Raw genomic sequence first — 56,287 nt, 5'->3', positions numbered from 1 at the left:
GTTGGTGATCACCATGTAGTCCAGCACGCCGTGGTCGGACTCGGTGATGAACTTCTGCACTTCGTGCATCTTCTGGCTGTAGATGTTCGAGTAGGGGTTTTCGGCACCGTTGACCACACCGGTCTGCAGGCCTTGATACACCTCGGCGAAGCTCATTTTGCGCGGCGCGGCGCGCAGGGCTTTGAACTGCTCATCGAGCACGGCGGAGGCCTGTACGCGGAATTTCAGGCCACGGGCGTCTTTCGGCTCAACCAGTTTCTTGTTGGCCGACAGCTGCTTCATGCCGTTGTGCCAGTAACCCAGGCCGGTGATGCCTTTGCTTTCCATGCTGGTGAGCAGGGACTTGCCTTCCGGGCTCTGCTGGAAGCGATCCACAGCGCTGATGTCGTTGAACAGGAACGGCAGATCGTAGATCTGGATCTGCTTGGTGTAATGCTCGAACTTGGCCAGGGACGGGGCGATGATCTGTACGTCGCCGAGCAGCAGCGCTTCCATTTCCTTGCCGTCGCCGAACAGCGAGGAGTTCGGGTAGACCTGCACGGTCACTTTGCCGTCCATACGCTCGTCGACGAGCTTCTTGAACAGCAGTGCGCCTTGACCTTTCGGAGTGTGCTCGGCAACCACGTGGGAGAACTTGATGGAGATCGGGTCGGCAGCCTGGGCCAGGCCGGCGATGCTCAGCGACAGAGCGCAGACCAGCGCTTTGGCAGTGAAATTGAACATGGGGATGCTTCCTCTTGTTTGTTGCCTATCTTGTTGTTGGACGGCGCACCCCTTTGGTGGGGCGCTGAAACGAGCGAACAAGAGCGAGTCGAGGATTGCCGCAGAAACGGCAGGATCGGTTGGCCGCGATTTAGACCTGGACTTGTACTTGTTTTTCGCTGATGGGGACTAGAGCAAGCACTGTGCCAGCCTGCGACGAAAACGCGCAGGGCAGTTTTGCGTCAAGCGCAAAGCCTTATCAGGTATGGCTTGCTGGATTTCCCGACAGGCGCCGGCAACCCTTGCGGCTGCCGGCTTTTACAAGAGGTCTGCAGGGTAGATGAAATAGTCGGCAATAATCCGCTCATTTATTCGATGTCATCTGGCGAAATACCGCCAGCGTCGGCAAAGTTCAATCCATGCTTGCGTAATTTGTCGTGCAAGGTCTTGCGCGGCACGCCCAAAGCTTCGGCCAGACTGCGCAACGAGCCGTGAGAGCGGGTCAGTTCGGCGGCGATCAATGCGCGTTCGAAGGCCTCGACCTGCTCGCTGAGGCTGCCGGCCAGCGGCGCGCTGTGCAACTGGCTGTCGAGCGACAGCTCCAGGCCGAGATCCAGCCCCAGGGCGAAGCGCTCGCCGGCGTTCTGCAGTTCCCGCACGTTGCCCGGCCAGGGATGGCGCAACAGCATGGCCCGCTGGCCGGGCTGCAGCTCGCGCTGGGGCAGGCCGTGGCGGGTGCTGGCGTTATTGGCGAAGTGCTGGAACAGCACCAGGATGTCTTCACCGCGCTCGCGCAGCGGTGGAATGCGTAGCGGAGCGACGTTCAGACGGTAGTAAAGGTCGGCACGGAAGCGGCCCTGGTCGGCAGCGGTGCGCAGGTCTTCCTTGGTCGCGGCGATCACGCGGATATCCAGAGGGATCAGTTGGTTGCCGCCGAGGCGTTCGACCATCCGCTCCTGCAGCAGACGCAGCAACTTGACCTGCACCTCCAGGCTCATGCTCTCGATCTCGTCGAGAAACAGCGTGCCGCCATTGGCGAATTCGAATTTGCCGATACGGCGCTTCTGCGCACCGGTGAAGGCACCGGGCTCGTGCCCGAACAGCTCGCTTTCGACCACGGATTCGGCCAGGGCACCAGCGTTGATCGCCACGAAAGGACCGTCGCGGCGGCCTGACAGGTCGTGCAGGGCGCGGGCCACCACTTCCTTGCCGGCGCCTGTCTCGCCGAGTATCAGCACATCGGTGCTGATACTCGCCAGGGAACCGATCTGTTCGCGCAGACGCTGGATGGCAGGCGAGTTGCCAACCAGCCGCCCGGAGAGTTGCTGGCGGTCGGCCAGGGCCAGACGCAGGCTGCGGTTGTCCAGCACCAGGCGGCGCAGGGCCAGGGCACGGCGGACGCTTTCCAGCAGATCCTCGCTGGCGAAGGGTTTCTCCAGGAAGTCGTAGGCGCCAGCGCGCATGGCCTGCACGGCCAGGGGCACGTCGCCATGGCCGGTGATCAGCAGCACTGGCAGCTCCGGATCCTGTTCGTGCAGTTGCTGCAGCAGTTGCAGGCCGTCGACGCCGGGCATGCGGATATCGCTGACCACCACGCCGGGCCAGTCGCGGTCGATGCGCTCGGCCAGGCCTTGGGCATCGACCAGTGTGGTGACCTTGAGACCCGCGAGGTCGAGGGTCTGGCTGAGGGCCTGGCGCAGGTGCGGGTCGTCGTCGATCAGCAGAACCTGGGTACGGGCGTCGATGGTGGTCATACGGCGAAGTCCTCGGGCGGCTGGATGTTCACGCCATTTTCAGCGGTGCGCAGGCGCAGGATCAGATGAGCGCCCCCTTCGGGATGGTTACTGAACAGCAACTCGCCACCCAGGGCGCGCATCAGGGTGTCGCAGATCGCCAGGCCGAGGCCGAGGCCCTGAGCACTGGTCTTGGTGGTGAAGAAGGGCTCACGGGCGTGGGCCAGGGCTGACTCGGAGAAGCCCGGGCCATTGTCGCGCAGGTGCAATTCCAGCAGATTGTCGTGCAGTTCGGTGCTGATCCAGATGCGCCGCGGCTGCGGACGTTCGCCGAGGGCATCGAGGGCGTTGGCCAGCAGGTTGCTGAGCACCTGGCGCAGGCGCGTCTCGCCGGCCTGTACCCAGAGGGTGGCGTCGGGCAGGTCGCGGATCAGCTCCACATCCATGGCGCGACGGCGCTTGGCCAGCAACGCCAGGGCGTCGTCGAGGGCCGGCTGCAGGGCCACGCTTTCCGGGGCATGCCGGTCGCGGCGGGCGAAGGCGCGCAGGTGGGCGATGATCGAGGCCATGCGTTCAGTCAGCTGGCTGATTCAGCCTGAGGTTGCCGCGGGCATCTTCAGTGCGCTCGTGGTCGAGCAGCACGCCGGCGTTCTCGGCATAGCTGCGGATGGCCGCCAGCGGCTGATTGAGTTCGTGGCTGATGCTGGCACTCATTGTACCCAGGGCAGTCAGTTTGCCGGCCTGTACCAGTTCGTCCTGAGCCTGAACCAGTTCCTGCTGGGCCTGCTCGCGTTCCAGCACTTCCTGCTTCAGGCGGCTGTTGAGGCGCTCCAGATCCTGGGTACGCTCCTGTACGCGCTGTTCCAGCTCCTGGCGGGCGCGGGTGTTGAGGGCGATGCGGTCGAGGTAGTGGCGGCGCCGCTGCATCATCAGGCCGAGCAGCAGAATCAGCACCAGCAGGGCAGCGCCGCCGATGGCCACCACGGTACGTACCGAGCGGTCGAGCATCACCCGTGGGGCGAGGATGCTGACGCTCCAGCCGGTTTCGTCGAGCACCCGACTTTGCGTCAGCCAGACATCGGCATCGAGCCGCAGGGGCGGTGGCGACTGGGTCGGATACGGCTGGATGGCGGCGATGGAGGCGCGTTCGGCCTTGTCCAGCGGGCGACTGGCGTGAAACCGCCAGTCCGGGCGCGAGGTAAGAATCACCACGCCATTGGCATCGGTTACCAGCAGTTGTTCCGGGGTATTGCCCCACAGGCTTTCGGTGTGGTCGAGGTCGACCTTGATCACCATGACGCCGATCTTCCGGGTGCCGTCGTAAACGGCGGAGGCGAAGTAGTAACCGCGCTTGCCGGAGGTGGTACCAAGGCCGAAGAAGCGTCCCAGACGGCCGGCCAGGGCCTCCTGGAAATAGGGGCGGAACGCGAAGTTGCCGCGTACGAAGGAGTCCTGCTGATCCCAGTTGGAGGCCGCCAGGGTTTCGCCGGAGGGATTCATCAGGTAGATCACGTCGGCACCGGTCTGCTGACGCACGCGCTTGAGCAGATGATTGGCCGCTGCCTGAGCGCTGGCATCACCTGGCGTCGCCAGCACGGTGCGCAGACCCGGCAGGTCGCCGAGAATCGGCGGCAGCACTTCGTAGCGCCGCAGGGTACCCAGCAGGTTGGCCACGTACAGGTCGAGGGTCTGACGATTCTGCTCGGTTAGTTCGGCACGGTAGTAACGCTCGGCGAGGTGTTGCAACGGCCATAGCAGCGGCGCCAGCAGTAGCGCCAGCAGGGCCAGGCTGCGCCAGCGTGGGCGTTTGGGCATGGTGGTGGGAATCGTGTTCATGAAATGGACGCCAGAGAGACCTGCGCATTATGACGGCAAAAGTCTGAGGCCGATAAGCCCAACCCGGATTACGCCTGCGGCTAATCCAGGCTACGGTTGGCGTTGTGCCGTGATCCGGGCGTAGGGCGGATCGGGGCGCGTAGTCTGGCGAAGCGTAATCCGCCGTTGCATTTTGCTAGCGTGGGTTGTTCAGGCAGTGTTCCAGGCCATCCTGCCAATCCGGCAGACGTACGCCCCAGTCACGCTCCAGGCGGGTTCCGTCGAGACGCGAGTTGAGTGGGCGCTGTGCCGGCGTCGGGTAGTCCGTGGTGGCAATCGGCGTCAGTTGCGCGACGGATTTACCTTGCGCCTGCAACTGCACGGCGATGGCCTCGGCGAAGCCGAACCAGGAGGTTTCACCACGCGCGGTGAAGTGATAGAGGCCCCAGGCCGCGACCTGCTCCGTCTGCCAGCGCTGGATCAACTGCTGGGTGGCGGCGGCGATGCTGCCGGCCCAGGTCGGTGCGCCGATCTGGTCGGCGACCACGCTGAGCTGCTCGCGCTCCTGCAGCAGGCGCTGCATGGTCAGCAGGAAGTTGCGTCCGTGCAGAGAATACACCCAACTGGTGCGCAGGATCAGATGCTTGCCGCCAACCGCGGCGATGGCCTGCTCGCCGGCCAGCTTGCTACGGCCATAGACGCTCAGCGGATTGGGAGCGTCATCCTCGTTGTAGGCCGCGGATTTGCTGCCATCGAACACATAATCGGTGGAGTAGTGGATCAGCGGCGCGTCGAGGTCGGCAGCTTCTTCGGCGAGCACGCCGGGCGCGATTGCATTGATGGCGAAAGCGGCATCCGGCTCGCTTTGCGCTGCATCGACCGCGGTGTGCGCGGCAGCGTTGACAATCAGCTGTGGGCGTACCTGACGTACGCACTCGCGAATGCGCTGCGGGTTGCCTAGGTCAAGCTGTTCGCGGCCCAGAACGGTGAGTTCGTCCTGCTTGCCGAGCCGCAGTTGCAGTTCACGGCTGACCTGGCCGTGCTGGCCGAGCAGAAGGATTTTCATGGGAACAGCTCGGCCTCGTCGAGGCCCCGGCCCTGCTGATCCTTGGCCGACAATTGCGGTTGTTCCTGCAGCGGCCAGTCGATGGCCAGCTTGGCGTCATCCCAGCGAATGCAGCGCTCATGGGCGGGCGCGTAGTAGTCGGTGGTCTTGTAGAGGAACTCGGCGTATTCACTGAGCACCAGAAAACCATGGGCGAAGCCTTCCGGCACCCACATCTGCCGCTTGTTGTCGGCAGAGAGGTGCGCGCCGACCCACTGGCCGAACGTCGGTGACTGACGACGCAGATCCACGGCGACGTCATACACCTCGCCAGCCGTGACCCGCACCAGCTTGCCCTGGGCCTGTTGCACCTGATAGTGCAGGCCGCGCAACACTCCGCGCTGCGAGCGCGAATGGTTGTCCTGAACGAACTGGCGTTGCAGGCCGGTCGCGTCAGTGAAGGCCTGGGCATTGAAACTTTCGAAGAAGAAGCCGCGCTCATCGCCGAACACCTTGGGTTCGAGAATGAGTACATCGGGGATAGTGGTTTGGATGACTTGCATCAATTGTCCTCGGCCAGGCTGAACAGGTACTGGCCATAGCCGGTCTTGCCGAACGCCTTGGCCTGGCGCAGCAGGCATTCGCGGTCGATCCAGTCCTGTCCGTAGGCGATCTCTTCCAGACAGGCGACTTTCAGACCCTGGCGGTGCTCGATGGTTTGCACGTACTGCGAGGCTTCCAGCAGGCTGTCGTGGGTGCCGGTGTCGAGCCAGGCGAAGCCACGGCCGAAGCGTTCCACACGCAGGTCGCCACGCTGCAGGTAGGCATTGTTGATGTCGGTGATTTCCAGCTCGCCGCGGGGCGAGGGTTTGACTGCCTTGGCGATCTCGATGACGTCGTTGTCGTAGAAATACAACCCGGTTACCGCATAGTGGGAGCGGGGCTGGGCCGGCTTTTCCTCGATGGAAATGGCCTGGCCCTGGTCGTCGAACTCGACCACTCCGAAGCGTTCGGGATCCTTGACCCAGTAGCCGAACACGGTGGCACCTTTTTCCGCCTGGGCGGCGCGCAGCAGTTTTTCGGTGAAGTGCTGGCCATGGAAGATGTTGTCGCCGAGGATCAGGCACACCGGGTCAGTGCCGATGAACTGCTCGCCGATGATGAAGGCACGCGCCAGACCATCCGGTTCGGGCTGCTCGGCGTAGCTCAACTGCAGGCCGAACTGGCTGCCGTCGCCCAGCATCTTCTGGAACTGCGGCAGGTCGTGGGGTGTGGAAATGATCAGGATCTCGCGGATGCCGGCAAGCATCAGCACCGACAGCGGGTAGTAGATCATCGGCTTGTCGTAGATCGGCAGCAGTTGCTTGGACACGCCCAGGGTGATCGGGTGCAGGCGGGTGCCGGAGCCTCCGGCGAGGATGATGCCTTTCATTGTTGTTGCTCCATGGGGGCGCCGAGCCGCTCACGCTGATAGCTGCCGTCCTGGACGCGGCGGCACCAGTCGAGGTTGTCCAGGTACCAGCGCACGGTCTTGCGCAGGCCGCTGGGGAAGGTTTCCTGCGGCGTCCAGCCCAGTTCGCGCTCGATCTTGCCTGCATCGATGGCATAGCGCAGGTCGTGGCCGGGGCGGTCGGTGACGAAGGTGATCTGGTCGCGATAAGAGCCTGCTGCACGCGGCTGAAGCTCGTCGAGCAGGTCGCAGATGGCGTGCACCACATCGAGGTTCTTCTGCTCGTTGTGGCCGCCGATATTGTAGGTCTCGCCAACCTCGCCGCGGGTGACCACCTGCAGCAGGGCGCGGGCGTGATCCTCGACGAACAGCCAGTCGCGCACCTGCTGGCCGTTGCCATACACCGGCAGCGATTTGCCATCCAGCGCATTGAGGATGACCAGCGGGATCAACTTTTCCGGGAAGTGATACGGGCCGTAGTTGTTCGAGCAGTTGGTCAGCAGCACCGGCAGGCCATAGGTGCGCTGCCAGGCGCGTACCAGGTGATCCGAGGCGGCCTTGCTGGCCGAATAGGGCGAGCTGGGCGCGTAGGGCGTCTGCTCGGTGAACAGGTCGTCGACGCCGTGCAGGTCGCCATACACCTCGTCGGTGGAGATGTGATGGAAGCGGAACGCCTGACGACGCTGATCGTCCAGGCCCAGCCAGTAGGCACGGGTGGCTTCGAGCAGGGTGTAGGTGCCGACGATGTTGGTCTGGATGAACGCTGCCGGGCCGTCGATGGAGCGGTCGACGTGGGATTCGGCGGCCAGGTGCATGATGGCGTCGGGCTGAAAACGCTGCAGCGCATCGGCCACCGCGGGCTGATCGCCGATATCAGCCTGCAGGAAGCTGTATCGAGGATTTTCCGCGACCTGCTTCAGGGATTCCAGGTTGCCGGCGTAGGTCAGCTTGTCGAGGTTGAGCACCTCGTGATCGGTGTCGTTCATCAGGTGACGAATCAGCGCGGAGCCGATGAAGCCCGCACCGCCGGTGACAAGAATGCGCATTTCAGAAAGCCCGACGTTGGAAAAACGCAAAGTATGCCTGTCCACAGGGTTTTGCGTACAGCCGGCCAGCCCTAGCCGATACTCGGTGCGGTAGCCGTATCGCGCTCCAGCAGGGTTTCGAATCGATTCAGATCGAGCAGGAAGGATGAGCGGGCGTTGCCCTGGGTGTCTTGGAGGCGATGCCTGTAGTGGTGCTCTGGTGCGGGTGCTTCGATCAGTTTGACGAGTTCGGCAAAGGGCAGGCGATAGATGCCTGCCAGGTAGTCGACACGGCCAAAGCGCGATTCGGTCTGCGTCCAGTCGACCCAGTAATAAATGTCGATCTGTGGATAAAGCCGCGAATAGCGTTCGTAGTCCTTGCGGTTGAAGGTCACCGTACGTCGTGGATCCAGGCCATAGCGGGCGCTGACGAAGAAGGGGGTGTTCTGCACCTTGAGATCGGCCAGCCGACCCTCGACCAGAAGATCCGGAGCGTAGGGGTTGTGCGTCTTTTCCGGGTTTTCCATGGCGGGTAGCCGCAGATGACGGCTACACAGCTCGACGAAGCTGCGCTCCAGATGCAGGCCGTGATGGCACCACCAGCCCTTGTCTTCGGTGTCGTGGAGAACGCTGTCATTGCGAATGGGCATCGGTACATTCCTTGTCCGTGGGGTGGGCGGTTGCCGACCCTGGCTACCGTGGTTGGGCATGCGTCTGTACCCGCATGCCCACTCAGTCTAGACGCTCACAGCCGTGCGCTTGAAAAGGTGTCGCAGGCGTTGACCTGGCCGCCTTCGAAGCCTGTGGTAAACCAGCGCACGCGCTGCGCCGAGGTGCCGTGGGTGAAGGAGTCCGGCACCACCTGACCACGGGCCTGCTGCTGCAGACGGTCGTCGCCGATGGCGTTGGCGGCGTTCAGGGCTTCCTCCAGATCACCGGGTTCCAGCCAGTCCAGGCGCCGTTGCGCATGATGCGCCCAGATGCCGGCCAGGCAGTCGGCCTGCAGCTCCTGACGCACCAGCAGGCCATTGGCACCTTCCAGGTTTTCGCCCCGCTGGCGTGCCGCATTGACCTTGGCGGAGACGCCCAGCAGGGTCTGCACGTGGTGACCGACCTCGTGGGCGATCACATAGGCCTGGGCAAAGTCGCCAGCCGCGCCGTAGCGCTGTTCCAGATCGCGGAAGAAGCTCAGATCCAGGTAGACCTGCTTGTCGCCCGGACAATAGAAGGGGCCGACCGCCGAACTGGCGAAGCCGCATGCGGAATTCACGCCGCCATCGAACAGTACCAGGGTTGGATCCTGATACTGGCGATTGGCGGACTGGAATATCTCGCGCCAGGTGTCTTCGGTGTCGCCAAGAACCGCTCGCACGAACTCCGACTGCTCGTCGTTGGTGGCGGGGCGATCCGTCTGGCTGGTGGAGTAGGAGTCTGATTGGCCCGCCAACTGACCGAGGATCTGCAGCGGATCCTGGCCCATCAGCAAGCCGACCACCACGACAATGGCGATACCGCCCAGGCTCAGGCCGCGGCCACCACCAAAACGCGATCCGCCGCCGCGGGCATCCACCACATTGTCACTGCGTCGTGCTCGTTTCCAGCGCATGCTTTAGTCCTTTCAATCAGTTGCCCGGGTAGCTACTGACCACGCTTTCGCCGCCTTGTGCGTCCAGGCCGATGACCTGATAGGCATCGCGGATGTCGCCGCGCTCCATGCCCGGCGAGCCGGTGGGCATTCCAGGGGCGGCGATGCCAAGCAGATCCGGACGTTGGCGCAGGGCGAGAATGTCCGCCGCCGGTACATGACCTTCGACGAATTTGCCGTCGATCATGCCGGTGTGGCAGGAGCCCAGGTGCTCGGGCACGCCGAGGCGCTGCTTGACGGCGTGCATATCGGTTTCAACGTGATCGTTGACCTGAAAGCCGTTGGCCTCCAGGTGGCTGATCCAGCCCTTGCAACAGCCGCAATTGGCATCGCGGTGCACGTCGATGGTGAGTGGCTCGGCGGCCTGGACGATGCCGGCGAACAAGCCGGCGAGCAGAAGCAGTGGGCGCATGCTGGGATCCTCGATGAACGTTGAGCGAGCATAGCGCTGCGAGAGAGCATTTACCTCATTCGATGGCTTCGTAGGGTAGACCCACGTAGTTTTCGGCGATGCTGGTGCGCCCCGCCTCGGAGCCCACGAAGTAATCCAGTTCGGTCTGACGCATGCGCGCGGTGAAGGCGTCGGTATCCGGGAAGTTGTGCAGCAGGCCGGTCATCCACCAGGAGAAGCGCTCGGCTTTCCACACGCGACGCAGGCAGATCGACGAGTAGCGTTCGAGCAAGTCGGTACGGCCTTCGCGGTAGACCTTGAGCAGGATGCGGTACAGGGTACTGACGTCGCTGGCGGCCAGGTTGAGGCCCTTGGCACCGGTCGGCGGGACGATATGGGCGGCATCGCCGAGCAGAAACAGGCGGCCGTACTGCATGGGCTCGACGACGAAGCTGCGCAGCGGCGCGATGCTCTTCTCGATGGACGGGCCGGTCACCAGGCTGGCCGCGGTGTCGGCTGGCAGGCGCGACCTGAGTTCGTCCCAGAAGCGTTCGTCGGGCCAATCCTCTACCTGCTCTTCGAGTCCTACCTGCACGTAATAGCGGGTGCGTGTTGGCGAACGCATGCTGCACAGGGCGAAGCCGCGTGGGTGGCTGGCGTAGATCAGCTCCTCGGCCACTGGCGGGGTGTCGGCCAGCACGCCGAGCCAGCCGAATGGATAGACCCGCTCGAAAACCTGCAGAGCTTCGGCTGGAATCGATTGCCGCGACACACCATGGAAACCGTCGCAGCCAGCGATGTAGTCGCAGTCGAGGCGATGTTCCTTGCTGTCCTTTCGATAGGTGACGTGGGGAGTGCCGTCCTTCAGGTCGTGCAATTGCACGTCGCTGACTTCGTAGTGAATCGGTGCGCCATTGGCCGTGCGGGCTTCCATCAGGTCGCGGGTGACCTCGGTCTGCCCGTAGATCATCACCGTCTTGCCGCCGCTCAACCCCTTGAGGTCGATGCGCTCGCGACGGCCGTCGAAGGCCAGCTCGAAGCCATCGTGTACCAATCCTTCACGCTCCATCCGTGCGCCTACGCCGGCCTCGCGCAGCAGATCGACCATCCCCTGTTCGAGCACCCCGGCACGGATTCGGCCGAGCACGTAGTCGGGGCTTTGTCGCTCGAGAATGACGTTGTCGATACCGGCCTTGTGCAGCAACTGGCCGAGCAGCAGGCCGGACGGGCCGGCCCCGATAATGGCGACGGAGGTTTTCATGGATTGTCCTCTGCTTGTTGTAATGGACGCTTGTGTTTGTATTTTTGATTGGACTTGTCCGGCGGATAAGGCAAATTCACGTCGTTTACTTGGACTTTTATAAACTCCGTTCGCCTATCGGCCATTTCTTGAAGGAGGCGCCATGACCCAGCAGCAAATCGCCGTGCCGGTGTTCAAGCTGTATGGCGACGCCCTGGAGTGGCCGACGCCCGACCTGCTGCACTGCGAGTCGATTCCCAAGCGCAGCCGCCTGCACGACTGGGTGATCGAGCCCCATCGCCATCCGGATCTGCTGCAGTTGCTTTACTTACGCCGCGGCTGGGCGCTGATCGAAGTGGAAGGCGTACAGACGCGCATCGAAGAAGCGGCGCTGCAGGTACTGCCGCCGTTGTGTGTGCACGGCTTCCAGTTTTCCGACGATGTGGATGGCTACGTGCTGACCCTGGCCGCGCCGTTGGTGGCGCAACTGGAGGCGCATCTGGGCGCTCAGCACCCGGTGTTCAGCGCGCCGGCGCTGTATCCGGTAGGTGCCGACCAGGGTTATCTGGATACCCTGTTCGACGCTATCGACCAGGAGTATGGGCAAAGTGCGCCGGCACGTAATCTGCTGCTGCAGTCGCTGGTCGGCGTGCTGGCCGTCTGGCTCGGGCGCCAGGTGCTGGTGCGCCAGGCCGCTGATCGGCCGACGCGCGGTGAGCAACATCTGGCCGCCTTTACCCGCCTGGTGGAACAACATTTCCGCGAGCAGCTGTCGATCGAGCGTTACGCGAAGCGGCTCGGCATCACCACCGCGCACCTCAACGGCATGACCCGCCGTTACGCTGGTCAAAGCGCCCAGGCGCTGGTGCACCAGCGGCAATTGCTCGAAGCCAAACGCTTGCTGGTGTATTCGTCGATGACGCTCAGCCAGATCGCCGACGCCCTGCAGTTCTCCGAACCGGCGTATTTTTCGCGCTTCTTCAAGCGCCTGACCGGCCAGACGCCGAGCGCCTTCCGGCTGCAGCGTTGAGTGACCTATGCTCAACCTATTTGGAGGACTACGCCCATGCTGTTTGCCCGTGTGTTTCTCGCTGTGCAGATTCTGGTACTCGCCGGCTTTGGCCTCGCCTATTTCCTGCGCCCTCACGAGATGGGCGCCGTCAGCGGCATGTTGCTGATGGAGGCGGCCGCGGTGACGGATGTGCGTGCCTATTACGGCACCCTGCAGGTCGGTATGGCGGTGTTTCTCGGGCTGGGGCTGTGGTCGCGTGATCTGACCCGCCCGGCGCTGATCCTGCTGCTGGTGCTCTATGTCAGCCTGGTGCTGGGGCGTATCGCCGGCCTGTGGCTCGATGGCGGCGCGCAGCAGACCTTCAATCTCTGGGCTGCGCTGTTCGAAGTGGTGTCGGCCGGTCTTGCCGGCTGGGCGCTGCAGCGCTGGCGGGCGGTATGATGCGACTTCCGATGGTGGCGACGAGGGCATGATGTACAAATCCGGACAGCGGGTACTGGCAGCATTGCGACAGATGATTGCCTCCGGCGAGCTGGTGGCCGGCGAACGTATCGCCGAGATTCCCACGGCCGAGCGTCTGCAGGTTTCGCGCACGCCAATACGCATTGCCTTTCGCACGCTCGAGCAGGAGGGGCTGCTGTGCAAGGCCCCTGGCCGCGGTTACACGGTGCGTGCGGTGACCGACGACGATATTGCGGGCGCCGTCGAGGTGCGGGGTGTGCTGGAAGGGTTGGCGGCGCGCCAGGCTGCCGAGCGCGGCTTGTCCGAAGCTATTCGCAACCGGCTGCACGATTGCCTGGTGGAGGGCGATCGCCTGTTCGAGAAAGGCCATGTGGTGATGGAGGAGCTGGAAATCTATCACGACCTCAACAAGCGATTTCACCAGGCGATCATCGAGGCCAGCGGCAACAGCGCCATTGCCGTGGCCCTGTCGCGCAACGATCACTTGCCGTTCGCCTCGGTCAGCTCCCTGGCGGTGGATGGCAACGACATGCCCCGTGAATACCGCCGTTTCAGCTTCGCCCATATGCAGCATCACGCCGTTTACGATGCGTTGATCAACGGCCAGGGCGCTCGCGCCGAAGGGATCATGCGCGAGCACGCCAACGCCACCCTGCGTTACGCACGCACGGCGCAGTTGGGTGATTCGGCCGAGACGGCGATGACGGTATTGCGGCATGGCTGAGAGCGGGGCGGGTTGGTCGATCCGCCGCGCGTTGGAGAGCGACGCTGAGGCGATCAGTCAGGTCATCGTGCAGACCTTGCGGCTCAGCAATGCCCAGGATTATCCGCCCGATGTGATCGAGCGGGTGGCGAGCAATTTCGATGCAGACGGCGTGCGTCAGCTCATGGCCTCGCGGCAGGTGTTCGTGCTGCTCGATAAGGCACGGGTGGTGGCCACCGCGAGCCTGGCGGGTGATGTGGTGAGGTCGGTGTTCGTCCTCCCTGTCGTACAGGGGCGTGGCTTGGGTAAAGCGCTGATGAGGTATGTCGAAAGGGTGGCGCGTGATGCCGGCGTTCAGCGACTGCTGGTGCCGGCCTCGTTGACCGCGGTGAGCTTCTACGCGGCACTGGGCTATAGCGTGATACGTGAGGTCGTCGAAGGCGACGAGCGAACTCAGGTGATGGCTCGCGTGCTCAGTGGCTGATTTCGGCCGCTGTTGGCAGCGTCAAGGCGATAGTGGACGCTCACCTCGTAGGGTGGATCGGGGCGCGTAGCTGACGCTCTTTTCATCCACCATCGCGGTTGCAGAGCGGTGGACGGGTGAAGCGTCGTCCACCCTACGAAAGGCCGCTTGCGCTACTTTGCAGCCACGGAAGACCCGCAGCAGGTCAGATATCGAGCACCAGTCGCGCGCTTTTCGAGCGCGAGCAGCAGGGTGTGAACTGGTCGTTGGCGGCCTGTTCGTCCTCGGTGAGAAACAGATCGCGATGATCCGGTTCGCCTTCCAGCACGCGGGTCAGGCAGGTACCGCAGATGCCTTGCTCACAGGACACCGGAATCTCCACGCCGATGCCGCGCAGCACCTCCACCACGCTGACTCCTTCCGGTACCTGCAGCACATCGCCGCTGCTGGCCAGCTGAATCTCGAAGCCTTCCTGGGGCTGGTCATCCGCTTCAGCGCTGAAGTATTCGCGGTGCAGGTTGTCGCCCCCCCATCCCAGGTTACGGGCGCTATCGAGCACATGCTCCATGAAGCCGCCGGGGCCGCAGACGTAGAGGTGCGCCCGGGCCTGGGGTGAGCCGATCAGGACGGCGGTATCCGGGCGTTTGCTCGGGTCACCCTCATCGAAATGCAGGTGCACGCGGTCGGCGAACGGCGATTGCTGCAAGCGTTCGACGAACGCCGCCTGCTGCGCCGAGCGGGCGAAGTAGTGCAGCGTGAAATCACCGCCGGTGTGGCTCAATCGCTCGGCCATGCAGAGGATCGGGGTAATGCCGATTCCACCGGCCATCAGCAGATGGCGCCTGGCGTCGTGCTGCAGCGGGAACAGGTTGCGGGGTTCGCTGATGCTCAGCCTGACGCCTTGCTGCAGCCCGTGCATGGCTCTGGAGCCGCCGCGGGAATCGGCGTTCTGCAGCACGGCGATCTGGTAGCGGTGGCGCTCTTCCGGGTGGTTGCACAGCGAATACTGGCGAATCAGCCCGTCCGGCAGGTGTACGTCGATATGGGCACCGGCGCTGAATGCCGGCAGGGGTGCATCATCTTCACGGGCCAGGTCGAAACTGAGAATGTCCTGGGCTTGCTGCTCGATGGTTTTGACGACGACGTCGATCATGATGGTGTTCTCACGAAAAGGCGATCCGCTCGCCGCACTGGCGGCGAGCACAGCGGACGATGGTTCAGCCGACCTGGCGGACGTCGATCTTCTGGGCGTCTGCGGCCTGTTCTTCGGCGATCAGGCGTTCGATGATGCGTCGTGACTGCACGCCGCCGGCGTCGATATTGAGCTTGAGCAACTGCCGTTCGGGTTGCCACAGCAGGTTGCGCTGCTGCAGCTCGAGCATCTCCAGGTCTTCGCTGAAGATCTTGCCCTGGCCTTCGCGAATGCTGTCGGTGAGTGCCTGATCCTCGGGCTTGAAGCTGCGCGCCATGCCCCAGAAGTACCAGATCGAGGTGTCGCTCTCGGGGGTGATGAAATCCACCACCACGCTGGCTGCCTTGACGTTCGCCGGCGCCTCGTAGCCGCCATGTCCTGCATGGGCCACGCCCACTTCGATCATCACGTGGCTGGGTGGGCTGAAGCGGCAGATCTGCCAGCGATCCACCGGCACGTCGTCGGCCAGGCCGTTACCGCGCAGGGCCATACGCCAGAAGGGCGGTGCCATGATGTTTTCCATATGGCGGCTGGTGATCACTTCATCACCTTCCACCTTGGTGACGGGCGGCGCTTCGTCGATCTCCTTCTGACCGATGCTCGACGCGTGCACGTAGGTCTCGTGGGTCAGATCCATCAGGTTGTCGATCATCAGGCGGTAGTCGCAGTTGATGTGAAACAGTCCGCCGCCGTACGCCCACTCAGGGTTTTCCGCCCACTCCAGATGGTGGATGGTGGCCGGATCGGCCAGCTCCTGATCCCCCGTCCACACCCAGACAAAGCCATAGCGCTCCACCGCCGTAAAGCGGCGGATGCCTGGAAAGCCTCGCACGCGCTGGCCGGGCATGGCCACGGTCTTGCCTTCGCAGCCCATCTCCAGGCCGTGATAGCCGCAGATCAGGTTGCCATTCTCGACATAGCCGAGAGACAGGGGCGCGCCGCGGTGCGGACAGAAATCTTCCAGCGCCACGACCTGCTGGTCGGCGCCGCGATAGAAGACGATTTTCTCCCCGCAGATCTGCCGGCCCAAAGGTTTGTCGGCGATTTCGTCGGGGGTGCAGGCGACATACCAGGCATTTTTCGGGTACATGAGTGACCTCTGTTCTTGTTGGTGTTATTGGATCCAATGGTTGATTTTTAAACAGAGTATTGTCAATGGCTGGTCGGGAAAATAATTAACAAAACAAACTGTCCGATCAGCGAACGTAATATTCAGGCGCGTCATACACGCTGTGGCGCCTGTTTTCGGGCGTTGTCTCCATCCGAATGGATCGGTAGGGGCTTTTCAGGTGATTTCCGTGGATTGAGAGTTGGATCCATTTCTGCGAGCGTGGCTCAGCTGTTTCCCATAAAAACAATCAAGGGTTTGCGCTGATGAACCACTTTCTTCCCGTTCAGGACGTCGCCCCCGTAGGCCGCTTCCTGTTGCAAGCAACTGCATCTCACTACCGCGCGTTCTCCCTCGCTGATGCGGGAGGTATGCGATGAGCGATCTTCGGCATATCGTCGATCAGGGGCCGATGCGCGGCTTTCAGTGGGTCGCCGTCGGGGTGTGCATCGTCCTCAACATGATCGATGGCTTCGACGTGCTGGTGATGGCTTTCACGGCATCGTCGGTCGCTGCGGAGTGGAACCTCAGCGGCGCCGAAATCGGCCTGCTGCTCAGCGCCGGGCTGCTCGGCATGGCGGCCGGGTCGCTGTTCATCGCGCCCTGGGCGGATCGTATTGGCCGGCGTCCGTTGATCCTGCTGTGTCTGGTGCTGTCCGGTACGGGCATGCTGCTCTCGGCGCTGAGCCAGTCGCCCACCCAATTGGCATTGCTGCGTGGGCTCACCGGCCTGGGTATTGGCGGCATTCTGGCCAGCAGTAACGTGATCGCCAGTGAGTACGCGTGCAAGCGCTGGCGCGGCCTGGCGGTCAGCCTGCAGTCCACCGGCTATGCGTTGGGGGCGACCCTCGGCGGCTTGCTGGCGGTGTGGCTGTTGTCGCAATGGGGCTGGCGTTCGGTGTTTTTCGCAGGCGGACTGATGACCTTCGCGGCCATTCCGCTGGTGCTGCTGTGGCTGCCCGAGTCTCTGGATTTCCTGCTGTCCAAACAGCCTGCCAAGGCGCTGCTCAGGGTCAATAGCCTGGCAGCCAAGCTGGGTCAGCCAGGTCTTGCGGCGCTGCCTGCACTGGCCGTGGGCGAGCAGAGCAAGGGCGGAACCTTCGCGCGCCTGTTCGACCCGGATCTGCGTCGCAGCACGCTACTGATCTGGCTGCTGTTCTTTCTGGTGATGTTCGGCTTCTACTTCATCATGAGCTGGACGCCCAAACTGCTCACCTCATCCGGTCTGTCGGTGCAACAGGGCGTGACTGGCGGCGTGCTGCTGAGCATTGGTGGGATCTTCGGTGCGGCATTGCTCGGCCTGCTTTCGGCACGTTTTTCCCTGGCCCGTGTGCTGGCGGCATTCATGCTGATCACCGCAGTGCTGCTGGTGGTGTTCACCAGTATCGGTTCGTCCTTCACCGCTGCTTTGGGCATGGGGCTGCTGATCGGCCTGTTCTCCAATGGTTGCGTGGCGGGTTTGTACGCCTTGTCACCGATGATCTACGGCGCTTCGGTGCGCGCCACGGGTGTAGGCTGGGCCATTGGTATCGGTCGCGGCGGTGCGATCCTGTCGCCGACCGTGGCGGGCTTCATGCTCGATGGCGGTTGGGAACCGCTGCAGTTGTATACATGGTTCGCCCTGGTATTCGTTGCCGCCGCGTTGCTGTTGCTGACCTTGCTGCCGGCGCAGAAAGCCCGTGAGTTGAAGCCTGCTCAGGCGTGACTCGATGCGGAGAGCAGGGTATACCCTGCGCTCCGTCGAGCGTTACCAGAGTGCCAGGGTGTAGTCGATGTGCAGGCGGGTCTGGTTTTCGTCGCGAAACGATGCGGCGGCGGGGAAGTCGTTGCGGTAGATCGAGTGCCGCGCCTTCAGGCCCACCCCCTTGAAGGTACCGCTCTGGATGACGTAACCCACTTCCATCTGCAGTTCGCGTTCCTTGAGGTCGTTGCCGTCCAGGGCGACCAGCTCGATATTGTCGCCACGCAAATAGCGCAGGCGAGTCTTCAGGCCGGGAACGCCCGCAGCGGCGAAGTCGTAATCGTAGATCGCCTGCCAGGTACGCTCCTTCGGATTGACGAAATCCGAGCTCATCGCCATTTCACTGATCACCATGGATTCGGTGCCGGAAATGTAGGGCTTGGCGCTGTCGCCGCTCTGGTGCATGTAACCGAGGGTGAAACGATGACCGTCGATGGCATAGGCGAACTGCGCCGCCAGGTTGCGGTTGTCCACTTTTCCAGCCTTGGCGCTGCCATCCTCGCCGCTGTCGAACGCGCGCAGGTCGGTGCTCAGCACGCCGGGGCCCACAGGCTGTTCGTGCAGCAGGCCGAGGTATTCCTGGCGATACAGGTCGGCGACTTCAGTGTGGTAGGCGCGCAGTTTCAGGCTCTGACTGACTTGATAGTCGCCCCCGAAAGATACCGCGTGCGAGCTTTCCGCTGTCGGGTCGAAGCGCCGGTTTGGCGAGGCGACGGTCATGGCCTGGTAGTCGGTGGAGTCGCGGCGGTTGATGCGATCGATATAGCCGGCGTGCAGTGTCAGGTCGTCGATATCCATGGACTGCAGATGGGCACCGCGGAACGACTGTGGCAGCAGGCGTGCCGGACTGGCAACGACGGAGGGCAGGAACAGCGACAGGTCGCCGGCTTTCAGCACCGTCTTGCCAACGCGCATCTTCGCGGTAGGCGCCAGGCGTGAATATTCGTCCGCCGCCCGGCCAGTGCTGGCCGATACCGGCAGCAGCTCCGTGCCGCTGCGACCTGGCGACGAATCCAGTTTCACGCCCAGCAGGCCGGTAACGTCCAGCCCGAAGCCGATGTCGCCGGGCGTGTAGCCCGACTCCATTTTCAGGATGAAACCCTGGGCCCATTCGCGGGCTGCGGATTTGCCGCCGTCATCCTTGTAGTCCCGATCCATGTAGTAGTTGCGCGTGGTCAGCTTGGCCGTGCTGTCCTCGATGAAGCCTTCCGCCAGTGTATTACCGGCCAGCACCCAGGGCGCCAGCAGGAGTACCAGCAGAGGGCCGCTGTAGCGGCAATGGCTGATAGAGGGAATTGTGGCGGTGTTCACCCGGTGGGTCTGCATGTCATTGTCCTTTTGTTTTTGTTGTTGGCGCGTTGCGATAGCGCTCCCGGAGGGGCCGCTGGTGCAGGATTGCTTGCCTGCTGCGTGGCGAGAATGGAAAGGCAATGGAAGGTGGTCAATCCGAACCGTTCGATAATCGAACGTTAAAAATATTAATTATGTTTGATGTTAATTGTTTCGGTCGGATAAGCCGCTGATTCGTATTGGGTAATTTGCCAAATCCGCCTTTAATAAAGATTACTTTCGTTATTGATTATATTTGTTAATCTTTTTGAGGGTCGTCAGACGGCCGACAGTCCCGGGCGGTTATCGACCGTTTGCCGGGAGCGAAGACAACAACAATAAAATCGAGGTTACCCATGGACACGCCATCGCGTCGCTCGACGCTGACCGTCACGCTGTGTTTTATCGTCGCGCTCATCGAGGGGCTGGATCTGCAATCGGCAGGCATCGCCGCCGCCGGGATTCGCCAGGCCTTCGAACTCGATCAGAAAATGATGGGCTGGATGTTCAGTGCCAGCATCATCGGCCTGCTGCCCGGCGCCTTCTTCGGTGGCTGGCTGGCCGACCGCATCGGCCGCAAGCGAGTGCTGATCGGTGCGGTGATCATCTTCGGAATCTTCTCGCTGTGGACGGCCTACGTCGGTAGCGTCAACGCGCTGTTGCTGGCGCGCTTCATGACCGGCCTGGGCCTCGGCGCTGCATTGCCGAACCTGATCGCGTTGTGCGCCGAAGCGGTCGACGAGCGTCGCCGCGGTACCGCCATCAGCATCATGTACTGCGGTGTGCCGCTGGGTGGTGCCATCGCGGCGGTGGTCGGCATGCTCGGTGGTGACAGCTGGCAGACGGTGTTCATCGTTGGTGGCGTGGCGCCGTTGCTGGTGACGCCGCTGCTGATGATCCTGCTGCCCGAGTCGCGGGATTTCCGCGAACAGCATCAGAGCGCTGCGCCGGTTCGCGAGTCCACCGTGCATGCGCTGTTTGGCGAAAACCGCGCAGGTGCGACGTTGGCCTTGTGGATCAGCTATTTCTTCACCCTCACGGTGATGTACATGCTGCTCAACTGGCTGCCTTCTCTGCTGCTCGAACAGGGCTTCAGCAAGTCCCAGGCCGGCACCATCCAGATGCTGTTCAACATCGGCGGCGCCATCGGCTCGCTGCTTGGCGGGGTGTTGCTGGATCGTCGTGGCCGTACAGGCGTGGTCTTGTTCGTTTATGGCGGCGTGCTGGCATCCCTGGCAGGCCTGGGGTTGGCCTCGGGCATGCTGGCCATGGCGGTAGCCGGGTTTGCGGCTGGTCTGTTCGTCATCGCTGCGCAACTGGTGCTCTATGCGTTGGCTCCACCGACCTACCCGACCTCGGTGCGCGCTACCGGTGTCGGCGCTGCGGTGGCGGTAGGCCGCCTGGGTTCGGTTTCCGGCCCCTTGGCGGCTGGGCAGATTCTTGCCGCAGGAGCGGGTACCGCTGGCGTGTTGTTGGCAGCGTCGCCCGGTTTGGTGATCGCCGCGCTGGTGGTACTGGGCATGAGCCGTCGGCGGCCTGCCGATGCGCCCGTGGTTTCGACGACTTCCCGCTGAGAAGGCTGTGCCGATGGACAGACTGACGCGCACACTGGCACTGCTTCTTAGCCTGATCGGCGTTTGCAGAAGGCCGTGGTGCATGACGCTTTTCTGGTGACGTGAGAGAAAGGTGCGTGGCCCTCTGGCCGCTGCACTTTTCCACAGGCAATAAAAAATGGCCGGGAGCCATTTTTAACGTCGCTTGCGACGGCCCGAAGGGTTGCCGCCAGGGATGGCAGGCAATAAAAAACCCGCCGAAGCGGGTTTTCATTGACCAATGCCAACATCCTGTCGGCTGCCATCCTGGCTATGGTCACGTCATCCATGACCCTGAGCACGTCCTGTGCTGCAGGAGTGGGGTTAGATTACGGCGCTGCCTGGGTTTGTCACCAGAGCCAACCGGCGCACTGTTGTGTAAGCCTTTCGCTATAGCGCAGTGGCCATGTGTACTGATCGGGGTTATCAGCGCCCAACGCTGCGCGAATCGAGCTTTGAACCTTGTCCCTATCAAGCAGAAATGATGATTATGATAAATAGTTAATTGACATAACTATTTTTCAGGGTTAGCTTCTGCTCATCGATAACAGACAACAAGAGAGCAATTCGATGAGCAAGTACGAAGGCCGCTGGCAAACCGTCAAGGTCGATGTCGAAGAAGGCATCGCCTGGGTCACTCTCAACCGTCCTGAAAAGCGCAACGCCATGAGCCCGACCCTCAATCGCGAGATGGTCGAGATTCTCGAGGTGCTGGAGCAGGATGCCGAGGCCCGCGTGCTGGTGCTGACCGGTGCCGGCGAGTCATGGACCGCCGGCATGGATCTCAAGGAATACTTCCGCGAAGTGGATGCCGGCCCGGAAATCCTCCAGGAGAAGATCCGCCGCGAGGCCTCGCAATGGCAATGGCGCCTGCTGCGCTTCTATGCCAAACCGACCATCGCCATGGTCAACGGCTGGTGCTTCGGCGGTGGCTTCAGCCCGCTGGTGGCCTGCGACCTGGCGATCTGCGCCGACGAAGCCACCTTCGGTCTGTCGGAGATCAACTGGGGCATCCCGCCGGGCAACCTGGTGAGCAAGGCGATGGCCGACACCGTGGGCCACCGCCAGTCGCTGTACTACATCATGACCGGCAAGACCTTCGGCGGGCAGAAAGCCGCCGAGATGGGCCTGGTCAACGAGAGCGTGCCTCTGGCGCAACTGCGTGAAACCACCCTGGAGCTGGCGCGCAATCTGCTGGAGAAGAACCCGGTGGTGCTGCGCGCGGCCAAGCATGGCTTCAAGCGCTGCCGCGAGCTGACCTGGGAGCAGAACGAAGACTATCTGTACGCCAAACTCGATCAGTCGCGCCTGCTCGACGAAGAGGGCGGCCGCGAGCAGGGCATGAAGCAGTTCCTCGACGACAAGAGCATCAAGCCCGGTCTGCAGGCCTACAAGCGCTGATCGCTCTGCCTGGCGTTAGGTGGCGCTGCTGACAGCGCCACGGTATTCCCGATAAAGACAGCTCCTGATAAAGACAAGAATGAGGAATCATCATGCTGGACGTGCCCCTGCTGATCGGCGGCCAATCGTGCCCCGCCGGTGATGGACGAACCTTCGAGCGCCGCAACCCGGTGACCGGCGAGCTGGTCTCGCGGGTCGCAGCCGCCACCCTGGAGGATGCCGATGCGGCGGTTGCCGCGGCCCAGGCTGCCTTTCCCGTCTGGGCTGCGCTGGTGCCCAACGAGCGGCGTACACGCCTGCTCAAGGCGGCCGAGCAGATGCAGGCGCGGGCCGGCGAGTTCATCGCCGCCGCCGGGGAAACCGGGGCGATGGCCAATTGGTACGGTTTCAACGTGCACCTGGCGTCCAACATGCTGCGCGAGGCTGCGTCGCTGACCACGCAGATCAACGGCGAGGTGATTCCTTCCGACGTCCCCGGCAGTTTCGCCATGGCCCTGCGTCAACCCTGCGGCGTGGTGCTGGGCATCGCGCCCTGGAACGCCCCGGTGATTCTCGCCACCCGCGCCATCGCCATGCCGCTGGCCTGTGGTAACACAGTGGTGCTCAAGGCGTCCGAGCTCAGCCCGGCGGTACATCGCCTGATCGGCCAGGTGCTGCAGGATGCCGGCCTGGGTGATGGCGTGGTCAACGTCATCAGCAACGCCCCGGCAGACGCTGCGGCCATCGTCGAGCGGCTGATCGCCAACCCGGCGGTGCGACGGGTCAATTTCACCGGCTCGACCAAGGTCGGGCGCATCGTCGGCGAACTCTCTGCACGCCATCTCAAGCCGGCACTGCTGGAGCTCGGTGGCAAGGCGCCGCTGCTGGTGCTGGATGACGCCGACCTGGACGCCGCGGTCGAAGCAGCGGCCTTCGGCGCCTACTTCAACCAGGGGCAGATCTGCATGTCCACCGAACGCCTGGTGGTCGACAGCCGGGTGGCCGGCGCCTTCGTCGGCAAGCTGGCCGAGAAGATCGCCACCCTGCGTGCCGGTGATCCGGCTGACAGCGCGTCCGTGCTGGGTTCGCTGGTCGACGTCTCGGCTGGCGAGCGCATCAAGGCGCTGGTCGATGATGCAGTGGATAAAGGTGCGCGCCTGGTCGCCGGCGGCCAGGTCGAGGGCAGTGTCATGCAGGCCACCCTGCTCGACGGTGTGACCCCGGCCATGCGTCTGTACGCCGAGGAGTCCTTCGGCCCGGTGGCCGTGGTACTGCGCGGCGACGGTGACGAGGCACTGCTGCGTCTGGCCAACGATTCCGAGTTCGGCCTGTCGGCGGCGATCTTCAGCCGCGATACCACTCGCGCACTGGCCCTGGCCCAGCGCGTCGAGTCGGGTATCTGCCATATCAACGGGCCGACCGTGCACGACGAGGCGCAGATGCCCTTCGGTGGGGTCAAGTCCAGTGGCTACGGCAGCTTTGGCGGCAGGTCGGCGATCGAGCAGTTCACCCAGTTGCGCTGGGTAACCTTGCAGAACGGCCCACGCCACTATCCGATCTAGCTGCAGCCGATCCAGTCTCTGCGCCTGCCTGCCGCCCTTCCTCGAAGGAGGGGCGGCGGCGCACCGATAGAACAAGAACAACAGCGGCGGACAGATCCGCCCGGATGGAGAAACGCAAGGTGAACTCCGATATCAGACCGCAGTATCGCCCGGTAACCATTGGCCGCCCGCCAGTGGAGGTCAGTGAGCATCATGGCGTTCTGCATATGCGCTCGCTGGAACCGCTGGCGCCGTTGCCCGAGCGCCTGCTCGACCGCTTGCTGCACTGGGCCGAGGTGCGCCCGCAACAGACCTTTATCGCCGCCCGCGACCAGGGCGGCGACTGGCAGCGCATCAGCTATGCGCGGATGCTCAGCCGGGTACGCGCCATCGCGCAGGGCTTGCTCGGCTTCGGCCTGAGTGCCGACCGGCCGCTGGCGATCCTCTCCGGCAACGATCTGGAGCATCTGCAGATCGCTCTTGGCGCCATGTACGCAGGCATTCCCTATTGCCCGGTATCGCCGGCCTATTCGTTGCTGTCCCAGGACTTCGCCAAGCTGCGCCACGTCTGCGATCTGCTGCGCCCGGGGCTGTTGTTCGTCAGCGATGCCGCGCCCTTCCAGCGCGCCATCGATGCGGTGCTGCCGGCCGAGGTGCCGCTGGTCTCCGTGCGCGGCGAGATCGCCGGACGTCAGCGCATCGACTTCGCCAGCCTGCTGCAACAGCCCGGCGGCGCCGAGGCCGAGGCGGCATTCGCCGCCACCGGGCCGGACAGCATCGCCAAGTTCCTGTTCACCTCTGGTTCGACCAAGCTGCCCAAGGCGGTGGTCACCACCCAGCGCATGCTCTGCGCCAATCAGCAGATGCTCCTGCAGACCTTCCCGGTGTTCGGCGAAGAGCCGCCGGTACTGGTCGACTGGCTGCCCTGGAACCACACCTTCGGCGGCAGCCACAACCTGGGCATCGTGCTGTACAACGGCGGCACCTTCTACCTCGACCAGGGCAAACCGACCGCCCAGGGCATGGCCGAAACCCTGCGCAATCTGCGCGAGATTTCGCCCACGGCTTACCTCACCGTGCCCAAGGGCTGGGAGGAACTGGTCAGCGCCCTGGAGCAGGATGCCGCGTTGCGCGAGACCTTCTTCGCCCGCATCAAACTGTTCTTCTTCGCCGCTGCCGGGCTGTCGCAAAGCGTCTGGGATCGCCTCGACCGGGTCGCCGAGCGGCACTGTGGCGAGCGCATCCGCATGATGGCCGGGCTGGGCATGACCGAAGCCGCGCCGTCCTGCACCTTCACCACCGGGCCGCTGTCCATGGCCGGCTACATCGGCCTGCCGGCACCGGGCTGCGAAGTACGCCTGGTACCGGTGGCCGGCAAGCTGGAAGGGCGTTTCCGCGGGCCGCACATCATGCCCGGCTACTGGCGTGCGCCGCAGCAGAGCGAAGAAGTGTTCGACGAGGATGGCTTCTACTGCTCCGGCGACGCCCTCAAGCTGGCCGACCCGACGGATCCGCAACTGGGGTTGATGTTCGACGGGCGTATCGCCGAGGACTTCAAGCTGTCCTCCGGAGTGTTCGTCAGCGTCGGCCCGCTGCGCAACCGCGCGGTGCTGGAAGGCGCGCCCTATGTGCAGGATGTGGTGGTCACCGCGCCGGATCGAGAATGCCTGGGCCTGCTGGTGTTCCCGCGCCTGTACGAGTGCCGGCAACTGGCCGGGCTGGATGCCTCGGCCAGCGATGCTCAGGTGCTGGCCAGCGCCCCGGTGCGCGACTGGTTCGCCGGCTGGCTGCAACGCCTCAATCAGACGGCCACCGGCAATGCCACGCGTCTGGAATGGATCGCCCTGCTGGAGCAGGCACCGTCCATCGACCGGGGCGAGATCACCGACAAGGGCTCGATCAACCAGCGTGCCGTGCTGCAATGGCGGGCGGAGCAGGTGGAGGCGCTGTACCGCGGCCGGGACGACTCGATCCTGCGTGCCGAGCCACGTCCATGAGCGGCGGCCAGTACACGGCCTTCGACGATGTGGCGATCATCGAGGCGCTGCGCACCCCCTGGGTCGACCTGAACGGCGCGCTGGCCCAGGTGTCGCCCATCGACCTGGGCATCAAGGTCGGGCGTGCCGTACTGTCGCGCGCCGGCCTCGATTCGCGAGCGGTGGACAGCGTGCTGGCCGGCTCCATGGCCCAGGCCAGTTTCGATGCCTACCTGCTGCCGCGGCATATCGGCCTCTACAGCGGTGTGCCGCAGACCGTGCCGGCGCTGGCCGTGCAGCGTATCTGCGGCACCGGCCTGGAACTGTTGCGCCAGGCCGGCATGCAACTGCGCGACGGTGTGCAACTGGCACTGTGCGTGGGCGCCGAGTCCATGTCGCGCAACCCCATCGCCGCCTACGATCATCGCGGCGGTTTCCGCCTCGGCGCGCCGGTCGAATTCAAGGATTTCCTCTGGGAGGCGCTGCACGACCCGGCGCCGGATCTGGACATGATCGCCACCGCCGAGCGCCTGGCCCGCGATTACGGCATCGGCCGCGAGCAGGTGGATGCCTATGCGCTGGACAGCCATCGGCGTGCATTGCAGGCCCGCGATACGGGCTGGCTGGCCGAGGAGATCGTCGCCGTCGGCAACGAGACATTCGTGCTGGAGGGTTATCGGAATCGCGGCATTCGGTTACCGCGGCGGGTCGAGAGCGTCGAGCAGGACAGCCACCCACGACCCACCGATGTCGAGGCATTGGCACGCTTGTCAGCGATCCACACCGATGGTGTGCAGACCGCCGGCAACAGTTGCGCGGTGGTCGATGGCGCCGCCGCCGCGCTGGTGGGGCGGGCATCCGCGTGCAGACGACCGCCGCTGGCCCGGCTGCTGGCCGCCTGCGTGGTCGGTGTGGCGCCGGAAGCGATGGGCATCGGCCCGGCGCCGGCGATCCGCCTGTTGTTGCAGCGCAGCGGCCTGGCACTGGACGACATCGCCCTGCTGGAAATCAACGAAGCCCAGGGCGCCCAGGTGCTGGCCGTGGCCCAGACACTGGAGCTGGATCCTGGGCGTCTCAATCGCCGCGGAGGCGCCATCGCCCTGGGCCATCCACTGGCGGCCACCGGCCTGCGCCTGGTCATGACCCTGGCGCGGCAGCTACGCGACGGCAATCTGCGCTACGGCATCGCTGCCGCCTGCATCGGTGGCGGCCAGGGTATGGCGCTGCTGATCGAAAACCCTGGCTATCACGCCTGACGCCTTCACTGCCTGCTGGGAGACCGATCATGTGGCACTACCACGCGCCTCTGCGCGATATGCAATTCGTCCTCGAACACTGGCTGCAGGCGCACGCTGCCTGGGCCGAGCTGCCGTCTTTCGCTGACCTCGATCTGCCGTTGGCGCTGCAGGTGCTGGAGGAGGCCGGGCGTTTCAGTTCAGGCGTGCTGGCGCCGCTGAATGCCAGCGGTGACCGGCAGGGCTGTTGCTGGCAAGACGGCGAAGTGAGCACGCCCGATGGTTTCGTCGAGGCCTACCGCGCTTATGTGCAGGGCGGCTGGCCAGCGCTGGCCTGTGATCCTGCCCATGGCGGCCAGGGCCTGCCGCAACTGCTCGACGCGGCGCTGCAGGAAATGCTCTACGCCAGCAACCATGCCTGGTCCATGTACACCGGCATCGCCCATGGTGCCTACCTGTGCCTGCAGGCCCACGCGCCGGAAGGCATCAGGACGCGCTACCTGGAATCCATCGTCAACGGTCAGGCGCTGCCAACCATGTGCCTGACCGAGCCCCAGGCCGGCAGCGATGTCGGTCTGTTGCGCTGCCGTGCCGAAGGGCAGCCCGATGGCAGCTACCGTGTGAGCGGCAACAAGCTGTTCATCTCCGGCGGCGAGCACGACCTGACCGACGATATCCTGCATCTGGTGCTGGCACGCCTGCCGAATGCGCCGAGCGGCAGCCGTGGTGTGTCGCTGTTTCTGGTGCCCAAGCTGCTGGATGACGGTCGCCGCAATGCCGTGCGCTGTGACGGCATCGAACACAAGATGGGCATCAAGGGCAGCGCCACCTGCTCGCTGAGTTTCGACGGTGCCCAGGGCTGGTTGATTGGCGAGGCCAATCGTGGCTTGGCGGCCTTGTTCGTGATGATGAATTCGGCGCGCCTGCACGTCGGCCTGCAGGGCCTGGGGCATGCCGAGGCGGCCTGGCAGAACGCCGCCGAATACGCTCGCCAGCGCCAGCAGATGCGCGCGCCCGCTCGCCCTGCCGGGGTGGCCGCCGCTGGCACCGACCCGATCCATTATCACCCGGCCATGCGCCTGGCCCTGCTGCGCCTGCGTACGGTCAGTCAGGGCCTGCGTGTCATCGGTTACTGGGGGGCGCATCTGCTGGATCAGGCCGAGCACGCCGCCAGCGCGGGTGCGCGTCAGCAGGCTCAGCGTCTGGCTAGCCTGCTGACGCCGGTCATCAAGGCCTTCTTCACCGACCAGGGTTTTCACCTTGCCAGCGAAGCGTTGCAGGTCTTCGGTGGCTATGGCTACATCGGTGAGTACGCCATCGAACAGACCCTGCGCGATAGCCGCATCGCCATGATCTACGAAGGCAGCAACGAGATTCAGGCCAACGACCTGCTGCTGCGCAAGGTGCTCGGCGATGGCGGCGCGGCTCTGGATGAGTTGCTGGCGGTGTTCGAGCAGGAAGTGGCGGCGGGCGGTGAATATGCCGAGCAGTTGAAAGCGTTGTGCGTGAGGTTTCGGGGCTTGGTGAAGGACATCTTTGCGCATGCCCAGAACGACGATGAATACCCGTACCGGATCGCTGGGGATTTTCTCCATCTGATCGGCTGGTCGCTGCTGGCGTTCGCCTGGGCTCGCTCGGCACGGCTGGTGCAACCGCTGTTGGCCGAGGATTGCTGGTATCAGAAGAAACTCGACAGTGCGGCGTTCTTCTTCAGCTATCTGCTTCCGGAGATCGAGCTGCGAACTGCCCGGATCGATGCCGCGCGGGCACCGCTACCGTTTCTGGATTGACGGGCGCTTTTGATCCGCAGATGCGTGATGTGCAAATGAATGGAAACAATGTGGCGTAAGCGGCCGGTCGTTCCCGTAGGGTGGACAACGCTCTTTTTGTCCACCATTGCGATTGCAGAACGGTGGATGGGTCGGGCCGCGTAGGTGAAGCGTCAGCTACGCGCCCCGATCCACCCTACAACCTGACAGTCCGGCTCAACCGTTGACCTTGTGCAACAGGCGCAGCAACTGGGCACGTTCGTCGTCGTCCAGGGCGGCGGTGGCCGCTTCGTCGCTGGCCACGGCGATGGCCTTGAGTTGTTCCAGCAGAGCCAGCCCGGCCTTGGTGAGGAACACGCCGTAGGCGCGCTTGTCCTGTACGCCGCGTACGCGTTGGGCCAGGCCGCGGGTTTCCAGTTTATTGAGCAGCGGCACCAGTTGCGGTGGTTCGATGGCCAGTTGGCGGGCCAGATCCGCCTGCATCAGGCCGGGCTCGTTCTCGATGATCACCATGGCGGTGAATTGTGCGGGGCGCAGGTCATGCTCGGCGAGGTTGCCGACCAGATGCTGGAACACTTTCAACTGGGCGCGGCGCAAGGCATAGCCGACCAGCGTGTCCAGCCAGTTGTCGCTGAGGGCGGCGGCCTCGTGCGAGGTGCTGGGGGCTGTATCGATCTGACTGGAGGGGCTGCTCATGCGAGGGACTCTTCTTCGGTTAAGCGTGTTAAGCATTTTGCATGCTTGCGCTGCAGCTGGCCAGTGGCGCGGCTCTACGCATCTGTTAACGGTTGCTCAACAAGCTTTAACAACCTTTAACAACACCGCTTGGCGATCCCTCCCTAGGCTTCGAGTCGTTGCAGGAAAGCCCGCTCATCGAGGTGGTTTTCCTGGAACCGGCTATCACCGGTGGTGGTGCCGCCAATTACCCCTTGATTCGTTCGGAGATATCCCATGGCTGAGACTCCTCCAGTAAGCAGTGGCAACGCAGACGCCGCCATCGACAAGATGTCCGCGGTGTTCGATATGGCGATCGAGAAATCCGCCAAGATCACCGAGATCACCACGGCCAAGAAAGCCGAGCTCGACGCTACCAAACAGCGTCCGCAGAACTGACCCGGGCTGCAGGCGGCGCCTGGCGTCGCCTGCAACCTGTGTCTGCGCCGTTATCGGCAGCTTTTCCATCGAGTGCGTGGCAGGGTCGTTCTGGCCAACTGCGTCGCTCGATAACGCGATCCCTGAGCCTTGGCGCGAGCCGCGAACCCGGTGAGTCAAATGACTGCGATAGCCTCTAGTTCCGCCCTGCCGAACAGCGGCGACCTGCCCCGTCTGGATGTGACCGCTGGCGTCCATCGCGGCGTTTCCCTGTCGCTGGATGAAGCGGTGTATAGCATCGGCAGTGGCGCTACGACGAACCTGATGCTGCGCGACGCCGGGGTCGTGGAGCGTCATCTGACCCTGCGTTTCAGCGCTCGCCACGTCGGCGTCGAGGCCACCGGTGGCGATGTACGGGTGATCCGCGCCGGGCGTGAAACGACGATCGCGCGCGGGCACGGCTACCGCGGTCGACTGCCTGTGGATATCCGTATCGGCGAAGCGACCCTGCGCCTCGCCGTACCCGAACGCAATGGCCCCGCTGTGAATCCCGTGTGGTACGGCAAGGCGCAGTGGGCCATCGCCGCCTTGTTCATGTTCATCTGTGCGGGCGCCCTGGCAATGCTGCGCGACACCCCGATGTACGCTTCCGAGCCCGAATCGCTGCAGCGCCTGAGTATCGCCGAGGAGCAGCCTGCACAGGCGCCCAGGGCGGCGTCGCTGCAATTGGCCCGCGCCGACCTGGCCAGCCAGGCCAAGGCCGCCGGCCTGGACAATCTCAAGCTCGACGTCAGCGCCGGGCAGGTGCGCGTCAGTGGTACCGTGGAGCCTGGCCAGGAGCAGGACTGGCTGGCCCTGCAGCAGTACTTCGACAGCCGGTACGGGCGCCAGTACGTGCTGCGCGGCGATGTCCGCGTGCGCGAAAGCGCCGCCCGCCCTCGGGTCAATTTCCAGGCCGTGTGGTTCGGCGACAACCCCTACGTGATCAATGCATCAGGCGCGCGCCTGTATCCCGGTGCGCCGCTGGAAGGTGGCTGGAAACTCGAGCGCATCGAGGACGGTCAGGTGGTGCTGGCGCTCGGTGACGAGCGTTTCGCCCTCACGCTCGGGCGTTAGCATGAAGATCGATTCACGCGCCCCGCTGGCGCCTTCGGATGCAGCGTCCGAGGTTCGTACCCGCCCGAATGAGCTGCTCCCCGTTTCACCCACGCCGCCACCCGTCGTTCGCCAGCCCAGCCTGCCGCGCACGCCGCCGCTGCCGTCGATACAGGATGACCTGCAGGCGTTGGAACTGGCCGCTGGTGTGGAGCCTGGGCTGTTCGCCGGCTCGCGGCCCGCGGAAATTCTCGAGGACATTCTCGAACGCATCCTGCCGACGCTGCCGCTCGACGGTGAAACCAGAACACTGGCCATGGCCCTCGTCCGTGAGGAGCTCGACACCCGTCAGGCCCTGGATCGGCAGCGGGTCGAAACCGAGACGGGGGAATGATGCAGCGCGACGATCACGATGCCGCCAAGCTGTTGCAGGGCCTGGGTGATCTTTACCTGCGGGTCGGTCAGGGGCAGCGCGCCCTGGTGCTGTTGCTACTGGCCGTGCAATTGAACCCGGATGACCGGGTGCTGCTGGCCCGCCTGGCCGCTGCCTTCACCGCCAGCGGCGATGGCGAGCGGGCGTTGCGCACGCTGGATCATCTGCACGCGCTGCAAGGCGAGTCCGCCGCCTGGCTGTTGCTGCGCAGCCGTGCCCTGTGGTGCGCCGGCCAGCACCACGAGGCGCGCAGCTGTTTCGCCCGCTACCGGCAGATGCGCCAGGAGCGTGCAGCATGATGGCGCGCCTCAGCGCCCTGGCGGGCATGGCCGCGCAACGTACCGAGGTGGTGATCGTCGCCTTCATGATGATGGCCATCGTGATGATGATCATCCCGCTGCCGACCTACCTGGTCGATACCCTGATCGGCATCAGCATCGCCTTGAGCATCCTCGTGCTGATCGTCGCGTTCTACATCAGCAAGCCGCTGGAGCTGTCCGCGCTGCCGGCGCTGATCCTGCTCAGCACGCTGTTCCGCCTGGCTCTGTCGATCAGCACCACGCGGCTGATCCTCTTGCATGGTGATGCCGGGCACATCATCGAAGCCTTCGGCAAATTCGTCATCGCTGGCGAAGTGGTGGTCGGTCTGGTGATCTTCCTGATCATCACCGTGGCGCAGTTCGTGGTGATCACCAAGGGCGCCGAACGGGTCGCCGAGGTGGCGGCGCGCTTTAGCCTGGACGCCATGCCCGGCAAGCAGATGAGCATCGACAACGACCTGCGTAACGGCGACATCGACTCCAACGAAGCCCGCCGTCGGCGTTCCGACCTGCAGCGCGAGAGCCAGCTGTTCGGTGCCATGGATGGCTCGATGAAGTTCGTCAAAGGCGACGCCATCGCTGGCCTGGTGATCCTTTTCGTCAACCTGATCGGCGGCCTGCTGATCGGCATGCTGTCGCGCGGCATGTCCTTCTCCGAGGCCGGGCATACCTACTCTCTGCTCACCGTGGGTGACGGGCTGATCGCGCAGATCCCGGCGCTGCTGATCGCCGTGGCGGCCGGTACCGTGGTCACCCGGGTCAACAACGAGGCCGAACAGTCCGACCTGGGCACCGAGATCATCCGCCAGATGGGCAACAGCCAGCGGGCCCTGACGCTCACGGCGCTGATCCTCGCCGCCGTCGCGTTCATTCCCGGTTTTCCGGCGCCGGTGTTTCTCGGTCTGTCGGCCGTGCTGGGGCTGTGCGCCTGGATGCTGAGGCGTCGCCAGCGCCGGGAACAGGAAGTCGAGGCGTCAGCGCCCGACGTGGTCGAGGAGGCTATCGAGGCGGAACCCGAAAACGAAGCCGAGCCATCACCCGCCGCCGCGGATTCCCGTGTGCTGCTGTCCATTGGCCCCGGCCTGGCCGAGGCGGTGCCCCTGCAGCCGTTCAAACAGCGCCTCGAGGTGCTTTGCCACGATCTGCACAACGAGCTGGGCATCGAATTTCCGATGCCGTCGGTGCTGGTCGACATGGCCGCTGCAACTGGCAGCTACCGTGTCGAGCTGGAAGGCGTGCCGGTGGATCAGGGCGAGCTGAACCCTGCCCAGGTGCTGCTGCAGGACGATCCCGTGCATCTGCAACTGCTCGACATCCAGGGCGAGGAACGCGCATCGCCGCTGAGCAGCCGCCCGGGCTTGTGGATCGCTGGCGAGCAGCAGGCCGACCTGAGCGATGCGGGCATCGTCTACCTGCGCCCGGACGAAATCCTCCGCGACGTGATGGCGCGCACCCTGCGCCGTTACGCCGGGGATTTTCTCGGCATCCAGGAAACCCGCCAGTTGCTCGCGCATCTGGAAGAGAGCCACGGCGAGCTGGTCAAGGAAGCCTTGCGTGCTGTGCCCTTGCAGCGTGTCGCCGATGCCCTGCGCCGGCTGGTGGCCGAAGGGGTATCGATCCGCAATCGCCGCGCACTGCTCGAGGCGATGGTCGAGTGGGGCGGCCGCGAGGGGGATGTCGGGCGCTTCGCCGATCACCTGCGCATGGCCCTGGCCCGGCAGATCAGCCACCAGCATGCCGATGAGAAACGGGTGATCGCCGCCTTCGTGCTTGGCTCGGCCCTGGAAGCTCAATTGCTGGAGGCCGCGCGCCAGCAAGACACCGGACGCGGTGAAATCCGTGCCCGGGAAGCCACCCGCGGCCTGCTCAAGGCGCTGCGCCAGCAGTGCGCGCAATTGCCCGAGCAGGTTCGACCGACCCTGGTGGTGCACCCGGAATTGCGCCGCCGAATCCTGCGCTTGTGCATTCGTGACGAACTGGAGATGGCCGTGCTGTCCTTTACCGAACTGGCTCCGGAATACAGCCTGCAGGCGATCAAGGTGATCGGCTCACCGGCTACCGCGCGGGCGGAAAGAAGCGAACCCGCACCCGCTCTGGCAGGTGCCACATGATGCGCGGGCTGTTGCTGATGTTCTGCTGCATGCCGTTACTGGCCATGGCGCAGTCGCCGCTGGGTGGCCGCATCGATCTGGCGGCAGGCGAGGGGCGCATCATGCGGTTCGCCGAGCCGGTGGATGCGGTGATGGTCGCCGAACCGGGCATTGCCGATCTGCAGGTGGTGTCGCCTGGCGTCATCTACCTGTTCGGCAAGCGCGCCGGGCACACCACGCTGGTGGCCCTGGGCAGCGACGAGCGGGAGATCGCCTCGCTGCAGATCAATGTCGGCAGCAATGGCCGGCCGATCAGCAGCGCGCTGCGCAGCAGCCATCCGCAGAGCGGCGCCGAAGTGAAGGGTGTGGGTAACCGCCTGACGGCCCGTGGCCAGGTCAGCGGCGTCGGCGAGGCGCTGGATCTCAACGCCATGCTCGATCCCACCGGGCAGGAATGGCAGAGCGCAGTGAACACCGCCACCTACCCGGGGTCGGCGCAGGTAAACATTCGCGTGCGCTTCGCCGAAGTGTCCCGGGAAGAGCTGCTGCGTTACGGGGTGAGCTGGAACGCGCTGTTCAACAACGGCACCTTCTCCTTCGGCCTGCTCACGGGAGGCAATCTGGCGGCGGAAGCCGCCGCTGGCGCTTCCAACCTGATCGGCGTCGGCCTGGACAGCGGCCACTTCAATATCGACACCGTGCTCGAAGCACTGCAGAGCAACGGAGTGCTGGAGATTCTCGCCGAGCCCAACATTACCGCCATGACCGGTGAAACGGCGAGCTTCCTGGCGGGCGGTGAAGTACCGGTACCGGTGCCGGTGAACAGCGACCTGGTCGGCATCGAATACAAGTCCTACGGCGTGTCGCTGCTGTTCAGCCCGACACTGCTGCCCAACGACCGTATCGGCCTGCAGGTGCGCCCGGAGGTCAGCAGCCTGATGGGCGGCAGCACCCTGGAGGTGTCCGGCTTCCGCGTGCCGTCGTTCCGTGTGCGCCGCGCGGATACCCGTGTCGAGGTGGGCAGCGGCCAGACCTTCGCCATCGCCGGTCTGTTCCAGCGCGAGAACTCCCAGGATCTGGAGAAAGTCCCGCTGCTCGGTGACATGCCGATCCTCGGCAACCTGTTCCGCTCCAAGCGCTTCCAGCAGAACGAAACCGAGTTGGTGATCCTGATCACGCCCTACCTGGTCGAACCGGTGCAGACCCAGGCGATGCTCACACCCCTCGACCGCACCCTGGGGGCGCGCGCCGATGCGCCCGCGCGTAGCAGTTCCTTCGGGTTTCACGTGCAATGAACGGGGGTACCGCGATGACTCGTCTGAGCATGCTGTCCATCTGCCTGCTGCTCAGCGCCTGTCAGACCGAATTGCAGGCGCCCAGCTATTCCCATGGTTACCAGACCATCGTCGATGGCAATGGCCAGACTCTGCTGGTGCCGGATGCCTGTCGTCGCGTTTCGGATGAGGGCCAGCCGGTCGATGAACAGGCGCTGCTACCACTGCCGCCTGGCTGCGCCAACAACGCCAATCTGCTGCAGATGGTCGAGCGCCGCGGTGATCTGCTGCGTGGCCGGCAGACCGGGCCGACGCTGGCCGCGCCGGTAGGTCGGGCGGCGCAGTCGTATCTGGAAGGTTTCGAAACCGACGAGAAGCGCCGCCGCCGGCAGGAGCAGGCGGCGCAGAGCGATACCGGAGGCGGGCAATGAGCCTCGTGATGAAACGGGAACAGACCCTAGTGATCGGCGCTCAGCCCCAGGGCGCGAGCGCGTTCGGCGGGATCCTCGATGGCGGCGATGCGCCGGGCTTCGGCGATCAGCGTCTGGCGCTCGGCCGGGCTGGTGTCGTCGAGCTGCACGCTGGCCGGTTTGCCACGCTTGCCGGCCAGCACCTGGATCAGCAGCGCATTGCGCTGGTGGCGCAGTTGCGCGGTGGGCGAGCGGTCGATGCCGTCGATCTCGCGCAGCGCGTTGTCGCTGTCACCATTGAGGGCATAGGCCAGCGCCAGGTTGCTGCGCGCATCGAGATCGCCGGGCGCCAGCTTGCGAGCCGTGGCGAAGGCGCTCTGCATGGCGCTGATGTTGCCCAGCTGGGCTTCGGCGGCGCCCAGGCGGGCGAAGGCCTGGGCCTCGTTCGGCAACTGCTCGGTGGCGCTGGCGAGCAGCGGCTGGGCGCGCTCCGGATAACCCAGGCGCAACTGCGCGGTGCCCAGGCCGAGCAGGCCGACCGGATTGTCCGGTTCCAGGGCGACGGCTTTCTGGTAGGCCTGTTCGGCGCCGCGGGCGTTGCCGCTGTCCAGTCGTGCACGGCCCAGCCGTTGCCAGGCCTCGAAACCGGCGCCGGGCTGTTCGGCGGCACGCTGATAAAGCGTCGCCGCGGTACCGCGGTCACCGCGTGCCTCGACGTCGTTGGCCAGTTTCATCAGGCGTTGGTAGGCGTCATCGCCCGCTGGCGCGGACGCATTGCTGGGCGCGTTGCTGCTGCAGGCGCCCAGCAGGACGAAGCTGGCGAGCAGCAGGATGCGGCGGGAGGAAATCGACGGCAAAGGCGGTGCTCCTGGGTTGATCCGGCACGTGCCGGGCATTCTATAGAGCCATCATCAGTGGGGTATGTGAAGCGGCTGCGAAATCTTGTGATTGTTGCCGGCCGGCGGTTGTTTCATCGCCCTGCCTGCGCCGATAGTGGTTCCGTCAGGCGCGGCCTGGCGCTGTCCCTGCTGTTGCTGGCGGGCAGTTCAGGGCTGGCACGCGCCGAGGCGACGCCGCAGTGGTACGAGCAGCCCTATGCCTATGTGGTGATCAATCAGGATCTGCGCAGTGCACTGGAGGCCTTCGGGCGCAACCTTGGTCTGCCGATGGCGATTTCCAGTCGGGTCAAGGGGCGTGCACAGAGCAATCTGCGTGCTTCCAGCGCTGGCGAGTTTCTCGACGCGCTGTGTGGCAACAGCGGCCTGACCTGGTTTTTCGACGGCAACATGCTGCACGTGAACAGTGAGGAAGAAATCGAGATCCGCCAGTTCGAACCCAGCGGTTTTCAGCTCGACGAGTTGCAGGCATCCCTGGACGAGCTGGGAGTGGCAGGCAAGCACCTGTCCCTGCGCAGCAGTTTTCACGGGGACGGCATGCTGATTTCCGGGCCACCGCCCTACATGGTGCTGGTTCAGCAACGTATCGATCAGTTGCAGAGCCCGGTGGTGGCGGAACCCGAAGTGGTTCGCGAGCGGGGGGTGCGGGTGTTTCGCGGTAGTGCCGGCATTCAGGTGGTCAAGGGTGCGGACGAATGACGAGCCGTTGAAAAATGCAGGGTGTTTTTCAACGGTCTGATAAACCCAGGTGAAAGGAGAAATCCCATGGCAGTCAGTTCGGTAGATGGCAACAGCACGGTAGAGAACACCCCCGAGGCCGAATTCGACCAGGCGCTGGAAAACGCCCAGGCCGAGGACGAGCTCACCAACGACATGATCACCCAGGCGATCATCCTCGGCGGCCAGTTCATCGTCATGCCGAGGGCCCAGGAGATACTCAAGGAAGCCACCGCGGACGACGAAGAATAACCACGGGGATCGGCCATGACAGTCAGCGCAGCAGTCGCCACGGCGGCCCCCACGGCCGCCGGCCAGGATGTCGCCCAGGTCTCGCAGAACCTGTTCGAGCACATGGCCAGCCAGGCCAAGGGCATGCCCCAGGGCGCCAGCCCGAACCAGATCGGCGAGAACCTGATGGAACGACTCAACGGTTTCATCGACCGCTCGCGCGGCTTTTCCGACAGCGCCAGCGTGGAGCGCACGCCCTACGTCAGCAGCTCGCCGGTGGACAAGGGCGCCGGTGTCGAACCGGGCAAGGTCAACGAGCAGCAGATCGACCGCCTGGTTGGCTCCCTCAGCCGGGTCTTCGATTACTCCATCGAAACCCAGATGGTGGTGCGTGGTGCCACGCAGATTTCCGGCTCTGCCAACACCCTGCTAAGGGGCCAGTGAACATGCGTGGGCATCCTCTTCGCTTGGTCGCGCTGTTGATGCTGACACTGTTGCTGCAGGCCTGTGACGGCATGGTGCTGTACAGCAACCTTGGCGAGCGTGAAGCCAACAGCATGGTCGCCGCATTGCTGCGCGAGGGTATCGCTGCTCAGCGTCAGGTGCAGGAAGATGGCCGCATCACCGTCAGCGTGCCTCAGGAGCGGCTGTCCGACGCCGTGGCCCTGCTCGACGAGGCCGGCCTGCCGCAGCAGCAGTTTTCCAACATGGGCGACGTGTTCAAGAACAACGGTCTGGTGTCCTCGCCGGTGCAGGAGCGGGCACAGATGGTTTACGCCCTGAGCGAGGAGCTGTCGCACACCGTGTCGCAGATCGACGGCGTGCTGTCGGCACGGGTACATGTGGTGCTGCCCGACAATGACCTGCTCAAACGGGTGATCTCACCTTCATCGGCTTCGGTGCTGATCCGCTATGAGCCGGATACCGATGTCGACCAACTGATCCCGCAGATCAAGACCCTGGTGGCCAACGGTATTTCCGGGCTGAATTACGACGGCGTTTCGGTGACCGCGATCAAGGCGGCGATGCGCAACCTGCGTGACGATGCGCGGCCGCCGCTGAGCTCATTCCTGGGCATCTGGATGCTCGATGAAAGCGTGTCGCGGGCACGTACGCTGTTCTTCGGCGGGCTGTTCCTGCTGCTCGGCGTGGCCGGGGCGTTCGCCTGGTACCTGTGGCGCGAGCGCCAAGGGCAGGGCACCTACGTATTGAGGGAAAGCGAATGAGCCAGGCGTTGCGCGACGCCTGGCGTGCGCTGCTGGCTCAACCGATGCAATTCGTCGCCGAAGAGTGCCTCGAGGCCGCGCTGCTCGGTGCCGTGCCGCGTGAGCGAGTGATCGATCTGGCCAGGCAGCCACGCTTCGAGGCGCGCATCGGCGGCTTGCTGGCCTCCTATTACGGGCTGGAACCACTGGCGAGCGTCGGCCAGATTGCGGACGACGATCTGCCGGTGCTGCTCCTCTCTCGGCAGCGCTTCGCTCGTCTCGCCCTGTCCTGTGGTGCCTGCCAGCATGCCGACTTCCTGGCCCGGGAAATTCGCGGCCCGGTGGTGCAGAAGCTGCGTGCGCATCTCGGTGATGAGGTGTACGACCTGGCCGTGAGCTGGCGCGAGCCAGTGGTCGGCCAGCAGGCGATCATCGAAGACGATGCCCTGCTGGCAGCCATCGATCGTGATGGACAGCGTTGCGTGGATGCCTGGCTGGCCGCACAGCCTGCTCCGCTGCAGGCCTGGTTGCGCCTGCGCTTCGATCTGGCCGCGCCGCTGTCGACAGGCGGCGCCGAGGACATCCAGCGGGTACGCCAGGTGGCCTGCGCACTGACCTCCCATGAAGAGCAGGGCGCGGCATGAGCACGCTGCCGAGCAAACCGGGTCAGCGTATCGTGCGTGCCGAGCAGGCCGCGCAGTGGATCGACGGCTATGCCTTTCTGCAGGCCGCCCGCGAAGAAGCCGAGCGAACTCAGGGTGAATTGCAGCAACTGCGTGATCAGGCACGAGAAGAGGGCCTGGCTGCCGGGCGCGCGGAAGGTCAGCGCGAGGCCGCCGAGCTGCTGGCGCGCACGGCGGTGCAGGTCGATGACTACCTGGCCGGCCTGGAAGCGCAGATGACCGATCTGGCCCTGGGCATCGTCCGCCGGGTGATCGGTGAGCTGGATGACGGCACCCGCCTGGCGCTGTGCACACGGCAGGCATTGTCGGCTTTTCGTGAGGCGCAGCGGCTGCGCCTGCATGTCCGCCCCGCTCAGCTCGAAGCCGTGCGCGGACAACTGGTCGATCTCGGCGAGCGTCTGCAGGTGGAGGCGGATGACAGCCTTGCCGCCGGTCATGCCCGCCTGAGCAGCCCCCAGGCCAGCGTCGAGCTGGATCTGCACACCCAGCTCCAGGGGCTGCGTCAGGCGTTGTTGCCCGGCGTGCTGGAGGGCGGCGCATGAACGCACCCCTGCATGACCTGTTGCCGACCCTGGCCGCCCGGCTGGACGATGCGCAGCCGCGACCGTTGCGCGGGCGCATCCGCAGCATTCGCGGCACCTTGATTCAGGCCAGCGTGCCCAACGTCGGTATCGGCGAGTTGTGCCGCCTCAGCGATCCGGCCAGTGGGCGAGTGCTGACTGCCGAGGTGGTGGGGTTCGAGGGCGATGAGGCGATTCTCTCGCCGGTCGGTTCCCTGGAGGGGCTGTCGACCCGTACCGAAATCGTCGCCACCGGTGAGAACCAGAGCGTGCTGGTGGGCGATGCCCTGCTTGGCCGGGTGATCGGGCCGCTGGGCGATTGTCTGGATGGCGGCTCGCCGGTCAGTGGTTTGCAGCGCTATCCGCTGCAGGCCGAACCGCCTGCGCCGTTTTCCCGGCAACTGATCGAACGGCCGATGCCGCTGGGTATTCGCGCCATCGACGGTCTGCTCACCGTGGCGCGCGGCCAGCGCATGGGCATTTTCGGGGAGCCCGGTGTGGGCAAGTCGTCGCTGCTGGCGAGCATCGTGCGTCGCAGCGAGGCTGAAGTGATCGTCATTGGTTTGATCGGCGAGCGCGGGCGTGAGGTACGCGAGCTGCTCGACGTCCATCTGGGGGCTGAGGCCCGTGCGCGCACCGTCGCCGTGGTCGCCACCTCGGATCGGCCGGCCACCGAGCGGGTCAAGGCGGCGCTGGTGGCCACCGCCCACGCCGAGTATCACCGTGATCAGGGCCGCCATGTGCTGCTGTTGCTCGACAGCCTGACCCGCTTCGCCCGCGCTCAGCGCGAGATCGGCCTGGCTATCGGCGAGCCGCCGACCCGCCGTGGTTATCCACCGTCACTGTTTTCCGCCTTGCCGCGTTTGCTGGAACGCTCCGGGCCAGCGGCCACCGGGAGCATCACTGCGCTGTATACGGTTCTCACCGAAGGCGATGCGTCCCTCGACCCGGTGGCCGAGGAAGTGCGCTCGATCCTCGACGGCCACCTTGTGCTCAGCGCCGAGCTGGCCCAGCGCAACCACTTTCCTGCCATCGATGTACTGCAGAGCCGCAGCCGCCTGATGGATCGCGTGGTCGAGCCCGAACAGCGGCAACTGGCCGGCCACCTGCGTGCATTGATGGCGCGGCATGCCGACATAGAACTGCTGCTGCGCACCGGCGACTACGTGCCCGGCAGTGATCCGCTGGCCGACGAAGCCATCGCCCGGCACGCTGCCATCGAGCAGTTCCTGCGCCAGGATGCCAGCGAGCCGAGCAGCCTCGACGACACGCTACGCGCCCTGCGCAAGGTGCTGGCATGAGCAGCGCCCACGCCGTGCAGCAACTGGATGAGCTGCGGCGCTTGCGCGAGCGCCGTGCCGAAGCGCAGTTGGCCAGTTGGCGCGTGCGTTGCCAGGAGGCGGCCGAGCGGCTGGCCGGGGCGCAAGCGGAGGTTCACGAGGCGCTGGCACTGCTCGAAGATGAAGCCCGGCAACTGCAGACCCTGCTCAGCGCCGGTGCGCTGCCGGTGGGGCGTTACCGCAGTGCGCTGGATCTGCTCGACGCGCTGGAGGCACAGCGGGCCCATCTGGCGGAGCGGGCCAATGAGGCATCGCGGCACCTGGCCGACGTGCAGGCCAGCCGTGATCAGGCTCACCAGCTGTGGTTGCGTCGCCAGTTGCAATGCGAGGCGCTGGAGCCCTTGTTGCAACGCCATTACCGCACTCAGCAGCGGGCTGCCGAGGCGGTCGAGGAAAGCCTGGCCGAAGACCGTCCCCATGGAGCCACACGTCGATGAATTGTCTTCAGTCGTCGTTACCGGCGCCGTTGTTGCCGTCGTTGCCGCAGCTCGATGTCGCTCGGCAGGCCCTGCACAATCGCCTGCTGCGTCGTCGCCAGGCCTGGCAGGGGCAAGTGAATGGTGAGCGGTTCGAGGTCAGCATCATCAGCCAGTTGCCAGAAACGGACGCGGCCATCGTGCTGCCGGCGCGTCTCGGCCCGGCGGCGATGCAACTGCACCTGGATGCGCCACTGCTCGAACGACTGCTGGCGCCCCTCGACCTGCAGCGGGATTTCCACAGCCTGCCGCAGCCCTTGCAGAGCGTACTGCTCGAGCAGGCGTTATTGCCCTGGATCGAACCACTCGAACAGGAGCTGGGCGAGGCGCTGAGTCTGGATGCCGACGCGCAGCCCTGGGACTTCATGCTGACCCTGCAACTGAGCGAGCAGGGTACGCGGCTGGGCGTGCTGGGCCTGGGGCTGAGCGCCGTTGCCGGCGAAACCGTTGCCAGGTTGCTGGAGCGCCACCTGCAGCCGGCGCGCCATCCGCTGCCGGCGCTGCACCTGGGCTTGTCGCTGCAGCGCGGTTGGCAATCGTTGAGCCTGGCCGAGCTGCGCAGCCTGCAGCCGGGCGATGTACTGATGCTCGATTGTCCGCCGGGCGCCGATGGCCTGCTGGTGCTCGCCGATGGCCGCCGTCAGGCCCGTTTCAAACGCCGGCAGTCCCGCCTGGAACTGCTCGAAGCCTTGCAACCGATCAACCCGAACACGGAGAACCCCATGGGGCATGACGCCGATGATGCGCAACTGGACGATGTGCCACTGACGGTGATCTGTCAGATCGGCAGCCTGGAAATGCCCCTGGGGCAACTGCGCGAACTGGGCGAGGGCAGTGTGCTGGCCCTGCCGGAAGGAGATTCGCAGCGGGTCGAGCTGATGGTCAACGGCCGCTGCGTGGGGCGCGGCGAGCTGGTTGCTATCGGTGATGGCCTGGGTGTGCGCCTGACCCGCTTTGCCAGCCTATGACGGATTACCAGCCGAACCTGCTGGAAATCATCCTGGTCGTTACCACGATCGGGCTGATTCCCCTGGCGGTGGTGACCCTGACCGGCTTCCTGAAGATATCCGTGGTGCTGTTCCTGATCCGCAACGCCTTGGGCGTGCAGCAGACGCCACCGAACCTGGTGCTCTACGGCATCGCCCTGATCCTCGCGGTGTACGTGACCACGCCGCTGATCGGCGAGATGTATCGCGAGGTGGAGGGCCGCTCGATCAGTCTGCAGAACGCCGAGGAATTGCGCGAGCTGGGGGACGCTCTGCATGCCCCCCTGCAGACGCACCTGTCACGCTTCGCCAACCCCTCCGAGCGCGCGTTCTTCGTGCAGGCCACGGAGACCGTCTGGTCCGAGGAGGCCCGCGCCGATCTGCGCGACGATGATCTGGTGGTACTGATTCCGGCGTTCGTCAGCTCCGAGCTGACCCGCGCCTTCGAAATCGGCTTTCTGCTGTACATCCCCTTTCTGGTGATCGACCTGCTGGTGGCCAACGTGCTGATGGCCATGGGCATGATGATGGTGTCGCCGACGCTGATCTCGATCCCCCTGAAGATTTTTCTGTTCGTCGCCGTCAGCGGCTGGTCACGGCTGATGCACGGCCTGATCCTCAGTTACGGAGGAGGATGAAGCATGGGTCAGGATGTATTTCTCTCGTTGATGAAGCAGGCGTTGATGACCGTGCTGCTGCTCAGCGCGCCGGCGCTGGGCGTGGCGATCCTCATCGGCCTGGGCGTCGGCCTGTTGCAGGCGTTGACGCAGATTCAGGATCAGACCCTGCCGCAGGCGGTGAAGCTGGTGGCCGTGCTTCTGGTGCTGGTGCTGATCGGCCCGTTGCTGGCGACCCAGGTGGCGGCGCTGGCCAGTCACGTGCTGGACAACTTCCCCGCCTGGACACGCTAGGGCATGGATGCCGACATCGGCCTGGGTATCGCCGAGATCGCCTACCCGGTGATCTCGGCGGCGGCCCTGGCGGTATGTCGGGCGCTGGGCCTGGTGTTCATCACCCCGGCGTTCAACCGCCTGGGGCTGACCGGGATGATCCGCAGTTGCGTGGCCGTGGCGATCTCGGCGCCGATGTTCCTGCCGGCCTTTTCCGCGCTGACCGCACTGGAGGATTACGGCAGCTTCTTTCTCGCCGGTCTGATGGTCAAGGAGTTCCTCATCGGGGTGACCGTGGGCCTGCTGTTCGGTATTCCGTTCTGGGCCGCCGAGGTAGCTGGCGAACTGGTCGATCTGCAGCGCGGCTCGACCATGGCGCAACTGGTGGATCCCTCCGGTGCCGGCGAGTCCGGGGTTACCGCGACCCTGCTCAGCGTCACCCTGATCACCCTGTTCTTCATGTCCGGCGGTTTCATTCTGATGGTCGACGGTTTCTATCACAGCTACCAGCTATGGCCCGTCACCGCGTTCACCCCGGTGATCGCCAGCTCGGCGCTGGAGGCGGTGCTGGCGATTCTCGACCAGGTGATGCGCATCGGCGTGCTGATGGTGGCACCGCTGATCATCGCCCTGCTGGTGGCCGACATGATGCTCGCCTACCTGTCGCGCATGGCGCCGCAGATGAATATCTTCGACCTCTCGCTGTCGGTGAAGAACCTGATCTTCACCTTCCTGATGGTGCTCTACTGCGGCTTCCTGATCCCGCTGATGCTCGAGCAACTGGCCGAGTTCCGCGGCACCGTCGAGGTACTCAAGACCCTCTCCGGCTTTGGTGAACCCTAGTGGCGGGCAATAGCGGCAGCGAGGAGAAATCTCAGCCGGCCTCCGACAAGAAACTGCGTGAGGCCCGCCAGAAGGGCCAGGTCTCGAAGAGCCAGGACATGGTCTCGGCGGTGGTGCTGCTCGGCTGCACGGTGTGCATCGCCTTTCTCGCCGGTATCGCCGAGTCGCGGGTGCGCGGCTTGCTCGATCTGGCGGCGACCATCTATGTCGAACCCTTCGCCACGGTCTGGCCGCGCTTGCTGGAGAGTGCCCAACAGGTGCTGTTGCGCACCGCCTTGCCGATCCTCGGGGTAACCGTGGTGTGCGTGGTGCTCACCAATATCGTGACCATGCGCGGCGTGCTGTTCTCCGGCGAGCCGATCAAGCCGGATATCGCGCGCATCAACCCGATCGAAGGGGCCAAGCGCATCTTTTCCATGCGCAACGTCATCGAGTTTCTCAAGAGCCTGTTCAAGGTGCTGATGCTGTCGATCGCCTTCTACGTGGTCGGGCGCATCGCCCTGCAGGCGCTGATGGAGTCGTCGCGCTGTGGGGCGGGGTGCATCGAGTCGGTGTTCTTCCTGTTGCTCAAACCGCTGGTGGCCACGGTCATCGTCACTTACCTGGTGATCGGCATCACCGACGTGCTGCTGCAGCGCTGGCTGTTCCAACGCGAGATGCGCATGACCCGCAGCGAGCAGAAGCGCGAGCGCAAGGACATGGACGGTGACCCGCTGATCAAGCGCGAACGCCAGCGCCAACGCCGCGAGATGCAGACCCTGAGCAGCCGCAAGGTCGGTATCGCCCATGCCACGCTGATGATCGGCAGCGAGGAGGGCTGGCTGGTCGGCGTGCGCTATGTGCGTGGTGAAACCCCGGTGCCGGTGCTGGTGTGCATCGCCCCGGCGCAGGAGGCGAAAGCCTTGCTGGCCCAGTCGGTGAGCCTGGGAGTACCGCGTAGCGCCGATGCCAAACTGGCTGCCGAGATCGCCAAACGTGCGGTGAAGGGCGAGCCGATCCCGGCCAATACCTTCCAGCCGGTGGCTGATGCGCTGGTCGCGGCGCGATTGATCTGAAGGCCAGGGTGTGACCTCACAATCAGCGTTGCCAGCGATGGCTGAAAAAGTCGCAAGCGGCCGTAGGGTGGACAACGCTCTTTTTGTCCACCATTGCGATTGAAGAGCGGTGGAAGGGTAAAGCGTCTTCCACCCTACTAACTGGAACCGTGATCGCGTCAGTTGCAGGACGTATAGAAGGGAGTGTGTCTTGCCGTAGGTTATGACAAACGATGGGTGGTTCGGCCGCTGGGGAGGGGATTTTCACCAGAATTCGCGGCGCTGAGCCGCCCGAGCTGGTTACGAGGATTAGCCAGGGATTTGATAGGTACGCCGGGAGGCTGCGGTACTGTCAGGTCTGTCGTGGCGGCCGCCTTCCGGCCACGATGTCCCGATCTTTTTCCGCTCAGCGTACCTGGTAGCGCAGTGTTTCCGGTTGCGTTGGTTGTTCCACCCGCGGGCGCGATGAGCGATCCCGGTAGGGGCCAAGGCCGAGTGCCGCCAGGGTCAGCTCCAGGCCCAGCGACTGGTTGCCTTCGGTGGAGCAGGCCCAGGTCAGCGCCGAGCGGATGGTGTCGCTTTCCGCGCCGTAGAGGTTCTTCCAGGCCTCGGGCACCACGGCATCGAGCTGGCTCGCTGCCTTTTTCACCACCGCCAGGGCATAGGCCGCATGCCGGGCGACGATGCGTTGGGTCGTGCCTGTCTGCTCGAGTTTTTCCAGGGCATAGAGGCGCTCGGTCTTGGGCATCTGGTAGAACTTCAGCGTGTCGTCGCGGTGAGCGATCAGCAGCGATTTATCCACCAGGCTTTCGATCAGTGGCAGCGGGTCGCCGGCCAGTTGCTCGTCGCCCTCGACGATGGCGCGCACGGCATTGAGGGTGAAGGTGCCATTGAAGATCGCCACCAGGCGCAGCATCGCCTGCTCGGCGGGCGGCAATGTCTGGTACGACCAGTCCAGCGTCGCCCGTAACGAGCGGTGCCGCGATGGCGCGGTACGACGGCCTTCCATCTGCAGGCGGAAATCGCCATCCAGCAGCTCGGCCAACGGTGCCAGGCCGAAGGCGCTGACGCGGGTCGCGGCGATTTCGATATCCAGGGGGATGCCGTCAAGCTTGCGGCAGATGCTGATCACGTCCGCCACGTTGCCGTCGTCGAGGCTGAAGGCCGTATCGCTGGCCTGCACCCGTTCGACGAACAGTTCGATGGCCGGGTAGGCCAGAGCCTGCTCGCCGCTCGGGTGTTCACTGGCTGCCGGCAACTGTAATGGCAGCAGGCGTTCGACCTGTTCGCCCGCAGTGCGCAGCGGCTCGCGGCTGGTGGTGAGGATGGTGCAGTCGGGCGTCCACTTGAGCAGGGTTTCCACCACCAGGGCGGTGCCATCCAGCGCCTGTTCGCAGTTATCCAGGATCAGCAACTGACGACGTTGCTGCAGGTGCTGCACTACGTCACGCAATGGGTCGCTGCCAGGTCGCAGGCCGAGCGCCTCGGCCAGGGCATGGGGGATGCGGTTGTCGTCCTCGGTTTCACTGAGGTCGACAAAGCAGGTGCCGTGGGGCATCTCACTGGCCAGTTGGTTGCCCAGCGCCAGGGCGACGGTACTCTTGCCGATGCCGCCAGGGCCGACCAGAGAGATCAGGCGAGTCTGCTGCAGTTGCTCGCTCAGGCGCAGGATCACCGCATCGCGGCCCAGCGGCCGGGTGATCAGGCTGGGCAGCGACTGCAAGCGCTCCACGGATGGCTCGTTGCAGGCTTCGTAAGGCTCTGTGCGCGCCACGAAGCGATAACCACGGCCAGGAACGGTGACGATGTATTCGAAGCCGTTTTCGTCTTCGCCGAGCACCCGACGCAGCGCGACGATCTGCGCTCGCAGGTTGCATTCTTCGACGATGACCTTGGGCCATGCGCAGGCGATCAGTTCGGATTTTTCAAGCAACTCGCCAGAGCGCGAGGCCATGGCAATGAGCAAGTCCAGTGCGCGGCTGCCCAGGCTTATCGGCTCACCATTCTTCAACAGCAAATGCTGGCGCGGATAGAGGGTGAAAGCGCCGAAACGCAAGGCGCCTTCGCTGCTGAATGGTGCATGGTCATAAGGCGTATCGGTCGGCGTGGTGGCGCCGAGAGTGGTCGAATACATGCCTATAGTCCCTCGAGGGTTATGGTTGTTGTACGCACTTGCACAGGCTGCGCGTAAGCGCGCCAAGTCATGCTCGGGTTCGGCTCGTGTGGCGGCCCGACGAAGCGGGTGCTGACGAAGCGTGCCAGTACGGCAGTTTGAATAGGCAAGAAAGAATCCCCCAAAACGTCGTTTGTTTTTGTATATCACCGCATCGCTACAAAGCGGTGTCGATCAGAGGCAGGGGTATACCTCGCAATTAGCGTGCCGCGATGAGTCGTGACTGGATGGTCGCTAACTGATTGATTGTCAATGGCGGGTACAGTTCAGCAACGAGCGGGCGTTCGGTAAATCGGATGGAGCCTGGAAACCCGTTCGGAAATCCGTGCGATGCAAGGTCGGCGGAACCTGGATAAGGATGCATGTCGCGGTACTCCTGAAGGTTCGTTCAGCGCCGTCCACGTTTCCTGTTAAGGGGTATGAGGCGCTGTGAAAAGCTGCGAAATCCGTGGCAATCAGGTTGTTACATCAATGTGACGATTGCTTGAATGAGGAAATCGCAGGTGACGCCTTTTTGCGTGCACCGTTCTCGTTTTCGTCAATCAGCGAGTCGGCACGCGCATGCCTGCGCCGTTCAACCAAGTGCCATAGCCACTCTCTTTCGCACAAGGATCGCCATCCGGTTTTGCGACCTTGTCCACTTATCGAGCCGGAGCGCAGACGCCGATGAGCACCATCGATACGACAACACCAGAACGTGTAACCGGACAGACCGGCAATAGCGATTTCGACGACAAGCTGCGCGAGGCTCAGAGCAAGGGTGGGCAGCTCGACAAGGAAGGCATCGCCGCCTACAAGGAGCACCGCGGCCCCTATCTGGACGGCAAGCCGCCGCTGGCCGAGAGCAATCACCAGTGGAAGGAAGAAGACATCACCAATGTCGAGAGCGAATGGCTGTCCTCCAGCGGCCATCGCCTGATGCTGTGGGATGACCTGCTGCTGGTGACCATGAAGAACGGCGATCAGGTACTGGTACATGCCGGCGTCAATCCACGCCTGCACCAGGTGGCCAAGGAGAAGATGGATGGCGGTGACGTAAGCGGGCCACCGGCCTGGACGGAGAAGGATCTGTCCGACGAGCAGAAGCTCTGGCTCGGCCAGCGCGAGGCCGGCGGCTTCACCGTGGTCACCTCGGCGGATCAGATACCCGAACTGGGTGATCTGCGCTTCATCGAAGAAGGCTATCTCGACCAGAGCGCTGCGGTGTATTACCCATCCAACGGTTTCCAACTGACCGTCGACCACGATGGCATCTACGTCGAGGACGGCACGGCGCTGTTCACCACGGCGGACGGCAAGGGTTATGCCGTTTCCAAGGAGCTGTCGCCGGAGGCCTACGAAAAGGTCAAGGAGCTTGCTGAAACGCGGGACAAGATCGAGAAGAAGCTCGACGACGGCGATTACAAGGTGATGAACGCCCGCGACGATATTCCCGTGGTCACCGGCGACACCAAGGTGGAAACCCTGGCGCCGGGCGTCAAGGCGGTGGAGACGCCGCGCCGCGGCAAGTTCATCGTCATCGAGAGCGTCACCCCCGAGCATTTCGCCAACCTCGAAGGCACTCAGGTGGAAAAGCAGCAGGGCGCCGTGGACAAGGCCTTCAAGGATCGTGACCTGCCACCGGCGAAAGACACCGACCTGATGCAGGCCGAGACCTCCGAAAAGAAGGATGGCAAGCCGAAGTCGGTGGGCGAGCTGTATTACGAGAAGCTCAAGGAGGAATACAAGGACAAGCCCGACGACTCGAAGGAGGCCAAGTACCTGCGCCTGCTCGAGGCGCGGGCCATGCTCAATGGCGGCTTCCAGTTCCTGCCCTACATCACCCAGAACGGCATCTTCAACAGCACCACCACCAGCTATGGCAAGGATCCCAAGGAGATGAGCCCGGCCGACATGCGCGGCCTGGTCGACGAGGGTGCGCTGGGTGAGGAACTGCTCAAACTGATGACCGATCCGGATATCGCCGCCGACAACGATCGCCTGCTCAAGGAAGCGATCGACAAGGTGGAGGACAAGGAAGGCTTCAAGGACAAGCTGGCCGAAACACTACGTGACCCCGAGTACAAGAAGGCTCTGGAAGCGCTGGAGAAGGACAACCCCGAGGGGGCGGCGGCACGCTATTCCTCCGACATGCAGTCGCTGAGCCTGCTCGACCCGGAACTGGCAGCGCAGGTCGACACCGAATTCAAGTTCGGCATTCCCATCGAGCAGCTCAACGAGTTGTACAAGGATGGCGTAGAGGGTGTGGGCGAAGAAGCCGTCGACAAGGCCACCAGCGATGCCGTCACCACCGTGCTGACGACGCTGTTGACCAACGTTGCCGGGGCCAAGCGCGGCGCCGATATCTTCAATTACTACTTCGGTGGCGGCAAGGAAAAGGGCCAGGTCAAGCCCGAGCTGAGCGCCGAGGAGCAGAAGGTCGTCACGGCTGCCCAGGATTCTCGCGAGCCGCTGACGCAGTTGCTCAAGGGCAAGGCCACGGAGATGATCAACGATCCTTCCGGGCAATCCGGGGCGATCACCAAGAAGGATATCGACAAAGCCCTGGACAAGGTGCCGCTGGACAAGCGCGAGGGCGTCGCCGGAATGATCGGCAAGCTGGCCAAGACCGGCGTGCTCAGTTCCACCGTCGGCCTGATCTCGATGATTTCCGGGATCTACAAGCTGGCCGATGGCGGGCTGAATTTCGGCGAGACGGCACCGGAGCGCATCGAAGCGGCAAAGAATTTCGTCACCACCATCAGCGTCATCTCGCCGATGGCGACCATGGTCACCGGGGCGTACGAGGAAATATTCCGCAAGCCGGGCGTTGCCGACTCCCTAGGTTTGGGCAAGAGCCTCAAGGAAACCGTCTGGGACAAGCATTTCCCACCCAAGGAAAGCGCTGGCACGCCACCCTCCATCGAGCTCAAGGAGCTGCCGGAGATCGATCTCGGCAAGAATTTCACCGCAGATAATTTCTGGGCCGACTTCGACAGTACCACGCGGGGTTCGCGGCCGTCGGTGGAGGATCTGATCCAGGAGCTGCCGGAGGAAAGCCGCGAGCAGGTGCTGAAGAATATCGACAAGGTCGCCGAAGCCAACCCGGAGCTTGCCAAGGTGCCCAAGGCCGATCGACTGCGCTGGGTCGGTGGTGCGTTGTCGACCATCGGCGGCATGGCCGATGTGGCTGGCGGGGTGCTCGACCTGGTGCTTGGCGGTATGGGCATCGACAAACTGCGCAAGGAGGGCGGCACACCCGAGGAGTTCGCCGCCAAGAGCCTGCAGATCGTTTCCGGGGTTTCCGGGTTGGTCATGGGCGGCGCAGGGCTGGCTTCGGCGATCGGTGTCGGCTCGGCGGTCACCGCCGGTATCGTTGGCGCGGCTGCCGGTGCCGTAGGCGCGGTGCTGGGCTTTATCGGCGCGATCATCGGCGGAGTGATTGCGCTGAAGAAGAGCGAGGAAACGGTCAAGAAAGTCCGTGAACATTTCCAGCAGCTGGAAAAGGACGGCGTACTGGAAAAGGAATGGGGCGACAAGCTCAACTACCTGATCCACATGAGCTACGAGTACAAGTATTACGAAGGCAAGTACGAGGGTCGCTTCGACGCCTGGTACCCCGAGGATATCCCGGTCTGGGAAGCCCAGCCCGAGCACTTCAAGGAGTTCACCGAGAAGGTCGAGAAGGACGGGCGTATCGACGATGACTGGTTCAGCGACAACATGAAGGATCTGGTCACCTACAACAGCAAGTTCGACGCCGAGTTTTATCGCGAGAACAAGGACAAGATCGACCGCATCGTCGACAACTGGGAACAGTGGCAGGGCAGCGACGATATCGTCAGCGACAAGGATTTCAACAAGCTGCTCAAGGGCGACGACCGCTTCGACAACTCCAAGGAAGACATTGAAGCCGTGCAGTTCCTGATGGATAACAAGGAATTCTTCGAGTTCCTCGACACCATCCGCTTCCACCCCAACAACACCAAGGCCGACGGCAAGATCAGTCGCAAGGACGTCGACAAGTGGCTGGAGCAGGTGAGCTGATAGGGGGTTATGGCTGTTTCAAGGCGGAAGCGGCCGGTCGGTGACTCGCGTTGAACCATGGATCACGGCCTTCGGCCCCGGATTACGCCTGCGGCTAATCCAGGCTACGTTCTACGGTCTTAAAGGCGCAAACGGCCATTCGTAGGGTGGACGACGCTTCATCCGTCCACCACTCTGCGATCGCAATGGTGGATGAAAAGAGCGTCATCCACCCTACGAGGTGAGTGGCCGCTTACGCCTTAATTGCGCCGAACCAGCAACACACCCGACTCCATATGGTGGGTATAGGGGAACTGGTCGAACAGGGCGCAGCGCTCGATGCGGTGGGTGTCGTGCAACTGGGCGATGTTCTGCGCCAGGGTTTCCGGGTTGCAGGAGATGTACAGGATACGCTCGAAGCGGCGGGTCAGCTCGCAGGTGTCGGTATCCATGCCGGCGCGGGGCGGGTCGACGAACACGCTGCCGAAGTCGTAGCTCTTCAGATCGATCTCGGCCAGGCGGCGGAACGGGCGTACCTCGTTGAGCGCCTCGGTCAGTTCCTCGGCGGACAGGCGCACCAGGGTGACGTTGTCGATACCGTTGTCGGCCAGGTTGGCCAGGGCGGCGTTGACCGAGGTCTTGCTGATCTCGGTGGCCAGCACCTTGCGCACGCGGGTGGCCAGCGGCAGGGTGAAGTTGCCGTTGCCGCAGTACAGCTCCAGCAGGTCGTCGTCGCGCTGGCCGAGTGCGTCGTGGGCCCAGCCGAGCATCTTCTGGCACACCTCGCCATTGGGCTGGGTGAAGGCGCCTTCAGGCTGGCGGTAGCGGAAGGTGCGGCCAGCCACTTCGAGGCGCTCTTCCACGTAGGGACGTCCGACCACGATGCGCTTGCCCCGCGAGCGGCCGACGATGCTCACTTCCAGTTCATCGGCGAGCACCTGGGCGGCGGCTTCCCAGGCGTCGTCCAGAGGGCGGTGGTAGCAAAGGGTGATCAGCGCATCGCCGGTCAGGGTGGTGAGGAATTCCACCTGGAACAGCTTGAAACCCAGCGTCTGGCTGGCCTGCCAGGCGGCCTTGAGGCGCGGCATCAGCTCATTGATGCGCAGGCTGGCGATGGGGAAGTCTTCGAAGAAGATCGGGCTGTGCTTGTCGCCGGCCTCGAACATCGCATAGTGACGATTCTCGCTGCCGGCTTCGCGCCACAGGCGGAACTCGGTACGCAGGCGGTAGTACTCGCGTGGCGACTCGAACACCTCGGGTTCTGGTGCGGCAAAGGGCGCCAGCAGCTCCACCAGGCGGGCCTTCTTCTCGGCGAGTTGGGCGTCGTAGGCGGCGGGGTCGAATGCGGGACGGCTCATCGGTCACTCGTGCGGCAGGAAAACGGGGCGCCATTGTAGCGATTCCGTTGCCAGAGTGCCGTCACCGTCGATCATCGGTGCCACGGGACGCGGAGCATCCGGGGAGGTGTTCCCACGCAGAGCGTGGGAACGATCAATTCCTGCTGGTGAAGGCTCGCGAGCTAGAGTCTGTTTTTAACGCAGCAGGGCCGACGCGCAGCAGCCTTCTGTTCAGAACAGCGCCAGCTTGATCACGCAGAAGACAGCCAGCGCCACCAGCATGCCGTTGAGCTCGCGCCAGCGGCCGGCCAGGCTCTTGGCGACGACCCAGGTGATGAAACCGAAGGCGATGCCGGTGGCGATGGAATAGGTCAGCGGCATGGCCAGGGCGGTGACCACCACGGGCGCGGCCACGGTGATGTCGCTCCATTCGATTTCGGCCATCCCCGAGGCCATCAGCACGGCGACGAATAGCAATGCCGGTGCGGTGGCGAAGGCTGGCACGCTGCCGGCCAGCGGGGCGAAGAACAGGGCGAGCAGGAACAGTACGGCAACCACGATGGCGGTCAGGCCGGTGCGGCCGCCGGCACTGACGCCAGCCGCCGACTCGATGTAGCTGGTGGTGGTCGAGGTGCCCAGCAGCGAGCCGCCCAGGGCCGCGGTGCTGTCGGCGATCAGTGCGCGACCCATCTTCGGCAGGTGACCGTCCTTGCGCATCAGCCCGGCTTTCTTGGCTACGGCGATCAGGGTGCCGGAGTTGTCGAACAGGTCGACGAACAGGAAGGCGAAGATCACGCTGATCAGGCCGACGTCCAACGCACCGGCGATATCCAGCTGCATGAAGGTCGGCGCCAGGGACGGCGGCATCGACACCAGGCCACCGAACTCGCTGACACCGAGCAGAATGCTCAACAGCGTGACCAGCAGAATGCTGATCAGTACCGCGCCGGTCACGCGCAGCGCTTCCAGGCCGATGATCAGGAAGAAACCAAGGATCGCCAGCAGCGCCGCAGGCGAGCCCAGGTCACCGAGGCCGACCATGGTCGCCGGGTTGGCGGCGACGATGCCGGCGTTCTGCAGGGCGATCAGCGCCAGGAACAGGCCGATGCCGGCGGCAATCGCCGAGCGCAGTTCCAGGGGGATGCTGTTGATGATCCACTCGCGGATCTTGAAGATCGACAGCAGGAAGAACAGGCACGCCGACAGGAACACCGCACCCAGTGCGACCTGCCAGGTGTGGCCCATGCCCATCACCACGGTGTAGGTGAAAAAGGCATTGAGGCCCATACCGGGCGCCAGGGCGATCGGGTAGTTGGCGATCAGGCCCATGACGGCCGAACCGAAGGCCGCCGCGAGGCAAGTGGCGACGAACACCGCACCCTTGTCCATGCCCGTCTCGCCGAGAATGCTCGGGTTGACGAAGAGGATGTAGGCCATGGTCAGAAAGGTGGTGACCCCGGCGAGAATCTCCGTGCGAACCGTGGTGTTGTGTGCTCTGAGTTGGAACAGTCTTTCCAGCATGCCGGGGCTCCCGATGGCAGCGACGCGCGTTGAATGGCAGGGGGCAAGCAAAGCACATCATGTGCCAGATCGCGCAAGCGCGGCATCATAGCCGCTCGTTCAGGCTCGGTGAATATATGACCGGATAGAGCGCTTTCAATTTTTGTCCGGCGCTACCGGGAGCGCGCATTTCTAGTGCGCGGCATGGCGCGCTACGACGCCCGTCGTGCGGGATAACCAGCGGCGCCTCGCAGCAATCCGTTGCCGCGAATCGACCCTACGCTTTCTCTCTTTCCACCAGTGGCGTATGCATATGGTCGCGGGTGGAAAGCGCCGGGAACAGCTTGATCCACAGGGCGCTGATGGCGATGGCGCCGAAGCCGCCAATCAACACGGCCGGCACGGTGCCGAACCAGGCGGCGCTGACCCCGGCGCGGAAATCACCGAGCTGGTTGGAGGCGCCGATGAACAGGCCGTTCACGGCACCAACCCGGCCACGCATGTCGTCCGGCGTCTGCAACTGCACGAAGGCACCGCGGATCACCATGCTGACCATGTCCGCCGCGCCGAGCAGCACCAGGGTCGCCAGGCTGAACCACAGCGAGGTGGACAGGCCGAAACCGATGGTCGCCACTCCGAAGATCGCCACCGAACCGAGAATCACCGGGCCGACCCGGCGCTCGATGGGGTGACGTGCCAGCCAGATCGACATCAGCAGCGCGCCCACCGCTGGCGCCGAGCGCAGCAGGCCGAGGCCCCAAGGGCCGGTGAGCAGGATGTCTTTGGCGAACACCGGTAGTAGCGCGGTGGCGCCACCGAGCAGGACGGCGAACATGTCCATGGAGATCGCGCCGAGCACTTCCGGGCGGCTACGGATAAAGCGGAAACCGGCCAGCAGCGACTCCACCGAAATCTTCTGCTTCAGCGGTTTCTGCTGCGACGGCAGGCTGAGCATCAGGCTCAGCGCGATCAGATACAGCCCCACGGCCGGGCCGTAGACCCAGCCCGGCGCGATGGCGAACAGCACACCGCCAAGGGCAGGGGAGACGATGGTGGCGGTCTGCATTGCCGAACTGGACGCCGCCACCGCCGCAGGGAACAGGCCGGGCGGCACGATGTTCGGCAACAGCGCCTGGGTAGTGGGCATCTCGAAGGCCCGCGCCGTGCCCATCATGAAGGCGATGACGAAGATCATTTCGCGGGTCAGGCTGCCCGTGCTGGTGCCGATCAGCAACGTAATGGCGACCACGGCCTGGCCACACTGGCACAGAGCGGCCACCTTGCGGCGATCGAAGCGGTCGGCGACATGCCCGGTCAGCAGGATGAAGAGAATTTTCGGCAGGAACTCCACCAGGCCGACCAGCCCCAGGTCGAGCACATTGCCGGTGAGGCTGTACATCTGCCAGCCGATGGCCACGGTAAGCATCTGGAAGCCGCTGGCGGTGAACACGCGCGCCAGCCAGAAACGAATGAAAGGCGTGTGGTGACGCAGCAGCAACTGACCATGAACGGACATTGGAATACTTAGGCGGCTAACAACGGCCGGCCAGACTAGCACGTCCGCTGTAACATTTGGATGCAAGAAGCGGTGGGTTGTGCCTGGATGCCGACGGATTCCAGGTAAAGGGCGCAGCGCGCCTTAGTGAATCAGGCCACTAAGCAGCCACAGGCCGAGAAACAGCCAGATCAACCCGCCGATCACCGAACCGCGCATGAACGAGCGCACTGCGCTGTAGAGCAGGATCAGACCGATCAGCAGCACGGCAATGCTGAGTAGCGAAGGTGTCACGCCCAGAGCGCCGGCCATGCCGTCGATAAAGCCCGCCACGGCGCCGCCCAGCATGCCGATCACGCCGCTCAGGGCATCGACGATAAAGCGGATGAACGAGCCGAACGCCTCACCGAGGGATTCGAAAAAACCTTCTACGCGCATGGAAACAGTCCTGGAAAACAGAAGAGGCAAAATAAAATCGGGATGCAGGCCTAGGGCCTGTTGAGATTCATCGTGAATTGATAATGGCAGCGGCAAGATTGACCATGGCGCAAAAGCTTGCATCGGTCTTGTCACAGCGCATTGCAATACGCTTGAACTCCTTGAGTTTGCAAAAGAAGTTTTCGATCAAGTGCCTCCACTTGTAAACCTCCAAA

52 protein-coding genes and 2 pseudogenes (1 of these 54 cut by a window edge) are annotated in these 56,287 nt (G+C 64.0%); 32 read left to right on the top strand and 22 right to left on the bottom strand.

What is annotated here, in order from left to right:
* The 11 genes and pseudogenes from dctP to pobA form a co-directional block, all read right to left on the bottom strand.
* Positions 1–723 carry the 5' portion of a C4-dicarboxylate TRAP substrate-binding protein DctP gene (gene dctP, locus DNK06_RS00265; protein WP_131178055.1) on the bottom strand. The gene continues 273 nt to the left of window position 1, outside the view, so the window shows 723 of its 996 coding nt (coding positions 1–723); it begins with the start codon at positions 721–723; its stop codon lies off the left edge, out of view.
* Between the two features lie 347 nt (positions 724–1,070).
* A complete protein-coding gene (locus tag DNK06_RS00260; protein WP_131178054.1) occupies positions 1,071–2,456 on the bottom strand; it encodes a sigma-54-dependent transcriptional regulator in 1,386 nt (461 codons plus the stop codon).
* Positions 2,453–4,271, bottom strand: a pseudogene (locus DNK06_RS00255) (sensor histidine kinase). The gene DNK06_RS00260 and the pseudogene DNK06_RS00255 overlap by 4 nt, the downstream one beginning before the upstream one ends.
* 175 nt (positions 4,272–4,446) lie before the next feature.
* Positions 4,447–5,316 carry a dTDP-4-dehydrorhamnose reductase gene (rfbD, locus tag DNK06_RS00250; RefSeq protein WP_131178053.1) on the bottom strand — a complete coding sequence of 290 codons (870 nt, stop codon included), beginning with the start codon at positions 5,314–5,316 and terminating at the stop codon, positions 4,447–4,449.
* Positions 5,313–5,858 (bottom strand): dTDP-4-dehydrorhamnose 3,5-epimerase, encoded by a 546-nt coding sequence (gene rfbC / locus DNK06_RS00245; RefSeq protein ID WP_131178052.1) that lies wholly within the window; start codon positions 5,856–5,858, stop codon positions 5,313–5,315. The genes rfbD and rfbC overlap by 4 nt, the downstream gene beginning before the upstream one ends.
* On the bottom strand, positions 5,858–6,727 hold the full coding sequence (gene rfbA, locus DNK06_RS00240; RefSeq protein WP_131178051.1) for a glucose-1-phosphate thymidylyltransferase RfbA: 870 nt from the start codon (positions 6,725–6,727) through the stop codon (positions 5,858–5,860). Before rfbA ends, rfbC begins: the two co-directional genes overlap by 1 nt.
* Positions 6,724–7,791 carry a dTDP-glucose 4,6-dehydratase gene (gene rfbB / locus DNK06_RS00235; RefSeq protein WP_131178050.1) on the bottom strand — a complete coding sequence of 356 codons (1,068 nt, stop codon included), beginning with the start codon at positions 7,789–7,791 and terminating at the stop codon, positions 6,724–6,726. Before rfbB ends, rfbA begins: the two co-directional genes overlap by 4 nt.
* A gap of 71 nt (positions 7,792–7,862) precedes the next feature.
* Positions 7,863–8,420 (bottom strand): hypothetical protein, encoded by a 558-nt coding sequence (locus tag DNK06_RS00230; RefSeq protein WP_131178049.1) that lies wholly within the window; start codon positions 8,418–8,420, stop codon positions 7,863–7,865.
* Between the two features lie 95 nt (positions 8,421–8,515).
* Positions 8,516–9,376, bottom strand: coding sequence for a KPN_02809 family neutral zinc metallopeptidase (gene ypfJ / locus DNK06_RS00225; protein WP_131178048.1), 861 nt, complete (start codon positions 9,374–9,376; stop codon positions 8,516–8,518).
* A gap of 16 nt (positions 9,377–9,392) precedes the next feature.
* Positions 9,393–9,827 carry a DUF411 domain-containing protein gene (locus DNK06_RS00220; protein WP_131178047.1) on the bottom strand — a complete coding sequence of 145 codons (435 nt, stop codon included), beginning with the start codon at positions 9,825–9,827 and terminating at the stop codon, positions 9,393–9,395.
* A 55-nt stretch (positions 9,828–9,882) separates the two neighbouring features.
* A complete protein-coding gene (gene pobA, locus DNK06_RS00215; RefSeq protein ID WP_131178046.1) occupies positions 9,883–11,067 on the bottom strand; it encodes a 4-hydroxybenzoate 3-monooxygenase in 1,185 nt (394 codons plus the stop codon).
* Between the two features lie 142 nt (positions 11,068–11,209).
* Between pobA and DNK06_RS00210 the strand changes: the two genes are divergently transcribed.
* The 4 genes from DNK06_RS00210 to DNK06_RS00195 are packed head-to-tail and all read left to right on the top strand — an operon-like array spanning position 11,210 to position 13,707.
* The gene (locus tag DNK06_RS00210; protein ID WP_131178045.1) at positions 11,210–12,076 is read left to right on the top strand and encodes a helix-turn-helix domain-containing protein; all 867 of its coding nucleotides are present in this window, start codon (positions 11,210–11,212) and stop codon (positions 12,074–12,076) included.
* Positions 12,077–12,112: 36 nt separating this feature from the next.
* On the top strand, positions 12,113–12,499 hold the full coding sequence (locus DNK06_RS00205) for a DUF4345 domain-containing protein (protein ID WP_131178044.1): 387 nt from the start codon (positions 12,113–12,115) through the stop codon (positions 12,497–12,499).
* Between the two features lie 31 nt (positions 12,500–12,530).
* Complete coding sequence (locus tag DNK06_RS00200) at positions 12,531–13,244, top strand: GntR family transcriptional regulator (protein ID WP_131178043.1); 714 nt, start codon at positions 12,531–12,533, stop codon at positions 13,242–13,244.
* Positions 13,237–13,707 (top strand): GNAT family N-acetyltransferase, encoded by a 471-nt coding sequence (locus DNK06_RS00195; RefSeq protein ID WP_131178042.1) that lies wholly within the window; start codon positions 13,237–13,239, stop codon positions 13,705–13,707. Before DNK06_RS00200 ends, DNK06_RS00195 begins: the two co-directional genes overlap by 8 nt.
* Before the next feature lie 184 nt (positions 13,708–13,891).
* Here the strand turns inward: DNK06_RS00195 and DNK06_RS00190 are convergent, their stop codons facing one another.
* Positions 13,892–14,839, bottom strand: a complete 948-nt coding sequence (locus DNK06_RS00190) for a PDR/VanB family oxidoreductase (RefSeq protein ID WP_131178041.1) — start codon at positions 14,837–14,839, stop codon at positions 13,892–13,894.
* Between the two features lie 64 nt (positions 14,840–14,903).
* On the bottom strand, positions 14,904–15,968 hold the full coding sequence (locus DNK06_RS00185; RefSeq protein ID WP_131178040.1) for an aromatic ring-hydroxylating dioxygenase subunit alpha: 1,065 nt from the start codon (positions 15,966–15,968) through the stop codon (positions 14,904–14,906).
* A 394-nt stretch (positions 15,969–16,362) separates the two neighbouring features.
* On the opposite strand from DNK06_RS00185, the gene DNK06_RS00180 reads away from it, so the two are divergent.
* Positions 16,363–17,691, top strand: coding sequence for an MFS transporter (locus tag DNK06_RS00180; protein WP_131178039.1), 1,329 nt, complete (start codon positions 16,363–16,365; stop codon positions 17,689–17,691).
* A 42-nt stretch (positions 17,692–17,733) separates the two neighbouring features.
* Here DNK06_RS00180 and DNK06_RS00175 read toward each other — a convergent pair whose 3' ends face one another.
* A complete protein-coding gene (locus DNK06_RS00175) occupies positions 17,734–19,053 on the bottom strand; it encodes an OprD family porin (protein WP_131178038.1) in 1,320 nt (439 codons plus the stop codon).
* Between the two features lie 359 nt (positions 19,054–19,412).
* Here DNK06_RS00175 and mhpT point away from each other — a divergent pair, with 359 nt between their 5' ends.
* The 6 genes from mhpT (at position 19,413) to DNK06_RS00145 (ending at position 28,570) form a co-directional block, all read left to right on the top strand.
* Complete coding sequence (gene mhpT / locus DNK06_RS00170) at positions 19,413–20,630, top strand: 3-(3-hydroxy-phenyl)propionate transporter MhpT (RefSeq protein WP_131178037.1); 1,218 nt, start codon at positions 19,413–19,415, stop codon at positions 20,628–20,630.
* A gap of 588 nt (positions 20,631–21,218) precedes the next feature.
* Positions 21,219–22,049, top strand: a complete 831-nt coding sequence (locus DNK06_RS00165) for a p-hydroxycinnamoyl CoA hydratase/lyase (RefSeq protein ID WP_042556760.1) — start codon at positions 21,219–21,221, stop codon at positions 22,047–22,049.
* A gap of 92 nt (positions 22,050–22,141) precedes the next feature.
* A complete protein-coding gene (locus tag DNK06_RS00160) occupies positions 22,142–23,590 on the top strand; it encodes an aldehyde dehydrogenase (protein WP_131178036.1) in 1,449 nt (482 codons plus the stop codon).
* 104 nt (positions 23,591–23,694) lie between these two features.
* The gene (locus DNK06_RS00155) at positions 23,695–25,566 is read left to right on the top strand and encodes a feruloyl-CoA synthase (protein ID WP_131178035.1); all 1,872 of its coding nucleotides are present in this window, start codon (positions 23,695–23,697) and stop codon (positions 25,564–25,566) included.
* Positions 25,563–26,801 (top strand): thiolase family protein, encoded by a 1,239-nt coding sequence (locus DNK06_RS00150; protein WP_131178034.1) that lies wholly within the window; start codon positions 25,563–25,565, stop codon positions 26,799–26,801. The genes DNK06_RS00155 and DNK06_RS00150 overlap by 4 nt, the downstream gene beginning before the upstream one ends.
* Positions 26,802–26,830: 29 nt before the next feature.
* On the top strand, positions 26,831–28,570 hold the full coding sequence (locus DNK06_RS00145) for an acyl-CoA dehydrogenase family protein (protein ID WP_131178033.1): 1,740 nt from the start codon (positions 26,831–26,833) through the stop codon (positions 28,568–28,570).
* Between the two features lie 195 nt (positions 28,571–28,765).
* Here the strand turns inward: DNK06_RS00145 and DNK06_RS00140 are convergent, their stop codons facing one another.
* The gene (locus tag DNK06_RS00140; RefSeq protein WP_131178032.1) at positions 28,766–29,245 is read right to left on the bottom strand and encodes a MarR family winged helix-turn-helix transcriptional regulator; all 480 of its coding nucleotides are present in this window, start codon (positions 29,243–29,245) and stop codon (positions 28,766–28,768) included.
* Positions 29,246–29,500: 255 nt separating this feature from the next.
* Between DNK06_RS00140 and DNK06_RS25065 the strand changes: the two genes are divergently transcribed.
* The 7 genes from DNK06_RS25065 (at position 29,501) to DNK06_RS00110 (ending at position 35,284) form a co-directional block, all read left to right on the top strand.
* Entirely contained in the window at positions 29,501–29,662 is a 162-nt protein-coding gene (locus tag DNK06_RS25065) for a hypothetical protein (protein WP_165493604.1), read from the top strand.
* 159 nt (positions 29,663–29,821) lie between these two features.
* Positions 29,822–30,757: a SctD/MshK family protein gene (locus tag DNK06_RS00135; RefSeq protein WP_131178031.1), complete on the top strand. Its 936-nt coding sequence runs from the start codon at positions 29,822–29,824 to the stop codon at positions 30,755–30,757.
* 1 nt (position 30,758) lies between these two features.
* Positions 30,759–31,130, top strand: a complete 372-nt coding sequence (locus DNK06_RS00130) for a hypothetical protein (protein WP_131178030.1) — start codon at positions 30,759–30,761, stop codon at positions 31,128–31,130.
* Positions 31,127–31,468: a type III secretion apparatus assembly chaperone SctY gene (sctY, locus tag DNK06_RS00125; RefSeq protein WP_131178029.1), complete on the top strand. Its 342-nt coding sequence runs from the start codon at positions 31,127–31,129 to the stop codon at positions 31,466–31,468. The genes DNK06_RS00130 and sctY overlap by 4 nt, the downstream gene beginning before the upstream one ends.
* Positions 31,465–33,600: a type III secretion system export apparatus subunit SctV gene (gene sctV, locus DNK06_RS00120; RefSeq protein ID WP_131178028.1), complete on the top strand. Its 2,136-nt coding sequence runs from the start codon at positions 31,465–31,467 to the stop codon at positions 33,598–33,600. The genes sctY and sctV overlap by 4 nt, the downstream gene beginning before the upstream one ends.
* A gap of 17 nt (positions 33,601–33,617) precedes the next feature.
* Positions 33,618–34,874, top strand: a complete 1,257-nt coding sequence (locus DNK06_RS00115; protein ID WP_242674648.1) for a type II and III secretion system protein family protein — start codon at positions 33,618–33,620, stop codon at positions 34,872–34,874.
* 14 nt (positions 34,875–34,888) lie between these two features.
* Complete coding sequence (locus DNK06_RS00110) at positions 34,889–35,284, top strand: hypothetical protein (protein WP_242674642.1); 396 nt, start codon at positions 34,889–34,891, stop codon at positions 35,282–35,284.
* 26 nt (positions 35,285–35,310) lie between these two features.
* Here the strand turns inward: DNK06_RS00110 and DNK06_RS00105 are convergent, their stop codons facing one another.
* Positions 35,311–36,120 (bottom strand): tetratricopeptide repeat protein, encoded by an 810-nt coding sequence (locus DNK06_RS00105; RefSeq protein WP_242674641.1) that lies wholly within the window; start codon positions 36,118–36,120, stop codon positions 35,311–35,313.
* A 108-nt stretch (positions 36,121–36,228) separates the two neighbouring features.
* On the opposite strand from DNK06_RS00105, the gene DNK06_RS00100 reads away from it, so the two are divergent.
* The 13 genes from DNK06_RS00100 (at position 36,229) to DNK06_RS00040 (ending at position 45,145) form a co-directional block, all read left to right on the top strand.
* On the top strand, positions 36,229–36,858 hold the full coding sequence (locus DNK06_RS00100; protein ID WP_242674640.1) for a type III secretion protein: 630 nt from the start codon (positions 36,229–36,231) through the stop codon (positions 36,856–36,858).
* 66 nt (positions 36,859–36,924) lie between these two features.
* On the top strand, positions 36,925–37,128 hold the full coding sequence (locus DNK06_RS00095; protein ID WP_131178024.1) for a hypothetical protein: 204 nt from the start codon (positions 36,925–36,927) through the stop codon (positions 37,126–37,128).
* A 102-nt stretch (positions 37,129–37,230) separates the two neighbouring features.
* On the top strand, positions 37,231–37,551 hold the full coding sequence (locus DNK06_RS00090; protein ID WP_131178326.1) for a hypothetical protein: 321 nt from the start codon (positions 37,231–37,233) through the stop codon (positions 37,549–37,551).
* 2 nt (positions 37,552–37,553) lie between these two features.
* On the top strand, positions 37,554–38,333 hold the full coding sequence (sctJ, locus tag DNK06_RS00085) for a type III secretion system inner membrane ring lipoprotein SctJ (protein ID WP_131178023.1): 780 nt from the start codon (positions 37,554–37,556) through the stop codon (positions 38,331–38,333).
* Complete coding sequence (locus DNK06_RS00080) at positions 38,330–38,956, top strand: type III secretion protein (RefSeq protein ID WP_131178022.1); 627 nt, start codon at positions 38,330–38,332, stop codon at positions 38,954–38,956. Before sctJ ends, DNK06_RS00080 begins: the two co-directional genes overlap by 4 nt.
* Positions 38,953–39,537, top strand: coding sequence for a type III secretion system stator protein SctL (gene sctL, locus DNK06_RS00075; protein ID WP_131178021.1), 585 nt, complete (start codon positions 38,953–38,955; stop codon positions 39,535–39,537). The genes DNK06_RS00080 and sctL overlap by 4 nt, the downstream gene beginning before the upstream one ends.
* Entirely contained in the window at positions 39,534–40,856 is a 1,323-nt protein-coding gene (locus tag DNK06_RS00070) for a FliI/YscN family ATPase (RefSeq protein WP_131178020.1), read from the top strand. The genes sctL and DNK06_RS00070 overlap by 4 nt, the downstream gene beginning before the upstream one ends.
* Positions 40,853–41,332, top strand: a complete 480-nt coding sequence (locus DNK06_RS00065; protein ID WP_131178019.1) for a hypothetical protein — start codon at positions 40,853–40,855, stop codon at positions 41,330–41,332. Before DNK06_RS00070 ends, DNK06_RS00065 begins: the two co-directional genes overlap by 4 nt.
* Positions 41,329–42,339, top strand: a complete 1,011-nt coding sequence (gene sctQ, locus DNK06_RS00060) for a type III secretion system cytoplasmic ring protein SctQ (protein ID WP_165493602.1) — start codon at positions 41,329–41,331, stop codon at positions 42,337–42,339. The genes DNK06_RS00065 and sctQ overlap by 4 nt, the downstream gene beginning before the upstream one ends.
* Complete coding sequence (gene sctR / locus DNK06_RS00055; protein WP_042556778.1) at positions 42,336–42,995, top strand: type III secretion system export apparatus subunit SctR; 660 nt, start codon at positions 42,336–42,338, stop codon at positions 42,993–42,995. The genes sctQ and sctR overlap by 4 nt, the downstream gene beginning before the upstream one ends.
* A 3-nt stretch (positions 42,996–42,998) precedes the next feature.
* Positions 42,999–43,268 (top strand): EscS/YscS/HrcS family type III secretion system export apparatus protein, encoded by a 270-nt coding sequence (locus DNK06_RS00050; RefSeq protein WP_042556779.1) that lies wholly within the window; start codon positions 42,999–43,001, stop codon positions 43,266–43,268.
* Between the two features lie 3 nt (positions 43,269–43,271).
* Positions 43,272–44,090: a type III secretion system export apparatus subunit SctT gene (gene sctT, locus DNK06_RS00045; protein WP_131178017.1), complete on the top strand. Its 819-nt coding sequence runs from the start codon at positions 43,272–43,274 to the stop codon at positions 44,088–44,090.
* Positions 44,090–45,145, top strand: a complete 1,056-nt coding sequence (locus tag DNK06_RS00040; protein WP_131178016.1) for an EscU/YscU/HrcU family type III secretion system export apparatus switch protein — start codon at positions 44,090–44,092, stop codon at positions 45,143–45,145. The genes sctT and DNK06_RS00040 overlap by 1 nt, the downstream gene beginning before the upstream one ends.
* A 385-nt stretch (positions 45,146–45,530) precedes the next feature.
* Here the strand turns inward: DNK06_RS00040 and DNK06_RS00035 are convergent, their stop codons facing one another.
* Complete coding sequence (locus DNK06_RS00035) at positions 45,531–47,258, bottom strand: ATP-binding protein (RefSeq protein WP_131178015.1); 1,728 nt, start codon at positions 47,256–47,258, stop codon at positions 45,531–45,533.
* Positions 47,259–47,963: 705 nt separating this feature from the next.
* Between DNK06_RS00035 and DNK06_RS00030 the strand changes: the two genes are divergently transcribed.
* Positions 47,964–51,323: a hypothetical protein gene (locus DNK06_RS00030; protein WP_131178014.1), complete on the top strand. Its 3,360-nt coding sequence runs from the start codon at positions 47,964–47,966 to the stop codon at positions 51,321–51,323.
* A gap of 239 nt (positions 51,324–51,562) precedes the next feature.
* On the opposite strand, the gene trmA is transcribed toward DNK06_RS00030, so the two are convergent.
* The 5 genes and pseudogenes from trmA to DNK06_RS00005 all read right to left on the bottom strand — a co-directional run.
* Positions 51,563–52,660: a tRNA (uridine(54)-C5)-methyltransferase TrmA gene (trmA, locus tag DNK06_RS00025; protein WP_131178013.1), complete on the bottom strand. Its 1,098-nt coding sequence runs from the start codon at positions 52,658–52,660 to the stop codon at positions 51,563–51,565.
* Between the two features lie 210 nt (positions 52,661–52,870).
* The gene (locus DNK06_RS00020) at positions 52,871–54,160 is read right to left on the bottom strand and encodes an NCS2 family permease (protein WP_131178012.1); all 1,290 of its coding nucleotides are present in this window, start codon (positions 54,158–54,160) and stop codon (positions 52,871–52,873) included.
* Between the two features lie 256 nt (positions 54,161–54,416).
* The gene (locus DNK06_RS00015; protein WP_131178011.1) at positions 54,417–55,655 is read right to left on the bottom strand and encodes an MFS transporter; all 1,239 of its coding nucleotides are present in this window, start codon (positions 55,653–55,655) and stop codon (positions 54,417–54,419) included.
* A gap of 123 nt (positions 55,656–55,778) precedes the next feature.
* Positions 55,779–56,072, bottom strand: a complete 294-nt coding sequence (locus DNK06_RS00010; protein WP_131178010.1) for a hypothetical protein — start codon at positions 56,070–56,072, stop codon at positions 55,779–55,781.
* A gap of 67 nt (positions 56,073–56,139) precedes the next feature.
* Positions 56,140–56,287, bottom strand: a pseudogene (locus DNK06_RS00005) (IS5/IS1182 family transposase); the annotation flags it as partial.

This window comes from Phytopseudomonas daroniae, from assembly GCF_004327285.1.
Classification (GTDB): domain Bacteria; phylum Pseudomonadota; class Gammaproteobacteria; order Pseudomonadales; family Pseudomonadaceae; genus Aquipseudomonas; species Aquipseudomonas daroniae.
Note: the sequence above shows the minus strand (reverse complement) of the source record. Positions and strands in the feature narration are given on the sequence as shown.

Bases quoted from the DNA above. Each gene is read 5' to 3' on its own strand.
- DNK06_RS00260 (WP_131178054.1), bottom strand. From the start codon at position 2,456: ATGACCACCATCGACGCCCGTACCCAGGTTCTGCTGATCGACGACGAC.
- rfbD (WP_131178053.1), bottom strand. From the start codon at position 5,316: ATGAAAATCCTTCTGCTCGGCCAGCACGGCCAGGTCAGCCGTGAACTG.
- rfbC (WP_131178052.1), bottom strand. From the start codon at position 5,858: ATGCAAGTCATCCAAACCACTATCCCCGATGTACTCATTCTCGAACCC.
- rfbA (WP_131178051.1), bottom strand. From the start codon at position 6,727: ATGAAAGGCATCATCCTCGCCGGAGGCTCCGGCACCCGCCTGCACCCG.
- rfbB (WP_131178050.1), bottom strand. From the start codon at position 7,791: ATGCGCATTCTTGTCACCGGCGGTGCGGGCTTCATCGGCTCCGCGCTG.
- DNK06_RS00230 (WP_131178049.1), bottom strand. From the start codon at position 8,420: ATGCCCATTCGCAATGACAGCGTTCTCCACGACACCGAAGACAAGGGC.
- ypfJ (WP_131178048.1), bottom strand. From the start codon at position 9,376: ATGCGCTGGAAACGAGCACGACGCAGTGACAATGTGGTGGATGCCCGC.
- DNK06_RS00220 (WP_131178047.1), bottom strand. From the start codon at position 9,827: ATGCGCCCACTGCTTCTGCTCGCCGGCTTGTTCGCCGGCATCGTCCAG.
- pobA (WP_131178046.1), bottom strand. From the start codon at position 11,067: ATGAAAACCTCCGTCGCCATTATCGGGGCCGGCCCGTCCGGCCTGCTG.
- DNK06_RS00210 (WP_131178045.1), top strand. From the start codon at position 11,210: ATGACCCAGCAGCAAATCGCCGTGCCGGTGTTCAAGCTGTATGGCGAC.
- DNK06_RS00205 (WP_131178044.1), top strand. From the start codon at position 12,113: ATGCTGTTTGCCCGTGTGTTTCTCGCTGTGCAGATTCTGGTACTCGCC.
- DNK06_RS00200 (WP_131178043.1), top strand. From the start codon at position 12,531: ATGTACAAATCCGGACAGCGGGTACTGGCAGCATTGCGACAGATGATT.
- DNK06_RS00195 (WP_131178042.1), top strand. From the start codon at position 13,237: ATGGCTGAGAGCGGGGCGGGTTGGTCGATCCGCCGCGCGTTGGAGAGC.
- DNK06_RS00190 (WP_131178041.1), bottom strand. From the start codon at position 14,839: ATGATCGACGTCGTCGTCAAAACCATCGAGCAGCAAGCCCAGGACATT.
- DNK06_RS00185 (WP_131178040.1), bottom strand. From the start codon at position 15,968: ATGTACCCGAAAAATGCCTGGTATGTCGCCTGCACCCCCGACGAAATC.
- DNK06_RS00180 (WP_131178039.1), top strand. From the start codon at position 16,363: ATGAGCGATCTTCGGCATATCGTCGATCAGGGGCCGATGCGCGGCTTT.
- DNK06_RS00175 (WP_131178038.1), bottom strand. From the start codon at position 19,053: ATGCAGACCCACCGGGTGAACACCGCCACAATTCCCTCTATCAGCCAT.
- mhpT (WP_131178037.1), top strand. From the start codon at position 19,413: ATGGACACGCCATCGCGTCGCTCGACGCTGACCGTCACGCTGTGTTTT.
- DNK06_RS00165 (WP_042556760.1), top strand. From the start codon at position 21,219: ATGAGCAAGTACGAAGGCCGCTGGCAAACCGTCAAGGTCGATGTCGAA.
- DNK06_RS00160 (WP_131178036.1), top strand. From the start codon at position 22,142: ATGCTGGACGTGCCCCTGCTGATCGGCGGCCAATCGTGCCCCGCCGGT.
- DNK06_RS00155 (WP_131178035.1), top strand. From the start codon at position 23,695: ATGGAGAAACGCAAGGTGAACTCCGATATCAGACCGCAGTATCGCCCG.
- DNK06_RS00150 (WP_131178034.1), top strand. From the start codon at position 25,563: ATGAGCGGCGGCCAGTACACGGCCTTCGACGATGTGGCGATCATCGAG.
- DNK06_RS00145 (WP_131178033.1), top strand. From the start codon at position 26,831: ATGTGGCACTACCACGCGCCTCTGCGCGATATGCAATTCGTCCTCGAA.
- DNK06_RS00140 (WP_131178032.1), bottom strand. From the start codon at position 29,245: ATGAGCAGCCCCTCCAGTCAGATCGATACAGCCCCCAGCACCTCGCAC.
- DNK06_RS25065 (WP_165493604.1), top strand. From the start codon at position 29,501: ATGGCTGAGACTCCTCCAGTAAGCAGTGGCAACGCAGACGCCGCCATC.
- DNK06_RS00135 (WP_131178031.1), top strand. From the start codon at position 29,822: ATGACTGCGATAGCCTCTAGTTCCGCCCTGCCGAACAGCGGCGACCTG.
- DNK06_RS00130 (WP_131178030.1), top strand. From the start codon at position 30,759: ATGAAGATCGATTCACGCGCCCCGCTGGCGCCTTCGGATGCAGCGTCC.
- sctY (WP_131178029.1), top strand. From the start codon at position 31,127: ATGATGCAGCGCGACGATCACGATGCCGCCAAGCTGTTGCAGGGCCTG.
- sctV (WP_131178028.1), top strand. From the start codon at position 31,465: ATGATGGCGCGCCTCAGCGCCCTGGCGGGCATGGCCGCGCAACGTACC.
- DNK06_RS00115 (WP_242674648.1), top strand. From the start codon at position 33,618: ATGTTCTGCTGCATGCCGTTACTGGCCATGGCGCAGTCGCCGCTGGGT.
- DNK06_RS00110 (WP_242674642.1), top strand. From the start codon at position 34,889: ATGACTCGTCTGAGCATGCTGTCCATCTGCCTGCTGCTCAGCGCCTGT.
- DNK06_RS00095 (WP_131178024.1), top strand. From the start codon at position 36,925: ATGGCAGTCAGTTCGGTAGATGGCAACAGCACGGTAGAGAACACCCCC.
- DNK06_RS00090 (WP_131178326.1), top strand. From the start codon at position 37,231: ATGGCCAGCCAGGCCAAGGGCATGCCCCAGGGCGCCAGCCCGAACCAG.
- sctJ (WP_131178023.1), top strand. From the start codon at position 37,554: ATGCGTGGGCATCCTCTTCGCTTGGTCGCGCTGTTGATGCTGACACTG.
- DNK06_RS00080 (WP_131178022.1), top strand. From the start codon at position 38,330: ATGAGCCAGGCGTTGCGCGACGCCTGGCGTGCGCTGCTGGCTCAACCG.
- sctL (WP_131178021.1), top strand. From the start codon at position 38,953: ATGAGCACGCTGCCGAGCAAACCGGGTCAGCGTATCGTGCGTGCCGAG.
- DNK06_RS00070 (WP_131178020.1), top strand. From the start codon at position 39,534: ATGAACGCACCCCTGCATGACCTGTTGCCGACCCTGGCCGCCCGGCTG.
- DNK06_RS00065 (WP_131178019.1), top strand. From the start codon at position 40,853: ATGAGCAGCGCCCACGCCGTGCAGCAACTGGATGAGCTGCGGCGCTTG.
- sctQ (WP_165493602.1), top strand. From the start codon at position 41,329: ATGAATTGTCTTCAGTCGTCGTTACCGGCGCCGTTGTTGCCGTCGTTG.
- sctR (WP_042556778.1), top strand. From the start codon at position 42,336: ATGACGGATTACCAGCCGAACCTGCTGGAAATCATCCTGGTCGTTACC.
- DNK06_RS00050 (WP_042556779.1), top strand. From the start codon at position 42,999: ATGGGTCAGGATGTATTTCTCTCGTTGATGAAGCAGGCGTTGATGACC.
- sctT (WP_131178017.1), top strand. From the start codon at position 43,272: ATGGATGCCGACATCGGCCTGGGTATCGCCGAGATCGCCTACCCGGTG.
- DNK06_RS00035 (WP_131178015.1), bottom strand. From the start codon at position 47,258: ATGTATTCGACCACTCTCGGCGCCACCACGCCGACCGATACGCCTTAT.
- DNK06_RS00030 (WP_131178014.1), top strand. From the start codon at position 47,964: ATGAGCACCATCGATACGACAACACCAGAACGTGTAACCGGACAGACC.
- trmA (WP_131178013.1), bottom strand. From the start codon at position 52,660: ATGAGCCGTCCCGCATTCGACCCCGCCGCCTACGACGCCCAACTCGCC.
- DNK06_RS00020 (WP_131178012.1), bottom strand. From the start codon at position 54,160: ATGCTGGAAAGACTGTTCCAACTCAGAGCACACAACACCACGGTTCGC.
- DNK06_RS00015 (WP_131178011.1), bottom strand. From the start codon at position 55,655: ATGTCCGTTCATGGTCAGTTGCTGCTGCGTCACCACACGCCTTTCATT.
- DNK06_RS00010 (WP_131178010.1), bottom strand. From the start codon at position 56,072: ATGCGCGTAGAAGGTTTTTTCGAATCCCTCGGTGAGGCGTTCGGCTCG.